General features: G+C 70.8%; 41 protein-coding genes, 2 tRNA genes and 1 pseudogene (2 of these 44 running past the window's edge). 32 read left to right on the forward strand and 12 right to left on the reverse strand.

Translation table 11 applies throughout. The features are described 5' to 3' along the window. Positions 1 to 2,490, forward strand: partial view of an aminopeptidase N gene (gene pepN / locus ACIQPQ_RS01285; protein WP_401298169.1) — the 3' portion only. It extends 78 nt beyond the left edge of the window; 2,490 of the gene's 2,568 nt are visible here — the last part of the coding sequence; its start codon lies beyond the left edge, outside the window; it ends in the stop codon at positions 2,488 to 2,490. A 100-nt stretch (positions 2,491 to 2,590) separates the two neighbouring features. Here pepN (ACIQPQ_RS01285) and ACIQPQ_RS01290 read toward each other — a convergent pair whose 3' ends face one another. Both ACIQPQ_RS01290 and ACIQPQ_RS01295 read right to left on the reverse strand, forming a co-directional pair. After that, the gene (locus ACIQPQ_RS01290) at positions 2,591 to 3,892 is read right to left on the reverse strand and encodes an RNA polymerase subunit sigma-70 (RefSeq protein ID WP_401298172.1); all 1,302 of its coding nucleotides are present in this window, start codon (positions 3,890 to 3,892) and stop codon (positions 2,591 to 2,593) included. Positions 3,893 to 4,101: 209 nt separating this feature from the next. Further along, entirely contained in the window at positions 4,102 to 5,118 is a 1,017-nt protein-coding gene (locus ACIQPQ_RS01295) for an aspartate-semialdehyde dehydrogenase (RefSeq protein WP_401298175.1), read from the reverse strand. A 321-nt stretch (positions 5,119 to 5,439) separates the two neighbouring features. Between ACIQPQ_RS01295 and ACIQPQ_RS01300 the strand changes: the two genes are divergently transcribed. Both ACIQPQ_RS01300 and ACIQPQ_RS01305 read left to right on the forward strand, forming a co-directional pair. After that, positions 5,440 to 5,973, forward strand: coding sequence for an RNA polymerase sigma factor (locus tag ACIQPQ_RS01300; protein WP_401298177.1), 534 nt, complete (start codon positions 5,440 to 5,442; stop codon positions 5,971 to 5,973). Between the two features lies 1 nt (position 5,974). After that, positions 5,975 to 6,808 (forward strand): hypothetical protein, encoded by an 834-nt coding sequence (locus ACIQPQ_RS01305; RefSeq protein ID WP_401298180.1) that lies wholly within the window; start codon positions 5,975 to 5,977, stop codon positions 6,806 to 6,808. Between the two features lie 96 nt (positions 6,809 to 6,904). Here ACIQPQ_RS01305 and ACIQPQ_RS01310 read toward each other — a convergent pair whose 3' ends face one another. Beyond that, a complete protein-coding gene (locus ACIQPQ_RS01310) occupies positions 6,905 to 10,210 on the reverse strand; it encodes a S8 family serine peptidase (RefSeq protein ID WP_401298182.1) in 3,306 nt (1,101 codons plus the stop codon). 270 nt (positions 10,211 to 10,480) lie between these two features. On the opposite strand from ACIQPQ_RS01310, the gene ACIQPQ_RS01315 reads away from it, so the two are divergent. Together ACIQPQ_RS01315 and ACIQPQ_RS01320 are read left to right on the forward strand one after the other, a co-directional pair. Continuing rightward, a complete protein-coding gene (locus ACIQPQ_RS01315) occupies positions 10,481 to 10,945 on the forward strand; it encodes an NUDIX hydrolase (RefSeq protein WP_401298184.1) in 465 nt (154 codons plus the stop codon). Positions 10,946 to 11,309: 364 nt separating this feature from the next. Further along, on the forward strand, positions 11,310 to 13,091 hold the full coding sequence (locus tag ACIQPQ_RS01320) for a TIGR03767 family metallophosphoesterase (protein WP_401298186.1): 1,782 nt from the start codon (positions 11,310 to 11,312) through the stop codon (positions 13,089 to 13,091). A 17-nt stretch (positions 13,092 to 13,108) separates the two neighbouring features. On the opposite strand, the gene ACIQPQ_RS01325 is transcribed toward ACIQPQ_RS01320, so the two are convergent. Continuing rightward, a complete protein-coding gene (locus ACIQPQ_RS01325) occupies positions 13,109 to 14,200 on the reverse strand; it encodes a hypothetical protein (protein ID WP_401298189.1) in 1,092 nt (363 codons plus the stop codon). 237 nt (positions 14,201 to 14,437) lie between these two features. Further along, on the reverse strand, positions 14,438 to 17,128 hold the full coding sequence (pepN, locus tag ACIQPQ_RS01330; RefSeq protein ID WP_401299560.1) for an aminopeptidase N: 2,691 nt from the start codon (positions 17,126 to 17,128) through the stop codon (positions 14,438 to 14,440). 138 nt (positions 17,129 to 17,266) lie between these two features. Between pepN (ACIQPQ_RS01330) and ACIQPQ_RS01335 the strand changes: the two genes are divergently transcribed. Further along, complete coding sequence (locus ACIQPQ_RS01335) at positions 17,267 to 17,911, forward strand: DsbA family protein (protein ID WP_401298191.1); 645 nt, start codon at positions 17,267 to 17,269, stop codon at positions 17,909 to 17,911. A 561-nt stretch (positions 17,912 to 18,472) separates the two neighbouring features. After that, on the forward strand, positions 18,473 to 19,054 hold the full coding sequence (locus tag ACIQPQ_RS01340; protein WP_383767668.1) for a biotin transporter BioY: 582 nt from the start codon (positions 18,473 to 18,475) through the stop codon (positions 19,052 to 19,054). A gap of 94 nt (positions 19,055 to 19,148) precedes the next feature. Here ACIQPQ_RS01340 and ACIQPQ_RS01345 read toward each other — a convergent pair whose 3' ends face one another. Further along, positions 19,149 to 20,597, reverse strand: coding sequence for an amino acid permease (locus ACIQPQ_RS01345; protein ID WP_401298194.1), 1,449 nt, complete (start codon positions 20,595 to 20,597; stop codon positions 19,149 to 19,151). A gap of 228 nt (positions 20,598 to 20,825) precedes the next feature. Between ACIQPQ_RS01345 and ACIQPQ_RS01350 the strand changes: the two genes are divergently transcribed. Both ACIQPQ_RS01350 and ACIQPQ_RS01355 read left to right on the forward strand, forming a co-directional pair. After that, complete coding sequence (locus ACIQPQ_RS01350) at positions 20,826 to 21,311, forward strand: ribose-5-phosphate isomerase (protein WP_401298197.1); 486 nt, start codon at positions 20,826 to 20,828, stop codon at positions 21,309 to 21,311. A gap of 174 nt (positions 21,312 to 21,485) precedes the next feature. Further along, positions 21,486 to 22,331 carry an Fpg/Nei family DNA glycosylase gene (locus ACIQPQ_RS01355; RefSeq protein WP_401298199.1) on the forward strand — a complete coding sequence of 282 codons (846 nt, stop codon included), beginning with the start codon at positions 21,486 to 21,488 and terminating at the stop codon, positions 22,329 to 22,331. Between the two features lie 55 nt (positions 22,332 to 22,386). Here ACIQPQ_RS01355 and ACIQPQ_RS01360 read toward each other — a convergent pair whose 3' ends face one another. Then, a complete protein-coding gene (locus tag ACIQPQ_RS01360) occupies positions 22,387 to 23,652 on the reverse strand; it encodes a GNAT family N-acetyltransferase (protein WP_401298202.1) in 1,266 nt (421 codons plus the stop codon). Positions 23,653 to 23,815: 163 nt separating this feature from the next. Between ACIQPQ_RS01360 and ACIQPQ_RS01365 the strand changes: the two genes are divergently transcribed. Then, positions 23,816 to 25,000: a PP2C family protein-serine/threonine phosphatase gene (locus ACIQPQ_RS01365; RefSeq protein WP_383767653.1), complete on the forward strand. Its 1,185-nt coding sequence runs from the start codon at positions 23,816 to 23,818 to the stop codon at positions 24,998 to 25,000. A 27-nt stretch (positions 25,001 to 25,027) separates the two neighbouring features. Next, positions 25,028 to 25,486, forward strand: a complete 459-nt coding sequence (locus tag ACIQPQ_RS01370; RefSeq protein WP_401298205.1) for an HD domain-containing protein — start codon at positions 25,028 to 25,030, stop codon at positions 25,484 to 25,486. A gap of 196 nt (positions 25,487 to 25,682) precedes the next feature. Here the strand turns inward: ACIQPQ_RS01370 and ACIQPQ_RS01375 are convergent, their stop codons facing one another. Next, positions 25,683 to 26,888 (reverse strand): acyltransferase family protein, encoded by a 1,206-nt coding sequence (locus ACIQPQ_RS01375; RefSeq protein WP_401298208.1) that lies wholly within the window; start codon positions 26,886 to 26,888, stop codon positions 25,683 to 25,685. 433 nt (positions 26,889 to 27,321) lie between these two features. Between ACIQPQ_RS01375 and ACIQPQ_RS01380 the strand changes: the two genes are divergently transcribed. Then, complete coding sequence (locus ACIQPQ_RS01380; protein WP_383767645.1) at positions 27,322 to 27,516, forward strand: hypothetical protein; 195 nt, start codon at positions 27,322 to 27,324, stop codon at positions 27,514 to 27,516. A 69-nt stretch (positions 27,517 to 27,585) separates the two neighbouring features. Here ACIQPQ_RS01380 and ACIQPQ_RS01385 read toward each other — a convergent pair. After that, a tRNA-Gly gene (locus ACIQPQ_RS01385) sits at positions 27,586 to 27,656 on the reverse strand. Positions 27,657 to 27,909: 253 nt separating this feature from the next. Between ACIQPQ_RS01385 and ACIQPQ_RS01390 the strand changes: the two genes are divergently transcribed. The 5 genes from ACIQPQ_RS01390 to clpX all read left to right on the forward strand — a co-directional run bounded on the left by ACIQPQ_RS01390 (position 27,910) and on the right by clpX (position 32,912). Beyond that, positions 27,910 to 27,986: transfer RNA gene (locus tag ACIQPQ_RS01390), tRNA-Pro, on the forward strand. 279 nt (positions 27,987 to 28,265) lie between these two features. Beyond that, positions 28,266 to 29,660 carry a trigger factor gene (gene tig, locus ACIQPQ_RS01395; protein ID WP_401298211.1) on the forward strand — a complete coding sequence of 465 codons (1,395 nt, stop codon included), beginning with the start codon at positions 28,266 to 28,268 and terminating at the stop codon, positions 29,658 to 29,660. Positions 29,661 to 30,025: 365 nt separating this feature from the next. Continuing rightward, positions 30,026 to 30,634, forward strand: a complete 609-nt coding sequence (locus ACIQPQ_RS01400; RefSeq protein ID WP_055570713.1) for an ATP-dependent Clp protease proteolytic subunit — start codon at positions 30,026 to 30,028, stop codon at positions 30,632 to 30,634. Between the two features lie 114 nt (positions 30,635 to 30,748). Further along, positions 30,749 to 31,429 (forward strand): ATP-dependent Clp protease proteolytic subunit, encoded by a 681-nt coding sequence (locus ACIQPQ_RS01405; protein ID WP_401298214.1) that lies wholly within the window; start codon positions 30,749 to 30,751, stop codon positions 31,427 to 31,429. A 193-nt stretch (positions 31,430 to 31,622) separates the two neighbouring features. Next, a complete protein-coding gene (gene clpX, locus ACIQPQ_RS01410) occupies positions 31,623 to 32,912 on the forward strand; it encodes an ATP-dependent Clp protease ATP-binding subunit ClpX (RefSeq protein WP_383767637.1) in 1,290 nt (429 codons plus the stop codon). Between the two features lie 91 nt (positions 32,913 to 33,003). On the opposite strand, the gene ACIQPQ_RS01415 is transcribed toward clpX, so the two are convergent. After that, on the reverse strand, positions 33,004 to 33,960 hold the full coding sequence (locus ACIQPQ_RS01415) for a hypothetical protein (protein WP_401298218.1): 957 nt from the start codon (positions 33,958 to 33,960) through the stop codon (positions 33,004 to 33,006). Positions 33,961 to 34,096: 136 nt separating this feature from the next. Here ACIQPQ_RS01415 and ACIQPQ_RS01420 point away from each other — a divergent pair, with 136 nt between their 5' ends. From ACIQPQ_RS01420 to ACIQPQ_RS01470, 11 genes are all read left to right on the forward strand, one after another. Beyond that, complete coding sequence (locus tag ACIQPQ_RS01420) at positions 34,097 to 36,721, forward strand: valine--tRNA ligase (RefSeq protein WP_401298221.1); 2,625 nt, start codon at positions 34,097 to 34,099, stop codon at positions 36,719 to 36,721. A gap of 261 nt (positions 36,722 to 36,982) precedes the next feature. Then, entirely contained in the window at positions 36,983 to 38,494 is a 1,512-nt protein-coding gene (locus tag ACIQPQ_RS01425) for a bifunctional folylpolyglutamate synthase/dihydrofolate synthase (protein ID WP_383767630.1), read from the forward strand. 8 nt (positions 38,495 to 38,502) lie between these two features. Further along, the gene (locus ACIQPQ_RS01430; protein WP_401298225.1) at positions 38,503 to 38,904 is read left to right on the forward strand and encodes a DUF4233 domain-containing protein; all 402 of its coding nucleotides are present in this window, start codon (positions 38,503 to 38,505) and stop codon (positions 38,902 to 38,904) included. Positions 38,905 to 38,965: 61 nt separating this feature from the next. Further along, complete coding sequence (gene ndk / locus ACIQPQ_RS01435; protein WP_401298228.1) at positions 38,966 to 39,379, forward strand: nucleoside-diphosphate kinase; 414 nt, start codon at positions 38,966 to 38,968, stop codon at positions 39,377 to 39,379. 328 nt (positions 39,380 to 39,707) lie between these two features. After that, positions 39,708 to 40,727 (forward strand): rod shape-determining protein, encoded by a 1,020-nt coding sequence (locus ACIQPQ_RS01440; RefSeq protein WP_030779466.1) that lies wholly within the window; start codon positions 39,708 to 39,710, stop codon positions 40,725 to 40,727. A 317-nt stretch (positions 40,728 to 41,044) separates the two neighbouring features. After that, on the forward strand, positions 41,045 to 42,004 hold the full coding sequence (gene mreC / locus ACIQPQ_RS01445) for a rod shape-determining protein MreC (protein WP_383767622.1): 960 nt from the start codon (positions 41,045 to 41,047) through the stop codon (positions 42,002 to 42,004). 12 nt (positions 42,005 to 42,016) lie between these two features. Then, positions 42,017 to 42,685: a rod shape-determining protein MreD gene (mreD, locus tag ACIQPQ_RS01450; protein ID WP_401298232.1), complete on the forward strand. Its 669-nt coding sequence runs from the start codon at positions 42,017 to 42,019 to the stop codon at positions 42,683 to 42,685. A 247-nt stretch (positions 42,686 to 42,932) separates the two neighbouring features. Beyond that, complete coding sequence (gene mrdA, locus ACIQPQ_RS01455; RefSeq protein WP_401298235.1) at positions 42,933 to 45,197, forward strand: penicillin-binding protein 2; 2,265 nt, start codon at positions 42,933 to 42,935, stop codon at positions 45,195 to 45,197. Next, entirely contained in the window at positions 45,194 to 46,393 is a 1,200-nt protein-coding gene (gene rodA / locus ACIQPQ_RS01460) for a rod shape-determining protein RodA (RefSeq protein ID WP_401298237.1), read from the forward strand. Before mrdA ends, rodA begins: the two co-directional genes overlap by 4 nt. A 79-nt stretch (positions 46,394 to 46,472) precedes the next feature. Continuing rightward, positions 46,473 to 48,113, forward strand: a complete 1,641-nt coding sequence (locus ACIQPQ_RS01465) for a CHAD domain-containing protein (protein ID WP_401298239.1) — start codon at positions 46,473 to 46,475, stop codon at positions 48,111 to 48,113. Positions 48,114 to 48,247: 134 nt separating this feature from the next. Further along, positions 48,248 to 50,179, forward strand: a complete 1,932-nt coding sequence (locus ACIQPQ_RS01470; protein ID WP_401298241.1) for a TIGR03960 family B12-binding radical SAM protein — start codon at positions 48,248 to 48,250, stop codon at positions 50,177 to 50,179. A 246-nt stretch (positions 50,180 to 50,425) separates the two neighbouring features. On the opposite strand, the pseudogene ACIQPQ_RS01475 reads toward ACIQPQ_RS01470, so the two are convergent. Beyond that, positions 50,426 to 51,116: pseudogene (locus ACIQPQ_RS01475) on the reverse strand (hypothetical protein). Between the two features lie 311 nt (positions 51,117 to 51,427). Here ACIQPQ_RS01475 and ACIQPQ_RS01480 point away from each other — a divergent pair. Next, positions 51,428 to 53,857, forward strand: a complete 2,430-nt coding sequence (locus ACIQPQ_RS01480; RefSeq protein ID WP_401298243.1) for a phosphotransferase — start codon at positions 51,428 to 51,430, stop codon at positions 53,855 to 53,857. A 150-nt stretch (positions 53,858 to 54,007) separates the two neighbouring features. After that, the gene (locus ACIQPQ_RS01485; protein ID WP_401298246.1) at positions 54,008 to 54,694 is read left to right on the forward strand and encodes a replication initiator; all 687 of its coding nucleotides are present in this window, start codon (positions 54,008 to 54,010) and stop codon (positions 54,692 to 54,694) included. Here ACIQPQ_RS01485 and ACIQPQ_RS01490 read toward each other — a convergent pair. Then, positions 54,626 to 56,188: a recombinase family protein gene (locus ACIQPQ_RS01490; protein WP_401299563.1), complete on the reverse strand. Its 1,563-nt coding sequence runs from the start codon at positions 56,186 to 56,188 to the stop codon at positions 54,626 to 54,628. The two genes, ACIQPQ_RS01485 and ACIQPQ_RS01490, sit on opposite strands and share 69 nt — an antisense overlap. Before the next feature lie 291 nt (positions 56,189 to 56,479). On the opposite strand from ACIQPQ_RS01490, the gene ACIQPQ_RS01495 reads away from it, so the two are divergent. Both ACIQPQ_RS01495 and ACIQPQ_RS01500 read left to right on the forward strand, forming a co-directional pair. After that, a complete protein-coding gene (locus ACIQPQ_RS01495; protein ID WP_401298249.1) occupies positions 56,480 to 57,250 on the forward strand; it encodes a hypothetical protein in 771 nt (256 codons plus the stop codon). 48 nt (positions 57,251 to 57,298) lie between these two features. After that, on the forward strand, positions 57,299 to 57,671 hold the start of the coding sequence (locus ACIQPQ_RS01500; RefSeq protein ID WP_401298252.1) for a TIGR03936 family radical SAM-associated protein. Its footprint extends 392 nt past the window's final position; 373 of the gene's 765 nt are visible here — the first part of the coding sequence; its start codon is at positions 57,299 to 57,301; its stop codon lies beyond the right edge, outside the window.

Raw genomic sequence — 57,671 nt, forward strand, 5'->3', positions numbered from 1 at the left:
CTCGACCTCTCCGGAGCGCAGGGCGAGGGCGGCACCTACCGGTCCGTGACCACGGTGCGCTTCGACGTCGCGGAGAAGGGCGCCGCGTCCTTCATCGACCTGGTCGCGCCCACCGTCCACGAGGTGACCCTCAACGGCGACGCCCTCGACCCGGCCGAGGTCTTCGCCGACTCCCGGATCGCGCTGCCCGGCCTGCTCGACGGCCGCAACGTCCTGCGCGTCGTCGCCGACTGCGCCTACACCAACACCGGTGAGGGCCTGCACCGGTTCGTCGACCCAGTCGACGAACAGGCCTACCTCTACACGCAGTTCGAGGTGCCCGACGCCCGCCGCGTCTTCGCCTCCTTCGAGCAGCCCGACCTCAAGGCCACCTTCGCGTTCCGGGTGAAGGCCCCGTCCGGCTGGACCGTGATCTCCAACTCCCCGACGCCCGAACCCAAGGACGACGTCTGGGAGTTCGCGCCGACCCCGCGGATCTCCACGTACATCACCGCGCTCATCGTCGGCCCGTACCACTCCGTGCACAGCGTCTACGAGAAGGACGGGCAGAGCGTCCCGCTCGGCATCTACTGCCGTCCCTCGCTCGCCGAACACCTCGACTCCGACGCCATCTTCGAGGTCACCCGCCAGGGCTTCGACTGGTTCCAGGAGAAGTTCGACTACGCGTACCCGTTCGAGAAGTACGACCAGCTCTTCGTCCCCGAGTTCAACGCGGGCGCCATGGAGAACGCGGGCGCGGTCACCATCCGCGACCAGTACGTCTTCCGCTCCAAGGTGACGGACGCCGCGTACGAGCTGCGTGCCGAGACGATCCTGCACGAGCTGGCCCACATGTGGTTCGGCGACCTGGTCACCATGGAGTGGTGGAACGACCTCTGGCTCAACGAGTCGTTCGCCACCTACACCTCCATCGCCTGCCAGGCCTACGCCCCCGGCAGCCGCTGGCCGCACTCCTGGACCACCTTCGCCAACTCCATGAAGACGTGGGCCTACCGGCAGGACCAGCTGCCCTCCACGCACCCGATCATGGCGGAGATCAACGACCTCGACGACGTCCTGGTCAACTTCGACGGCATCACCTACGCCAAGGGCGCCTCCGTCCTCAAGCAGCTCGTCGCCTACGTCGGCATCGACGCGTTCTTCCAGGGCGTCCAGGCCTACTTCAAGGCCCACGCCTTCGGCAACACCCGCCTCTCCGACCTCCTCGGCGCCCTGGAGCGGACCTCCGGCCGTGATCTGAAGGCCTGGTCGAAGGCGTGGCTGGAGACCGCCGGCATCAACGTCCTGCGCCCCGAGATCGAGACCGACGAGCAGGGCGTCATCACCGGCTTCGCGGTCCGCCAGGAGGCCCCCGCGCTGCCCGCGGGCGCCAAGGGCGAGCCCACCCTGCGCCCGCACCGCATCGCCGTCGGCTTCTACGACCTCGACGCCGACGGCCGCCTGGTGCGCGGCGAGCGCGTCGAGCTGGACGTGGACGGCGAGCTGACCGCCGTACCGCAGCTCACCGGCAAGCCCCGCCCGGCCGTCGTCCTCCTCAACGACGACGACCTGTCGTACGCCAAGGTCCGCCTCGACCCCGCCTCGCTCGCCTTCGTCACCGACCACCTCGGCGACTTCGCGGAGTCCCTGCCGCGCGCGCTGTGCTGGGCCTCGGCCTGGGACATGACCCGCGACGCCGAACTCCCCACCCGCGACTACCTGTCGCTGGTGCTGTCCGGCATCGGCAAGGAGTCCGACATCGGCGTCGTGCAGTCGCTGCACCGCCAGGTCAAGCTCGCCCTCGACCTGTACGCCGACCCCACCGCCCGCGAGGCCCTGCTCACCCGCTGGACCGACGCCACCCTCGCCCATCTGCGGTCCGCCGAGGCGGGCGGCGACCACCAGCTGGCCTGGGCGCGCGCCTTCGCGGCCACCGCCCGCACCCCCGAGCAGCTCGACCTGCTGGAGGCGCTGCTGGACGGCTCGCAGACCGTCGAGGGCCTCGCCGTCGACACCGAGCTGCGCTGGTCGTTCGTGCAGCGGCTCGCCGCGGTCGGCCGCTTCGACGAGGCGGAGATCGCCGCCGAGTACGAGCGCGACCGCACCGCCGCGGGGGAGCGGCACGCGGCGACCGCCCGCGCCGCCCGCCCCACGGAGGAGGCGAAGGAGGAGGCCTGGGCGCAGGTCGTCGAGTCCGACAAGCTGCCCAACGCCGTCCAGGAGGCCGTCATCGGCGGCTTCGTGCAGACCGACCAGCGCGAGCTGCTCGCGGCGTACACGGACCGCTACTTCGACGCCCTGAAGGGCGTCTGGGACGCGCGCTCGCACGAGATCGCCCAGCAGATCGCGGTCGGCCTCTACCCGGCGCTCCAGGTCTCCGAGGAGACCCTCCGCAAGACGGACGCCTGGCTGACCTCCGCCGAGCCCAACGCGGCCCTGCGGCGCCTGGTCGCCGAGGCCCGTTCCGGCGTGGAGCGCGCCCTGCGCGCCCAGGCGGCGGACGCGCGCTAGGCGCCCCGTCGTACGCGGCACGCGGCACGCGGTGACGTGAGGGGCGCCCGGTTCCGGCCGGGCGCCCCTCACGCGTGCCGGGGGGCCGTGCGGGGACGGTTCACAGGCGGGGCGGCAGGCCGAAGGCCGGAAGCAGGTGCGGCTCGAAGGACGTGATGCGGGTGACGCGGTCGTCCGCCACGCTCAGCACGACGAAGGCCTCCGCGCGGTGCACGGCGGTACCGGTGCGGCGGACGTAGATCCCGGCGGCGGGCCGCCCGTTGGCGCGGGTGGGGCGGTGCAGACGGTGGCCGGGGTAGGCGGGGGACGCCGGGTCCAGGGCCGGGCGGAGGAAGGCGAGGACCGCCTCCCGGCCCGCGCACCACCAGCGGTTCGGCGGCGCCGTCAGCAGGACGTCCTCGGCGAGCAGCCCGCCCAGCGCCGCGAGGTCGCCCGCCTCGGCGGCGGCCGTGTAGCGGGCCAGCACCGCGTCCCCGCCGGAGGCCGGTCCCGGGACGCCGTCCGGCAGCAGCGCGCGCAGCGCGGGCCGGGCCCGCAGCAGCGCGCTCTCCAGCGCGTCCGGCGTCATGTCCAGCGCCTCGGCGGTCCGCGCGGGCGACAGCGCCAGCACGTCCCGCAGCAGCAGCGCGGCCCTTTGCCGGGGCGGGAGTTGCTGGAGCGCCACGACCGCGGCCAGCCCCAGCGGACCGCGCGGCACCACGCCCTCCCCGGTCGCCTCCCCGCCGTCCCCCACCTCGAACGCGCCGTCGTCGGGCGGGAGTTCGGCGTCCGGGTACGGCTGGAGCCAGGCCACCCGCGTCGGTGCCTCACCGGAGCCCCGGCCGAAGCCGGGCAGCGCGTCGTAGGCGTGCGGGCGGCGCGCGGTACGGCGCTGGAGGTCCAGGCAGGCGGCCGTAGCCATCCGGTACAGCCAGGCGCCCAACTCCCCGCCCGTGAAGGTGTCCCGGGCCCGCCAGGCCCGCAGGAACGTCTCCCGCACCAGGTCCTCGGCGTCGTCCCAGGAGCCGGTCATCCGGTAGCAGTGCGCCCGGACCGCCCGCCGGTGCGGCTCGGTCAGCGCGGCGAACGCCAGCCCGTCGCAGGGGAGTCCGCCCGCCGTCACCGCCGTGGGCGCCACCCGCGCGGCCTCCGGGACGGGACCGCCGTACTCCTCCTCGTCGTCCGCCGCCGTGTCCCGCGCCGTACGGACCATCCGGCCCAGCCGCTCCACCGCCGCCGCCAGCTCCGCCACCGAGGGCTCCGTGGCCGACAGTTGACGGGCCGTCACTTCCGTGGCGAGCCTGCCTATCTCCTCGGCGAGCCGCGCCGCGCTCACCGCCTCCCGGTCGTGACCGGCGGGCCGGTCGGGCGGCGGGGGCCCCTGGTCGGGACAGGACGCTGCGGCGGCCGAGACCACGGGCACCTCCGGAAGTTGAGACCGAGACGACCGTACGCCGGATCACCGCGCCGCAGACCCACGAAGACGGAGTTGTCATGATCCGTGCCGTGGCCAGGAATTCCCCTTCCGGCTGTCCGTCGTCCCCCCGCCCGAAACCCGGACGCGCGACGGCCCGGCCGCGGCGCGCCACGCCACGACCGGGCCGTCCCGTACGACGGGTCCCGCCCGCCGGGTCAGCCGCGCAGTTCGTCGGCGACCAGTTCCGCGATCTGCACCGCGTTCAGGGCCGCGCCCTTGCGGAGGTTGTCGTTGGAGACGAACAGGGCGAGGCCGTGCTCCACCGTCTCGTCCTCGCGGATGCGGCCCACGAAGGAGGGGTCCTGGCCGGCCGCCTGGAGCGGGGTCGGGATGTCGGTGAGGACGACACCCGGCGCCTCGCCCAGCAGCTCGGTCGCGCGGGCGGCGCTGATCGGGCGGGCGAAGCGGGCGTTGACCTGGAGGGAGTGCCCGGAGAACACCGGCACCCGCACACAGGTGCCGGACACCTTGAGGTCCGGGATCTCCAGGATCTTGCGGGACTCGTGGCGGAGCTTCTGCTCCTCGTCGGTCTCGTTCAGCCCGTCGTCGACGACGGAGCCCGCGAGGGGGACCACGTTGAAGGCGATCGGCCGCTGGTAGACCCGCGGCTCCGGGAAGTCGACGGCCTGCCCGTCGTGCGTCAGCTTCTCGGCGTCCGCGACGACCTTCTGCGCCTGCCCGTGCAGCTCGGCGACGCCCGCGACACCCGAGCCGGACACCGCCTGGTAGGTGGCGACCACCAGCGCCTCCAGGCCCGCCTCGGCGTGCAGGGGGCGCAGCACCGGCATCGCGGCCATCGTCGTGCAGTTCGGGTTGGCGATGATGCCCTTGGGGCGGTCCGCGATCGCGTGCGGGTTCACCTCGGAGACGACGAGGGGGACCTCGGGGTCCTTGCGCCAGGCGGAGGAGTTGTCGATCACGACGGCGCCCTGCGCGGCGACCTTCTCGGCCAGCGCCCGCGAGGTCGCGCCGCCCGCCGAGAACAGCACGATGTCCAGGCCGGAGTAGTCGGCGGTCGCCGCGTCCTCCACCGTCACGCCGTCCAGCACCGAGCCCGCCGACCGGGCCGAGGCGAACAGCCGCAGCTCCGTGACCGGGAAGTTCCGCTCCGTGAGGATCCTGCGCATGACCGTGCCGACCTGACCGGTGGCTCCGACGATTCCGACCCTCACGGTGACTCCTTCTGGGCTTTCCTGCATGTGTGCGGCCTTTCCATCATGCGGCTGACCCAGGTCCGCCTGTCCAATCCTTTGCGTCCGCCGGGTGCCGCACCCCCGGACAGGGACACCACCACCGCCCGACCGGTTCCGGAAATGTCCGCCCGCACCGCCCCCGAGGTGCAGGAATTCGCCCGGCACCCCACCCGCACCGCAAGCTGTGCTGCCCTCACGCGACGGTGTGACGTACGCCTCCGTGGAGAAAGTCCGTCCCCGCGGCGAACGTTTCCACGTGTCCCGGCGTCGTAGGAGGGACGCGGGGAGGGAGAGGTGCCGGTGCTGCGGAGACGGGGGCGCTGCGGGGCGGGGGAGGACACCGGGCACGGTGACCCCCTCGACGCGGCCCAGGAACGCCGGGTGCGGGCGGTGCTCGCGCTGGGCGGGGTGGCGCAGGCGGACCTGCCGGACGGGGTGCAGCAGGTCCGCCTGCGGCTGCTGGAGCGGGCCGCTCGGGGCCACGAGGCGCCGCGGGACGTGTCGGCGTGGGCGGCGGTCGTCGCCTCGAATCTCGCCATGGACTGGCACCGGGCCAGGCGCCGCCAGGAGCGGCTCGGTGAGCGGCTCGCCTCGCTGCGCCAGCACGCGCACCCCTCGGGGGAGGACAGCAGCGTGCTCTCCCTCGCCGTCGCGCGGGGGCTGGACGACCTGCCCGACGCCCAGCGGCAGGTGGTCGTCCTGCGGTTCTACGCCGACCTGCCGGTGCGCTCGATAGCCGAGGAGCTGGGCGTCCCCGAGGGCACCGTCAAGAGCCGCCTGCACACGGCGGTCCGGGCGCTGCGCGCCCGCCTGCACGAGGACGAGGTGGTGTGACGTGACCGCCGACCGCGAACACGACCGCGAACACGCACCCAAGTACGACCCCGCACCTGACCCCGCACACGATGACGCATGCCGGTACGGCGACGGCGAGCCCGACGCCCTGATGGCCGCCCTCCTCGGCGAGCCCCTGTCCGGGGCCCGGCGGGCCGATCCCGCGCAGCGCGCCGCCCACCGGGCCGCCGCCGCCGACCTGGCCGTCCTGCGCGAGCAGCTCGGCCTGATCGCCGACGCCCTGACCGAGCCACCCGTACCGGAACCCGCACCCGCATCCGCGCCCGCGCGGGATCTCTTCGTCCCGCTCCCCGCCCGCCGCTCCCGCAGCCGCTTCCGGGCGGTCGTGCTGGGCGTGGCCGGGGTGGCCGCCGCCGGGTCGCTGTTCGTCGGCGGTGCCTGGCTGGTCGCCCACAGCGGCGGAGGCGCGGGCAGCGGGGTGGAGAGTTCCGCCGATCAGAAGGCCGACTCGGACGCCGGCGCCGGGGCCACCGCGGACTCCGCGTTCGCCGACCCCGGCTATCTGGCCTGCGCCCGGCTGGTGGTCGAGGGGGACGTGACCCACGTGGACCCGGTGCCGGGCCGCGACCGGTGGTCGGTGACGTTGCGCGTGACCCGTACGTACAAGCCGTCCACGGACGGCCGTGCCGAGGTCGCCTTCGTCATGGAGAGCGGCATGGACCCCCTGCTCGCGGCGGGCGACCACGTCCTGGTCGGCCTCCCGAGCGGGGCGGGCCCCGCCGACGCCCTGGCGGTGGGCCGGTCCGACGTCGACCGGGCCCGCGCGGAGCTGGCACGGACCCTGCCGCAGGCGCGGGACGTGCCCTGCGGGTGAGGCGGGGGAGCGCACCCGGACACGCCCGGACCTGCCCGGACACGCGGAAGGGGCGGGCGCCCGACCGGACGCCCGCCCCTCCGCGTGCCTACGCCGTCACGGCGTGACCTTCTCGATCGCCACGCTGCCGAGGCCCGCGACGGTGCCGCGCGCGTTCACCAGCTGGACCTGGCCGAAGAAGGCCCGGCCCTCGGGCGCCGGGGCGGCCGCGGTGACGGTCGCGGAGACCGTCGTCGAGGCGCCCGTGGCCAGCTTGACCGGGGTCGACTCGTCGACGCCGACCGTGCCGAGCGAGGACGAGAAGAACACGTCCAGGTAGTCGTACGCGGTCGAGCCCGACGGGACCGAGTAGCCCGCGACCTCGATGGTGTACGTACCGGCGGCGGGCGACGGGATGGAGACCGCCTCCTCCGAGTCGCCGTCGGCCTGCTGCGCGACCTGGTTGCCGGCCGCGTCGTACACGGTCAGGTCGAGGTCGGCCGCGGTGTCGGCGGTGCCGCCGATGGAGACGTCCAGGGACTTGGCGCCCGCGGGCACCTCGACCGTGGTGGTCTGGTTCTCGTGGTTCTGGATGGTCGGCCGGGCCGCCTTCGACGAACCGAGCGGGCCGCCGACGAGCTTGCCGTCGACCGGCGCGAAGTTGTTCGTCACCTTCCAGGAGACGGGGGCCGGGGTGCCGACCTTGGCCTCGGGGACGGTCACGGTCGCCGGGTCGAAGGACGCGCCGTAGACGGTGGCGTCCAGCTTGTACGGGTTGTCGAGCAGCGGCGAGGTGCGGCGCGACTCGACCTCGATCTCCCAGACGCCCGGCTGCGGGTTCTGGTACGAACGGGCGTCGGGGCGGCAGCCGTTGCCGTCGAGGTAGTTGTTGTAGCACTTGGTGGTGGCGCTGTCCTCGACGGCGACACCGTACGGGTGGATCGAGATGAACCGGGTCTGGCTCTTGTCCTTCAGCCCGCCGATGGCGACCTCGAAGGAGGTGGCGCCCTCGGGCACGGTCAGGAAGTAGTGCTCCGAGCTGTTGCGCTGGACGCTGCTCTTCGCGGAGAACGTGTGCTTGACCGGGGTCGAGACGACGACCGTGTTGAGGACCAGCGTGTCGATGCCCTCGGTGCGCGGGTCGTCGACCTCCAGCAGGGCGCTCTTGATGCCCGCGGACTTCGGCGACGCCTGGATCTTCACGGTGACCGGCTTGTTCAGCTCCAGCTTGACCTCGTCGGAGCCGAGGATGCGGAAGGTGCCGGCCGCGTTGTTCTCCAGGTGCAGCTCGTGGCGGATGGCCTTCGCGGCGCCCGTGGTGCGGGTGAGCGTCACGTCGTAGGTCTTCTTCTGACCCGCCTTCAGGCCGCCCTCACGGTCGTAGATGCCGGTGCCGAAGCCCGGCGTCTTGAGCGCGAAGTCGAGCGCGGTGTCGACCGGGGCCTTCACCGTGTACTGGTGGGCGGTGGCGCCCTTCTTGATGGACTTCCAGGCGTCGACGATGTTGATCGCGCCGGCGCCCTCCTCGTAGGCCTGGGTGCCCTTGATGTGGTCGGCGGTCGAGGTGAGCGCCGTCCGCAGGTTCGCGGGCGTCAGGTCGATGCCGCGCTGCTTGGCGGCGCTCAGCAGCAGCGCCGAGGCGCCCGCGGCCTGCGGGGAGGCCATCGAGGTGCCCTGGAGCATCGAGTAGCCGGCCGGGAGGGTGTAGCCCGCCTCGTTGACCGGGCCGCCGGGCAGCCAGGTCTGGGTGGTGTTGATGGCGGCGCCGGGGGCGACGAGGGTCGGCGTGAAGCCGCCGTCCTCACGCGGACCGCGCGAGGAGAAGGGCAGCAGCGCGTACTTCTTCGTCACCTGCGAGCCGTAGTTGGCGGCCCAGGTCTCCTTCGAGATGCCCGCGCCGACCGAGATGACCTTGTCGGCCAGGCCGGGGTCGCCGATGGTGTTGGCGCCGGGGCCCTCGTTGCCCGCGGAGATGACGAGCTGCACGCCGTAGGTGTCGATGAGGCGGGTGTACAGCTCGGCGCGCGCGTTGTTGCCGTCGTTGAGGCCCGGCAGGCCGCCGATCGACATGTTGACGATGTCGACGCCGCGGTTGACGACGAGGTCGATCATGCCCTCGGTGAGCGCGACGTTGGTGCAGCCGGGGCCGAAGACGCAGGCGCGCGAGGAGACGATCTTCGCGCCGGGGGCGGCGCCGTTCATCTTGCCGCCGAACAGGCCGTGCGCGGCGGTGATGCCCGCGACGTGGGTGCCGTGCTCGCTGGCGATGAGGCCGATGTTGACGAAGTCGGCCTTCTTGCCGACCCAGTCCCCGCCGTACGGGTCCATCGGGACGTCCTTGCGGATCTCCACGACGAAGGGCTGCCGCTCGGCGACGTCGGTCGCCGGGTCGTCGGTGCCGAACCAGCCGATCTGGTAGCCGTCCTTGTACGGCTTCATCGCGGTGTCGTCGCTGAAGTCGCCGTTGTTGTTGACGTCCACGGTGACCTTGCCGGAGGCGGCGTCGTACAGCACGCCCCAGGCGTCGGTGGTGTCGCCGTCGCGGTTGACGTCACCGGCGGCGTCGCCGCCCGCGGTGACCGACTCGCGGAAGAGGTTGACCGAGTAGTTCCCGGCGGGGGCGGTCCAGGTGCGGCCGCCGTAGGTGAAGCTGGGGCCCGCGACGGAGTTCGTCATGGCGCGCCAGCTGCCGTCGCCGTCCACGATCGGGTCGGTGGCGGTGACCCAGTCGACGATCTTGCGCTCGCCGGTGGTGGTCTTCTGCAGGGCGGGGTGCCCGAGGTCCACACCCGAGTCCAGGACACCGATGGTGATGCCCCGGCCGTCCGCCTTCGGGTTGCTCTTCACGAAGTCGACGGCGCCCGTCTCGAAGGACGGGTTGTACGGGTTCTCGGCCGGCGTCTTCCGGCTCGGCGCGGGGTACGTCTTCGCGCTGGCGCCGTGCTTGGCGCCCTTCGCGGTGTCGGCGGCCGGCGTCGGGTCGTCGAGGACGATCTCCTTGCGCAGGTCGATCGCCTGCACCGAGGACAGCTTGGCGGCGGCGGAGATGGCCGCGTCGGCCTTGGCCGTCGGGACGGTGGCGCGGACGTAGCCGAGCTTGTCGTAGGTGCGGCCCACGGAACCGCCCTTGACCGCGTCGAGCTGGTCGGCGACCTGCTCGGTGCCGCCCGGCGCGGTGGCGACCATCAGCGTGACGTTCTTGTCGCCGGAGGCCTTGGCGTCGGCGAGGAGGTCGGCGTCCTCCGAACCGAGCTTGTCGGCAGCGGACTTCACGACCGGGTCGGCGGCGGGGGCCTGGTCGGCGGAGAAGGCGAGGGGAATCGGACCGGCCGCGGACAGAGCGGCGACCAGGCCCGCGGCGACGGCTATGCGTGCCGCGCGTCTCGCGCCGGGTATCGGTTCGCGCTGGGGGGTGTGGGTCATCGGCATCCCTTGTTGGTAAAGGAACGAGCGTCACACGAGCGGGCCGGTCATGCCCGATCGCGATCGTTCGGAATGTGATCCCGGACGATCGCACAGCCTTGCCCAAGGGACAGATGTTTGGGGAGGGTTGACCCAATCGATATGAATCCATGGGGAAAACCCTCTACGGGACCCTGCGCAGGGGATGTCCCCCGGCCCGGTGCCGGTCACCGGTCCGGCCGCCCGCGAAACCCGCCTGCCGCGGCGGCCACGAACGGTTAACGTCGCGCTGTGCGCGAGAACTTGAGGGTGGCGGCCTACGCCGTGTGCGTCCGCGACGGACACCTCCTGCTGGCCCGCTCCCCGGCGCCCGACGGCACACCCGAGTGGGTGCTGCCCGGCGGCGGCATGGAGCACGGCGAGGACCCCCACGACACGGTCGTGCGGGAGCTGTTCGAGGAGACCGGCTACACGGTCGAGGTGACCGGCCTGCTCGGCGTGGACTCCGTCCGCCGCTCCTTCCCCCGCCGCGGCCTGCGCCGCCCCGTCGACCACCACGGCGTCCGCCTCCTCTACGAGGCCCGCGTGGCCGGCGGCGACCTGCGCCCCGAGACGGGCGGCTCCACCGACCTGGCCGCCTGGCACCCCCTCACCGAGGTCCCCGCCCTCACCCGCATCCCCCTCGTCGACACGGCCCTGACGCTGTGGCGGGAACGCCCGCCGTCGGGCCGGGCGGCGGACGCCCGGCGGGGCTGAGCGCGGGACGCCCGGCAGGGCTGAGCGCGGGACGCCCGGCAGGGCTGAGCGCGGGACGCCCGGCAGCGCCGGACACGCGGTGCGTCCGGGGCCGCGCCGACCGCCCCCGCTACCGACCGCACCCGCCACCGACCACCCCCGCTACCCCCGCACATGAACACCGGGTGACCCCCTCCGAGCCCGCGGGCGGGCGTCCGGCGGCGGGCCGGGGAGGGGGTGATCCACGTACGGGGATCGGTGTCGCGCGTTGCCGTCTCGTTCACGCGCGGGCCACCCCCGGTGCCGAGCATCCGAGGGAGCGGGACGTTCGCGGCAGCGACGGACCGCGCCACTCCGACGCGTCCGCACCCCGGGAGATCGCGCCATGTCGCGCACACGCTCTGTCACGGCCTCCGCGCTGGGGGTCCACCGCCGTTCCGTGCTCGCCGCCACCGCGGCCGTCTCCGTCGCCGCGGGCACCGGCTACGCCCTGCGCCCCACCGACAGCCAGGCCGCCCCCGCCCCGCCGCCCGGCACGGCCCCCACCCCGGCCGCCGTCCCCCGGCAGCCCGCCGCCCCGGCCCCCGCCCGTCCCGCGCCCTCCGCCCCCTACACCCGCGGCACCACCCTCGCGGCGGTCGCCGCCCCGCGCGGCGCCGCCACCGGGTTCCGGCGGCTCGGCAGCGCCCCCGGCTGGGCCCGCGTGGTCCGCGACGGCCTCGCCCCCGCCAAGTCCGGGCGCGCCCGCCGCCGTACGCCGCTCGCCGCGTTCGTCCAGCTCACCGACCTCCACCTGATCGACAGCCAGCACCCGCTGCGCCTGGAGTACCTGCGCGCCGCCAACCCGCTCGCCTGGCGGCCGCACGAGGCGCTCACCGTGCAGGGCGCCGTCGCCCTCGTCGAGCGGATCAACGCCCTGCGCACCGCGCCCGTCACCGGCGCCCCGCTCGGCTTCGCCGTCACCACCGGCGACAACACCGACAACAACGCCCACACCGAACTGGAGTGGTTCCTCACCGTGATGAGCGGCGGGACGATCACCCCCGACTCGGGCGACCCGCGCCGCTACGAGGGCGTCCAGAACAGCGGCCTGCCCCTGTACTGGCAGCCCGACTCCACCGCCCGCGACGCCTTCAAGCGGCGCGGCTTCCCCCACCTCGACGGCTTCCTCGCCGCCGCGACCCGCCCCGTCCGCAGCCCCGGCCTGAACCTGCCCTGGTACTCCACGGTCGGCAACCACGACTCCCTGCCGCTCGGCTGCTACGGCCACGGCGACTCCTGGCTCGCCGAGCACGCCGTCGGCGACCGCAAGCTGATGGAGCTGCCCGCCGCCGACGCGGCCCGCCTCCAGCAGGCCATCAGCGGCGCCCGCGACCCCCTCGGCCACGCCTTCCGCGACCTCCTCAAGGCGCACTCCCGCGCCATGCGCCCGATCACCCCGGACGAGCGCCGCGCCCCCTACACCCCGGCCGGACACCTCCGCGCCCACCTCGACCCGGCGTACCGGGGCCGCGGCCCCGTCGGACACGGCTACACCGCCGCCAACCTCGACCAGGGCACCCAGTACTACGCCTTCCGGATCGCCGACGACGTCATCGGCGTCAGCCTCGACACCACCGACCCGGGCGGCCACTACGACGGCTCGATCGGCGCGGCCCAACTGGCCTGGCTGGAGGCCACCCTGCGCGCCCACCGGGGCGAGTACGCGCTCGTCTTCAGCCACCACACCAGCACCAGCATGACCAACACCCGCCCCGACCCGGCCCGCCCCCGCGAACGCCGCCACGACGGCAAGGCCCTGCTCGCCGCCCTCGGCCGTCACCGCAACGTGCTGGCCTGGATCAACGGGCACATCCACCGCAACCGCATCGCCCCCCACCGCGGCAGCGGCGGCCACGCCTTCTGGGAAATCTCCACCGCCTCCCACGTGGAGTTCCCCCAACTCGCCCGGATCGTCGAGCTGGTGGACAACAAGGACGGCACCCTGTCCCTGCACACCACCCTCGTCGAGTCCGCCGCCCCCCACCGCACCGACTTCACCGACCTCTCCCAGACCGGCCTCGCCGCCCTCTACCGCGAACTCTCCGCCAACCACCGCGACGACGGCCCCCGCCTCTCCGGCGACCCGGACGACCGCAACACCGAACTCCTCCTGAGGAAGCCCTGACCCCGGCCCGGCGGCACCTACCGGGGCAGCACCACGACATACGCCGCCGGGTCCCGGTCACCCGACGCCATCAGCGCCGTCCGGACCACCGCCGCCTGCTGCTCCACCGCCTCCCGCAGCTTCCTCGGGGTGACGTACACGACGGTGATGCCGAGCCGTTCCAGCAGCTCCCGCTTGCGGACGTACTCCGACCAGAGGGCGTCCTCCTCGTCCTCGGTGCGCGCGCCGTCCCGCGGGTCCGGGCGCCCGCCGGGGCGGGGCGCCCGCGTGTCCAGCTCCACGGCCACCGCCTGCTCGGGCCAGTAGGCGTCCACCCCGCCGAGGTGCGGGCCGCCCGGCAGCCGCAGGTCGACGTTCCACACCGGGTCCGGCAGCCCGTGCTCGCGCACCATCCCGTACAGCCGGTCCTCCGCGATCATCCGGCCCTCGGCCAGCAGCGCGTCCACCGCGTCCACCACGTGCGGCCGCCCCAGCAGCTTGGCCTGGCTCAACTCCCGTACCACCGACGTCGGTTCGCAGTGGCCGCCGCGCACCGCCTCCGACAGCAGCCGCCGGACCGTCGCGGCGTCGGTGAGCCGCGCGACCGCGTCCGCGAGGGCGCGCGGCACCGGCGCCACCGGGACGCCGGTGATCTCCTCCGGGTCCGGCATCAGCGGGGTGCGCACCACGTGCGCGAAGCCCGTCGAGCGCAGCCGGCGCAGCCGGGGCACGAGGACGTCGATCCGCTCCAGGGCGAGCAGCGCGGGCGTCGCGGCGAAGCCGTGCAGGGTGAGCGCGGCGAGGCCGGTGATCATCGCCTCGCGGTACACCGGCCGGTGCGGGCCGCCCGCCTCCGGCTGGACCGGCACGGCGGGCGCCGACGCGGGGCGGGCCGCGTACAGCAGGGTGGCGTGCAGCCGCTCCTCGCTGGTCGGCGGGCCCGCGTGCAGGAGGTGCACGCCCGGCAGGAGCTGCTGCCAGGGGCCGCCGGACCGGCTCTGCTCGGCGGCCTCGGCGGGGGAGACGCCGTGCGCCCGGAGCTGAGCGGTGGTCAGGACGCGGCGCTGCACGTCCGACAGGTGACGCAGGGGGCGGGGGGAGGCCGGGGGGAGCGGCGTGTTGTGGTTCATGACCGGGAGGTTCCCGTGTCCGGAGCGCCCGGTAACCGCTGTTACACGCTCGTCGACAAAGCCGGACAAGCTCGCCCTAAAGGACGGGCGTTCGGATGCCGAGGAGGGGCCGAAAACCGCTGGTCCCTCCGGTGGGCGTCCGGGGTTACGGTTCCGATTGACTGAATTCCGTAACGGTCACGGACCGCCGGACCTCAGGCCAAAGCTCGGCCCGAAGTCCGGGAACCGGTACGACTATCAGCCCCGTTGTGCCTGGTCGGCGCCCGAACCCGACCACGAACCCGACCCCGCGTCCGACCCCGCGCCGGAGCCCGCGCTCACGCCCGTCCCCGCCGCCGCGTCGCACGCCTGCCCCCGCAGCTCGCGCGCCAGGTCGTCCCGCGCCTCCAGCACGAGCCGCCGCAGCGCGGGCGGCGCCGAGGCGTGCGCGGCGAGCCACGCGTCCGTCGCCTCCAGCGTGGCGGGACTGTCCTGGAGCCCCGGGAACAGCCCCCGCACGATGTGCATCGCGATCTGGATGGACCGCTCCTCCCAGATCCGCCCGATCACCGCGAAGTACGGCTCCGCGTACGGCGCGAGGAGGTCGCGCCGGGACGGCTGCTGGAAGCCGGAGAGGGTCGCCTCCACCAGCGCGTTGGAGAGCGCGTCCGACTCCACGAGCTGCGCCCAGGCCTGCGCCTTGACCGCCGCCGAGGGCCGGGCGGCCAGGCAGCGCACCTGGTGGCGGCGGCCGGACGCGGTGTCGTCGCGGGCCAGTTCGGCGGCGAGCGCCGCCTCGTCCGCGACCCCGTGCGCGGCCAGCGGCTCCAGGAACGCCCAGCGCAGCTCCTGGTCGACGTCCAGGCCGTCGATCTTCGCGGTGCCGTCCAGCAGCCCCTGGAGCAGCTCCAGTTCGGCCGGCCCGGACGCCACCGAGGCGAGGAACCGGGCCCAGGCCAGCTGGTGCTCACCGCCCGGCTCGGCCGCCCGCAGCTCCCGCAGCGCGCCCTCGGCGACGAGCCGTTCGCCGGCCGGCCGCCAGTCGGGGGCCGCGTAGTGGGTGAGTGCCGAACCGGCCCACGCGTGCAGCATCTGGAGCACGCCGATGTCGGACTCGCGGCCCGCGAACCGCAGCACCAGGCCGACGAAGTCCCGCGCGGGCAGCAGCGCGTCCCGGGTCAGGTTCCACAGCGCGGACCAGCACAGCGCCCGCGCCAGCGGGTCGGTGAGGTCCCCGAGGCCCTCCTTGAGGGTCTCCAGCGAGCCCGCGTCGAAGCGGATCTTGCAGTACGTCAGGTCGTCGTCGTTGACCAGCACCAGGTCCGGCGCCGCCGCGCCCGCCAGCTCCGCGACCAGGGTGCGCGGCCCGTCCACGTCGGTCTCGGCGCGCGCGTACCGCTCCAGCGCGCCGCCCTCCGTGCGCCGGTACAGGCCGATCGCGATCCGGTGCGGGCGCAGCTCGGGGTGCGACTCGGCGGCCTCCTGCACGACCGCCAGTTCGTCGACGGTGCCGTCGGCGGCGAGCAGCACCTGCGGGGTGAGGGAGTTGACCCCGGCCGTCTGGAGCCAGGACCGCGCCCAGGCGGCCATGTCCCGGCCGCTGGTCTCGCCGAGCACCGCCAGCAGGTCCGCGAGGCGCGTGTTGCCATAGGCGTGCCGCTTGAAGTAGCGGCGGGCGCCCTCCAGGAAGGCGTCCTGCCCGGCGTACGCGACGAGCTGCTTGAGGACGGAGGCGCCCTTGGCGTAGGTGATGCCGTCGAAGTTGAGCTTGGCGTCCTGGAGGTCGCGGATGTCGGCCGTGACGGGGTGCGTCGAGGGGAGCTGGTCGGCGCGGTAGGCCCAGGACTTGCGGCGGTTGGCGAAGGTGATCCAGGCGTCCCGGAAGCGGGTCGCGCCGACGTTGGCGAAGGTGCCCATGAAGTCGGCGAAGGACTCCTTCAGCCACAGGTCGTCCCACCACACCATGGTGACGAGGTCCCCGAACCACATGTGCGCCATCTCGTGCAGGATGACGTTGGCCCGCGCCTCGTACGACGCGCGCGTGACCCGCCCCCGGAAGATGTACTCCTCCCGGAAGGTCACCAGCCCCGGGTTCTCCATCGCGCCGAGGTTGTACTCGGGCACGAACGCCTGGTCGTACTTGCCGAAGGGGTACGGGTAGTCGAAGTGCTCGTGGAAGAAGTCCAGGCCCTGCTTGGTCAGCAGGAACACGTCGTCGGCGTCGAAGTGCGGCGCGAGCCCCTTGCGGCACAGCGCGCCGAGCGGGATCTCCAGCGTGGTGCCGTCCCCGAGGTCACGGGTGTAGGAGTCGGTGACGTAGTGGTAGGGACCGGCCACCACGCACGTGATGTACGTCGAGATCGGCTTGGTCTCCGCGAACCGCCACACGCCGTCGGTCCGGTCCCCGGCGCCGTTGCTCCACACCGTCCACTCCTCGGGCGCGCGCACCTCGAAGCGGAACGGGGCCTTGAGGTCGGGCTGCTCGAAGTTCGCGAAGACGCGGCGCGCGTCGGCGGGCTCGTACTGGGTGTAGAGGTAGACCTCGCCGTCCTCGGGGTCGACGAAGCGGTGCAGGCCCTCACCGGTCCGCGAGTAGGCGCACCGCGCGTCCACGACCAGCTCGTTGTCGGCGGCCAGGTCGTCGAGCCGGATACGGGCGCCGTCGAAGACCTCGCCGGGGTCGAGGTCGCGGCCGTTGAGCGAGACGGCGGTGACGCTCGGGGCGATCAGGTCGGCGAAGCTGGACGCGCCCGGCTCGTTGCAGCGGAAGCGGATCGTGGTGACCGAGCGGAACGTGCGCGTCCCGCCGTCCGCCCCGCCGTCCGTCCCGCCTTCCGTGTTCCCGTCACCGACCGCCGAGCGCACGTCCAGGGACACGTCGTACCCGTCGACGGACAGCAGGGCGGCCCGCTCCCGGGCCTCGTCGCGGGACAGGTTCTCACCGGGCACGGGCGGTACTCCCTCGATGCGGCTGCGCATGGCTGTGGACAGCACCGATCCTGCCATGTGCCCCTGACCGCGCACACCGGGGAATGGCTCGCGCCGGGCGGGCGTTCTCGCCGGAAAAGGTTCCGCCTGAGGAGAGACATGTCGCAGAAGACCCCCGTCGACTTCTGGTTCGACCCGCTGTGCCCCTGGGCCTGGATGACCTCCCGCTGGGTGCTGGAAGTGGAGAAGGTCCGGGACATCGAGGTCCGCTGGCATGTGATGAGCCTGGCCGTGCTGAACGAGGACCGGATCGACGAGCTGCCCGAGGAGTACCGGGACATGCTCGCCACCAAGGCGTGGAAGCCGGTCCGGGTGGCCGTGGCCGCCGCCCAGAAGCACGGCGCCGACGTCCTCGGCCCGCTCTACACGGCGCTCGGCACCCGCTTCCACAACAACGGCGAGGGCCCGACCCTGGAGGCCATCGCGGGCGCCCTGGCCGACGCGGGCCTGCCCGCCGACCTCATCGACTACGCCGAGCAGGACGACTTCGCGTACGAGGCCGAGCTGCGCGCCTCGCACAAGGAGGGCATCGACAAGGTCGGCCAGGAGGTCGGCACCCCGGTGATCGCGCTGCCCGGCGCCGACGGCGAGCAGATCGCCTTCTTCGGCCCGGTCGTCACCCCCGCCCCGAAGGGCGAGGACGCCGCCCGCCTGTGGGACGGCACCGTCGCGGTCGCCTCCGTCCCCGGCTTCTACGAGATCAAGCGCACCCGCACCAAGGGCCCGGACTTCAGCAACCTCTGAGCCCCGCACGGCGACCCCGCCCGGCACACAGGAGACCCCCGCGAGTCACGTCCTCGCGGGGGTCTCCCTCATTCCGCCCGCCGCCGTGAAGGGTGAGAAGACGATCACGAGGCGGGACGATCACGAGGCGGGACGATCGGGGGGCTGCGCGGCCGCCCAGCCGAACCTCTTATTGCGTATGGGTTGCAACTACACGCTAGCAACAAAAGAGCGCTGAGGGGTGGCCGGTCCCAGGGGAGAGGCATCCACGTGTCGGCACGCGGCAGGGTCTCCAGGTCTCCGCCCGCCGGTCCGTCCCCTCGCGTGCGACCGCGCCCGGGCGGCGGGGAAATTGGCCGAACCCTACAGTCGGTCCCTGACGCCCCGTCGGCAGCGTCCACCGCCCGCTCCGTGACCAGGGTCACGTCGTAGCAGGTGGCGGGCAGGTGTAAGCGCCCGGCTTTGTCAGGAGCCCACCAAGGGCGGGCCCGCCCGTTTGTCCACGGCTGACGGTGATCGCCGTACGGGCCCTGGGATAGCGTCGCCGTGTCCCCGAACCGCCCCTAGCCCGCGGAGTCCCTCATGAGCACCGCCGCCGCCCTTCCCGCTCGCCCCGGTCAGGTCCTCGCCGACCTCCTGCCGGCCTCCCGTGTCCGGGACGTCGCGCTCGTGCTCGGCGGTGCCGCGCTCACCGGCGTCGCCGCCCAGATCGCGGTCCCCGTCCCCGGCTCCCCGGTGCCGGTGACCGGCCAGACCTTCGCCGCGCTGCTGGTCGGCACCGCGCTCGGCGCCCGCCGCGGCCTGCTCTCCCTCGCGCTGTACGCGCTCGTCGGCGTCGCGGGCGTGCCGTGGTTCGCGGAGGGCGGCTCCGGCGCGGGCGCGGTCTCCTTCGGCTACGTCCTCGGCATGGTCCTCGCCTCGGCCGCCGTCGGCGCCCTCGCCCGCCGGGGCGCGGACCGCTCGGTGCTGCGGATGGCGGGCGCGATGCTGCTCGGCGAGGCGATCATCTACGCCGTCGGCGTCCCGTACCTCGCCTACGCGGCCGACATGAGCGCGTCCGCCGCGATCGCGGCCGGGCTCACCCCGTTCCTGATCGGCGACGCCCTCAAGGCGGCCCTGGCGATGGGGCTGCTCCCGGCCGTGTGGAAGCTGGTCCGTCGCTGAGGCGTCCCGCACCCGCGCCGGACGCGGAAGGGGCCCGTCGCCACCGTGGTGCTCACGGTGGCGACGGGCCCCTTCCGGGCGTCCGGGGTGATGACTAGCGGACCGAGTCGGTCGCGCGCTCCCGGTCGCCGGTCCGGCCGCGCTGCCGGACGAAGGCGACGACGAGGACGACCGCCGCGACCAGCAGCGACAGCAGCACCGTCTTGCGGCCGTCGTGCTCGGTGTCGGTGAGCATGTAGCCGAGGACGAACACGATCAGCCCGGCCGCCGCCCAGGTCAGATACGGGTACAGCCACATCCGCACGACGAGCTTCTCCGGCGCCTCCGCCTCGATGATCTTCCGCATCCGCAGCTGCGAGAAGCAGATGACCAGCCACACGAACAGGGCCACCGCGCCACTGGAGTTGACCAGGAAGAGGAAGACCGAGTCCGGGAACTTGTAGTTGAAGAAGACGGCGACGAAGCCGAACACCACGGACGCGATGATCGCGTTCATCGGCACGCCCCGCGAGGTGGTCCGGGCGAACGCCTTCGGCGCGTCCCCGCGCTCACCGAGCGAGAAGGCCATGCGGGAGGCCGTGTAGAGGCCGGAGTTGAGGCAGGACAGCACCGAGGTCAGCACGATGAAGTTCATGATCTGACCGGCGTTGCCGATGCCGAGGGAGTCGAGGGCGGCCACGTAGGAGCCGTCCTCCTTGATGGCCGGGTCGTCCCAGGGCAGCAGCGTCACGACGACGAGGATCGAGCCGAGGTAGAAGACGCCGATCCGCCAGATGATGCTGTTGGTCGACTTGGTGACCGCGCGCTGCGGGTCCTCGGACTCACCGGCCGCCAGGGTGGCGATCTCGCTGCCCATGAAGGAGAAGACGACGAGCAGCACACCGGTCAGGATGGCGCCGGGCCCGTTGGGCAGGAAACCGCCGTGGTCGACGAGGTTGCCGAACCCGGCCTTGTCGGTGTCCGCGCCCGGCAGCACCCCGAACACGGCGAGCCCGCCGACGACGATGAACGCGCCGATGGCGACGACCTTGATCCCGGCGAACCAGAACTCGAACTCGCCGTAGGAGCCGACCGAGACGAGGTTGGTCGCGGTCAGCACCACCATCACGATGAGCGCCCAGCCCCACTGCGGGACGGCCGGTATCCACGACTCCAGGATCGCGGCGCCCGCGGTCGCCTCCACGGCGAGGACGACGACCCAGAAGAACCAGTACAGCCAGCCGATGGAGAACCCGGCCCAGGGGCCGAGCGCGCGGTCGGCGTGCGCGGAGAACGAACCCGAGGTCGGGTTGGCCGCGGACATCTCGCCCAGCATCCGCATCACCAGCACCACGAGCGTGCCGACGAGGGCGTACGAGAGGAGGATGCCGGGGCCCGCGGTGGCGATGCCCGTGCTGGAACCGACGAAGAGGCCGGCGCCGATGACACCGCCGATGGCGATCATCGACAGATGGCGGTTCTTGAGACCCGCCTGGAGCCCGGTGCCGGACCCGGGTTCTCCGGGGTCCTGACCGGGTTTCGTCAGAGTCGGCTGCGAAGTCATGAGGAGGGATTTCCTTTGCGCCGCGTGGGGGTGTCTCCCGTACGAGCGGTGTACGGGTCGTACGGGGGCCGTACGAGCCGGTCCAGTGAATCGGAGGTATATGGATTGGGAAACCTTTGAATCCAGATCGTTACTTGAGGTTCCCCTGAGCTTCTATGGATTCGCCTATACTTTTCCGGCATCGCACCCGGCGCTGCTACCCGGCGGTCCGCGTGTCACACTCGTGCCATGCGCGTGTATCTCGGCTCGGACCATGCCGGCTTCGAACTCAAGAACCACCTCGTCGAATGGCTGAAGGCGGCGGGTCACGACCCGGTCGACTGCGGCCCGCACCTCTACGACGCCCAGGACGACTACCCGCCGTTCTGCCTGCGCGCCGCCGAGCGCGCGGCCGCCGACCCGGACGCCCTCGGTGTCGTCATCGGCGGCTCGGGCAACGGCGAGCAGATCGCGGCGAACAAGGTGAAGGGGGTGCGCGCCGCCCTCGCCTGGAGCGAGGAGACCGCCTCCCTCGGCCGTCAGCACAACAACGCCAACGTCGTCGCGGTCGGCGCCCGCATGCACAGCCAGGACGAGGCGACCAAGTTCGTCGAGACCTTCCTCGCCACCCCGTTCTCCGGCGACGAGCGCCACATCCGCCGCATCGACATGCTGAGCGACTACGAGACGACGGGCGACCTCCCGCCGATCCCGCCCCACCACCCCCAGCCGTAGGCACCCCGACCGGCCGTGGGCGCCGCGCCGCCGCCCCCGCCCGCCGCACCGCGGGCGGGGCGCGGGGCGCGGGGCCGTACGAGAGCGGCCGTCCGTGCGGCGGCCGTACGCGAGCGGTCGCGGGTGAGCGGCCACAGCCGAGCGGCCGTCCGTGAGTGAAGGAGAGCGAAGGTCTTGCCCGAAGGGCACACGATCCACCGACTGGCCCAGGACTACGCCCGGTTCCGCGGCAGCGCGCCGCGGGTGACCAGCCCGCAGGGCAAGTTCTCCGACGCCGCGGCGCTCCTCACCGGCACCGTGCTCACCGGCACCGACGCCCACGGCAAGCACCTCTTCCTCGGCTTCCCCGGCGACACCTGGGTCCACATCCACCTCGGCCTCTTCGGCAAGGTCGCCTTCGGCCCCGCCCCCGCGCCGCCGCCCACGGACACCGTCCGGCTCCGCCTCGACGACCCCGCCGCGGGCTACGTCGACCTGCGCGGCCCCACCACCTGCGCCCTGATCACCGGCGCCGAGAAGCAGGCCGTCCACGACCGCCTCGGCCCCGACCCGCTGCGCGCCGACGCCGACCCCGGGCAGGCGTACCGCCGTATCGCCCGCAGCCGTACGACGATCGCCGCCCTCCTCATGGACCAGAAGGTCATCGCGGGCGTCGGCAACGTCTACCGCGCCGAGGTCCTCTTCCGGCACGGCGTCGACCCCTACCTCCCGGGCCGCGACCTCACCGAGGCGCGGTGGGACGCGATCTGGGCCGACCTCGTCGCCCTGATGCGCGAGGGCGTCCGCCACAACCGCATCGACACCGTCCGCCCCGAGCACACCCCGGAGGCGATGGGCCGCCCGCCCCGCGTCGACGACCACGGCGGCGAGGTCTACGTCTACCGGCGCGCCCCGCAGCCCTGCCACCTCTGCGGCGACACCGTCCGCACGGCCGACCTCGCCGCCCGCAACCTCTTCTGGTGCCCCACCTGCCAGCCGGCCCGCACCCCCGGCCCCGCACAGCCCGCCCGGCGCCCCTGAACACCGGGCCCGCCCGGCGACACCGGCCGCCGGAGCCGCCCGGCACGGGCCCCGCTCAGAACCCGTGCGGCAGCCAGGGTGCCCCCGCGCCCGAGCCGAAGGCGACCGACGTCCCGGTCAGGGCTCCCTGCCGCAGCTCGCGCACCCGTCCGGCCCCGGCCAGTGCCGCGAGGGACACGCCCCCGAGGTAGGCCGCGCCCAACTCCCGTACGGAAAGCGCCAGATCGGGTGCGTCCTCGGTGCGGGCGCACCTCGCGCCCTTCGGGTCCCCGGTCAGTCGCCAACGCCCCGCGTTCCAGGGGCAGAAGGCGTCCTCGACCTCCAGCACCACATCCACCGGCGCCTGGTAGGTCCGCGCCGCGAGCGCCTCGCCGACCTCCACCAGCCGCACGAACAGCGCGTCCCGCACGCGCAGTTCACAGCGCCGCAGATCGGAGACCAGGTACTGCCAGGACTCGTCGACCGGCCGCCCCCGCATCACCACCGACGACGTCAGGTCGATCCCGTACAGGAACCGCCACAGCGCCGCCTCGGTCGCCGGGTCCAGCCCCTCCACGTCCTGCACCACCACCTGCCCGTCGTGCCCGGAGACCGACGCCCGCGGGTTCACCCGGAACCGCGCGTACCCCGTCACCTCGCCGTCCCGCTCGGCCAGCACGCACTGCAACGGCGACCCGCCGTCCCGCGCCGACGGCGGATCGAGCAGCGGCATCCGCTCCCACCCCGGCCGCCGCGCCAGCATCCCGGCCCGCCGCGGCACCTGCCGCGCGTACACCGCCTCGCACACCGCGCCCGCGGCGCCCGGATCGGCGTACCGCAGCCGTACGCCGTCCGTCCCGTCCGGCACGGACAGGGTGACCCGGGTGGTGTCGACCTCCGCGTTCACCCCGAACGTCGCCGCGCCGTAGCCGAACCGGCCGTAGATCGCGGGCTCGGACGCGGTGAGCACCGCAAGAGGCTCACCCCAGGCCCGTACGTCGTCCAACTGCCGCCGCATCAGGGCCGTCAGCAGCCCGCGCCGCCGGTGCGTCGCCGCCACCGAGACGGTCGTCACACCCGCCGCCGGCACCGACGCCCCGCCCGGTACGGTGAGCCGGAAGTCGAAGGCCCCGGCCGTCCCGACCAGGGTGTCCCCGTCCCACGCCCCGAGCGCCCGCGCGAAGGGGACCAGATCCCGCCACAGGGCACGTTCTTCGGCCGGTTCCGGCACCCCGCCGAAGGCACGCAACAGCGTGTCGTACCAGACGTCCCACTCCTCGTCCCGAAGTATCCGCAGGTCAGCCGCCCCAGAGCCGGCCGTGCCGCTCGTCTCGCTCGTCATGGATGCATGCCTACCAGCGCAATGCGGGACGAGCCACCGGATTTCTCCCTCCCTGCCGCGCGCGCCCTTTCCTTGCCGTTCACTGTGAAGTCGAACCTCGGACGGGGGACAAGTGGGACCTCCCGTGCCAAGCGGCGGGTCGGATGGATAGGGTCCCGGACTAATGGCAGCAGGACGACAGCGGCGCGCGGAAGCCGAGACGTTGACGGCCCGGTTGAAGCACCTGGTGCACCGGGTCCGCACCGCCCTGCGCAGAAGCGCCGTGGACTACTTCCGCGGCGACGGCTCCGACTGGATCGCGCTGATCGGTCTGCTGCTCACCGTGCCCGTCATCGCCGCCGTCACCCTCGCCAACCCCGTGTGGTGCTCCCCGGCCGCGCTCGTCCTGCCGATCGTCGCGGGCGGCCTCGTCCTGCGCCCCGCCAGCCTGCTCGGCCTGTACGCCGCGGCGGCCACCGCCCTCATCGTGGAGTCGGTGCGGCTCGGCCCCTACACCGAGGGCCCCTCCCGGGTCACCCCCGGCGTCGTCCTCGTCGTCGCCGCCTGCGGGTTCGTCGGCCTGCTCATCGCCCAGTTCCGCAGCCGGGTCGGCGTGCCCTGGCGGCGCGGCGGCACCATGCTCTTCGACCTCCGCGAACGCATCCGCGTCCAGAGCAAACTGCCCACCCTGCCCCGCGGCTGGCACCGCGAGATGGCCCTGCGGCCCGCGGGCGGCCAGTCCTTCTCCGGGGACTTCGTCGTCGCCGCCCGCACCAACGGCGGCCGCACCATGGAGGTCGTCCTCACCGACGTCTCCGGCAAGGGCATGGACGCCGGTTCCCGCGCCCTGCTGCTCTCCGGCGCCTTCGGCGGCCTGCTCGGCTCGCTGCCCCCGCACGCCTTCCTCCCGGCCGCCAACGGCTATCTGCTGCGCCAGGACTGGGACGAGGGCTTCGCCACCTCCATCCACCTCGTCCTCGACCTCGACTCCGGCGACTACGAGCTGTACTCCGCGGGGCACCCGCCCGGCCTCCAGCTCAGCGCGGGCAGCGGCCGCTGGGAGGAGAAGGCCGCCGAGGGCCCCCTCCTCGGCGTCTACGAGGGCGCCCAGTTCGACCCCGTGAAGGGCTCGCTGCGCCCCGGCGACGTGCTGATGCTCTTCACCGACGGCCTGGTGGAGACCTCCGACCGGGACATCGTCGAGGGCATCGACCGCCTCACCGGCGAGGCCGACCGCTATGTCGCGGGCGGTTTCCAGGGCGCCGCCTGGCATCTCATCGAGGCGGTCGCCAAGGACGTCAACGACGACCGCGCCCTGCTCCTCGTCTGCCGCGAGGGCCCCACGGCCCAGGCGGCGAACCTGCTCTAGCCCGACCGAGCCCGCCCAGGAGCCCCCGTGTCCCTCACCCTGACCGAGGTCGAGTCGCTGGCCCGCGCCGCCCACGCGGGCCAGACCGACAAGGCGGGCCGCCCCTACGCCGGGCACCTCGCGGCGGTCGCGGCCGGGGTCCGCGCGCGGGGCGGCGACGACGACCAGGTCGCGGCGGCCTGGCTGCACGACGCCGTCGAGGACGACGCCGTGACCGAGCAATGGCTGCGCGGCGCCGCGCTCAGCGACCGCACGAAGGGCATCGTCCTCGCGGTCACCAAACGGCCCGGAGAGCCCCCGGAGGCCTACGCGGCGCGCATCCTCGCCACACCGGGCGCGCTCCTGGTGAAACAGGCCGACCTGGCCCACAACGCCGACCCGGCCCGCCTGGCCGCCCTGGACGCCCCGACCCGCACCCGCCTCACCGCCAAGTACGCCCACATGCACACCCTCCTCGGCCTGACCCCGCCGGAACGCCTCGCTTAGGGCCTGTCTGACCATTCCCGTCTGCCGCGCGACGCCATGCACGCACTCCCGCCGCACCGGGCGCAGACCCGAGTACGTCCAGTACGAGGGTCCACGCCCGGCACGCCGAGAGCACGCACCTGACGCCGCGCGGCCGCCCTCCGGGCGACGACGGGAATGGTCAGACAGGCCCTAGGCGCCCCGCACGAGCGTCCGCTCAGGCGTCCGCCTTCTCCCGTACGCCCTTCTCCCGTACGTCGGCCTGCGCGCGGCTCCGGTCGCCGCCCGGGGCTTGCGCCCGGCGGGCGCGGGCCTCGGCGGCGGCGTCCGGCTTGAACGCCCAGTCCATCCGCGGCTCCGTCACCGGCCGCAACAGCCGCCGCACGGGCGGGCTGCACAGCAGCGTCACGCCGACGGCCGCGGCCAGGCTGACGGCGATCGCGCCCAGCGGGGTGTGCAGCGACGGGTAGTGGTCGAAGACGCCCCGGTAGTCGGCGCCCTTGAGGAAGAAGCCGTGCAGCAGATAGCCGCACAGGGTGCCCGCGCCGAGCCCGGTGAACCAGGTCGTGCGGCCCGGCACCCAGGACAGGAAGCAGGCGGTCAGCACCAGCGAGCAGCCGAACAGCGCGAGCTGCATCACCGGCCCCACCCACCACGGGACGCCCAACTCCTGCGCGGAGTCACGGTGGTAGAGCCAGCCCGCGTTCATCCGCGGCACCGCCCAGTAGGAGAAGACCAGCGCGACCGCGGCCACCGGCAGCGCCGCCAGCCGCACCGACCACCGGCGCACCATCCGGAAGTACTCGGGCTTCATGCACAGCCCCAGCACGAAGTACGGCAGGAACTGGAGCACCCGCTGGAGGTCGAGGTCGGTGGAGACACCGGGTGTGAGGGAGGCGAGCATCGCGATGCCGAGGGCGAGCGGCAGCGGGTGCCGGACCGCCTTCCAGATCGGCGTGGTCAGCCGCCAGATGAACAGCGCGCACAGGAACCACGTCAGGTAGTACGGGTCGAGCAGCGAGATCGGCACGTCGGTGTCGTGGTCGACGACCCGCTTGAAGAGCGGATACGCCGTCTCGAACACGACGTACGGCACCACGATCCCCGTGACCAGCCGCTTCAGCCGGGCCGGGGAGCCGTCGAAACTGCGCGAGAAGTAGCCGGAGACGAGGATGAACGCCGGCATGTGGAAGGCGTACACGAACATGTAGGCGGCCTGGAGGACGCGGCTGACGCCCTTCAGCGGCTCCCAGGAGTGCGCGACGGCCACCAGCACGATCGCCAGGTACTTGGCGTTGTCGAAGAACGCGTCACGCCGCTGCGTACGTCTCTCCGCCGCCGCGCCGGGGGCCTGTTCCGGGGACGGGGCCGTGCGGGGCGCGCGGGACGGGGGAGACGAGGGGGACGAGGCGGCGCGGAACATTTGAGGCACCTTAGCGTCGAGTACGGCGGTGCGTAAAACGTTCCTCGTCACGGCGATCCCATTCCTGGAATTCCGAACTTCCCTTGCCGCACGGTGCCTTGGATGTCACGATTCATCCCGACTAAAAGGTGCATAACGCCTGTTGTGGAGCTGTTCGTGACGCCGCCCACATCCCCCTGTGCGGGCCATTCGAATTACCCGTGCGCGCCCGGTGAATTCGCCCGACCGGCCTGTTGATCAATTACCGCGCACCGCAATTGCGGACCACCGGGACCCGCTCCACGGGGGCGGCCGGGCCGGACGGTTGGGGACGAAGGTGCGTCACCGGCCGCATGGGGAGGCCGGGTTGGTGGCACGATGGTCTGTGGCGGGGGTGCGGGCGGCCGTGTCCCCGGGCCGGGAGTGCGGACCGACCGAGGGTGTGTGATCAGTTGTGGCCATTTCGCTGTCCGTGGTGCTGCTGTTGGCGATCGTCCTGGTCGTCATGATCAGAGGCGGGTCGATCAAGGGCGGCCCCGCCGTCGTCGCGATCCTGTTCGGCTTCTTCCTCGCCTCGACCGGCATGGCCCCGTCGATCAACCGCTTCCTCGACTCCCTCGCCGAGACGATCAACTCCATCAGCTTCTGAGGCGCCGGGACCCGCACACGCCGAGGGCCGGGGGAGGACTGCTCCTCCACCCGGCCCGGGGCCTCACGGAGCGGGCGACGGGAATCGAACCCGCGTAGCTAGTTTGGAAGACTAGGGCTCTACCATTGAGCTACGCCCGCACAGGCGCGCCGCAGGTCAGGCGACCGCGGCACACGAGCATCGTAGCGGGTCGGCACCCTCCGCCGCACACCGCATTCCCCGACCGGGTTCCGGTACGCGCCCTTCCACCGGCGTGACCCGCTGCCGCACGCGCCCCCGGACCGTCCGCCACGCGCCCCGCGCGCTCCCGTACAGGCCCGAACGCGCCCGTACGCGCGGTGAATACGGGCGGCCGGGTGGCCTGCGGGCATGTACCCTACGTGTCGCACCAGACGGGGTGTGGCGCAGCTTGGTAGCGCGTCCGCTTTGGGAGCGGAAGGCCGTGGGTTCAAATCCCGCCACCCCGACCACCAGCGCGATCGTCCGCGCGATCCTCACGTCCCGCCCTGTCGCGCTCCCGCGCGCCCCGGTCTCCCGCGCCCGGCGGTCACCCGCCGCCCCCGCCCCGTGATCGCCCCCGCCCCCGCCCGGTGATCGCCTTTTGGGCCGTCCAGCCGCTGCGGCTACTATGCAGACTGCGCGCCCGTGTGTCCCGGCCCATCCGGCCTACGAATCCTCCCGGGCGCTGAACCGCCGGACCTCTCGGGTACCGGCGGGTCCCGAGAAGTCAGCCACAAGGAGACCGAACCGTGAAGAGCGCCGTGGAGACCCTGAACCCGACCCGGGTTCGGCTCACTGTCGAGGTGCCCTTCGAGGAGCTCAAGGACAGCCTCGACGCGGCGTACAAGAAGATCAACCAGCAGGTCACGGTGAAGGGCTTCCGCAAGGGCAAGATCCCCGCCCGGGTCATCGACCAGCGCTTCGGCCGCGGTGCGGTGCTGGAGGAGGCCGTCAACGACGCCCTCCCGAAGTTCTACACGGAGGCGGTCAACGAGGCGGAGATCGACGTCCTCGGCCAGCCCGAGGTCGACATCACCGAGCTGAAGGACGGCGAGACGCTGAACTTCACCGCCGAGGTCGACGTCCGCCCCGAGATCGAGCTCCCCGAGGACTTCTCCTCCATCGAGGTCGAGGTCGACGCCGTCGAGGTCACCGACGAGGACCTCGAGAAGTCCGTCGAGCAGCTCCGTGAGCGCTTCGCCTCGACCTCCCCGGTCGAGCGCGCCGCCGGCGACGGCGACGTCGTCACCGTCGACCTGGAGGCCAAGGTCGACGGCGAGGTCCTGGAGGACGGCGTCGCCGACGGCGTCTCCTACACCATCGGCTCCGGCGAGCTGCTCGAAGGCATCGACGACGCCGTGAAGGGCCTGGAGGCCGGTGGCGAGGCCACCTTCACCTCCGAGCTGAAGGGCGGCTCCGCCGCGGGCAAGGAGGCCGAGGTCACCGTCAGGGTCACCCAGGTCGCCGCCCGCGAACTGCCTGAGCTGGACGACGAGTTCGCGCAGCTCGCCTCCGAGTTCGACACGCTGGAGGAGCTGCGCGAGGACAGCCGCAAGCGCCTCGCCAACATGAAGCAGTACGACCAGGCCACCCAGGCCCAGGAGCGCGTCCTGGAGAAGCTCCTGGAGCTGGTCGAGGTGCCCGTCCCCGAGAAGCTGCTCGAGGACGAGATCAACACCCGCAAGCACAACCTGGAGCACCACCAGCTCGGCCAGATGGGCCTCGACCTCCCCAAGTACCTGGAGCTCCAGGGCAAGACGGCCGAGGAGTTCGAGACCGAGACCCGGGACGCCGCGGTCAAGGGCATCAAGACCCAGTTCGTCCTGGACGGCCTCGTCAAGCGCGAGAAGCTGAACGTGAACCAGGAGGAGCTGACCGAGCACCTCATGCGCCGCGCCGCGTCCTCCGGCATGTCGCCCGACCAGTTCGCGCAGGCCGTCGTCGAGGGCGGCCAGGTCCCGCTGCTCGTCGGCGAGGTCGCCCGCGGCAAGGCCCTGGCCCTGGTCGTCGAGTCCGCCACGGTCAAGGACACCAACGGCGAGGTCATCGACCTGGACGACGAGGAGGAGGAGACCTCCGAGGAGGCCACCGCCGAGACCGCCGACGCCGCCGACGCCGAGCCGGAGACCAAGCCGGAGGCCTGACCCCCGGCACGTCCTGGACCGACGTGACGCGAGAGGCCCCGGAGCACACCGCTCCGGGGCCTCCGCCGTACACGCGCCCCTCCGGCGCCCCGCGCGCACGCCCCGCCGCCGGACGCGCGCCCTTCCGGCCGCGCACGCGCGCGTGCCGGAACTCCCGCCGCCCCGCCCGCCCTCGCGGCGGACCATGCCGCCCGCGAGGGACTACGCCCCCGGCGAACACCTCCCTCTGCGGGATTCTCCGAAGGGACCCGCGCGTTAGGGTCCATGAATACGAGGGCAGGGGAGTCCCCGCAGCCCCCGGCAGTACACGTGTAGACGGCCCGGACGCCGTCGTAAGACGAGCAGGTGGATACGTGACGAATCTGATGCCCTCCGCCGCCGGCGAGCCTTCCATCGGTGGTGGCCTCGGTGACCAGGTCTACAACCGGCTGCTCAACGAGCGGATCATCTTCCTCGGCCAGCCGGTCGACGACGACATCGCCAACAAGATCACCGCACAGCTGCTGCTCCTTGCCGCGGACCCGGACAAGGACATCTACCTGTACATCAACAGCCCCGGCGGCTCGATCACGGCCGGCATGGCGATCTACGACACGATGCAGTTCATCAAGAACGACGTGGTGACCATCGCCATGGGTCTCGCGGCGTCGATGGGCCAGTTCCTGCTCAGCGCGGGCACGCCCGGCAAGCGCTTCGCGCTGCCGAACGCCGAGATCCTGATCCACCAGCCCTCCGCGGGCCTGGCGGGCTCCGCCTCCGACATCAAGATCCACGCCGAGCGGCTGCTGCACACCAAGAAGCGCATGGCCGAGCTGACCTCCCAGCACACGGGCCAGTCGGTCGAGCAGATCACCCGCGACTCGGACCGCGACCGCTGGTTCGACGCCTTCGAGGCCAAGGAGTACGGCCTCATCGACGACGTGATCCCCACGGCCGCCGGCATGCCGGGCGGCGGCGGTACCGGGGCGGCCTAGGCCGCGGTCCGACGCGGCCCCGGAGACCTCGCGGGCCTCCCGCGGCCCGGAGCCCGTCCCGGACCCTCCCAGCCCCCCTCACCCACCGCCTCAGCCCTCTCTTCAGGAGACACCGTGAACGACTTCCCCGGCAGCGGCCCGTACGGCCCCGCCCGAGCCGAGTACACCGGCCCCACGGCCGAGTCCCGTTACGTCATCCCGCGCTTCGTCGAGCGCACCTCCCAGGGCATCCGCGAGTACGACCCGTACGCGAAGCTCTTCGAGGAGCGGGTGATCTTCCTCGGCGTCCAGATCGACGACGCCTCCGCCAACGACGTCATGGCGCAGCTGCTGTGCCTGGAGTCGATGGATCCCGACCGGGACATCTCGATCTACATCAACAGCCCCGGCGGCTCCTTCACCGCGCTGACGGCGATCTACGACACGATGCAGTTCGTGAAGCCCGACATCCAGACCGTCTGCATGGGCCAGGCGGCCTCCGCCGCCGCGATCCTGCTCGCCGCCGGCACCCCCGGCAAGCGCATGGCCCTGCCCAACGCGCGCGTGCTGATCCACCAGCCCTACAGCGAGACCGGCCGCGGTCAGGTCTCCGACCTGGAGATCGCCGCCAACGAGATCCTCCGGATGCGTTCGCAGCTGGAGGACATGCTGGCCAAGCACTCGACCACGCCGATCGAGAAGATCCGCGAGGACATCGAGCGCGACAAGATCCTCACGGCCGAGGACGCGCTGTCCTACGGCCTGGTCGACCAGATCATCTCGACCCGGAAGATGAACAACACCAACCTGCGCTGACGCGGTTGGGGGAGTATCGTCTGCCGCCCCTTGGCACGGCGGGACCCCCTCGGCGGGGTCCACGTGGAAGTGAACCGTGCCAAGGGGGGCCCGAACGGGGGGCCCGGCAAGGTACCGTCGACATAAGGCAGCACCAGGAGCCGCTGGACTCGGAAGATGTCCAGTCGTCTCCCAGGCGAAGGGGAAGCACACCGTGGCACGCATCGGTGACGGCGGCGATCTGCTCAAGTGCTCGTTCTGCGGCAAGAGCCAGAAGCAGGTCAAGAAGCTCATCGCAGGTCCCGGTGTGTACATCTGCGACGAGTGCATCGACCTCTGCAACGAGATCATCGAGGAGGAGCTGGCGGAGACCAGCGAGGTGCGCTGGGAGGAACTTCCCAAGCCCCGCGAGATCTACGAGTTCCTGGAGGGCTACGTCGTCGGCCAGGAGGCCGCGAAGAAGGCCCTCTCGGTCGCGGTGTACAACCACTACAAGCGCGTCCAGGCCGGGGAGAACGGCGGCGGCCAAAGCCGTGAGGACGCCATCGAGTTGGCGAAGTCCAACATCCTGCTGCTGGGCCCCACCGGCTCCGGCAAGACCCTCCTCGCGCAGACCCTGGCCCGCATGCTGAACGTGCCGTTCGCCATCGCGGACGCCACCGCCCTCACCGAGGCGGGGTACGTGGGCGAGGACGTCGAGAACATCCTGCTCAAGCTGATCCAGGCCGCCGACTACGACGTCAAGAAGGCCGAGACCGGGATCATCTACATCGACGAGATCGACAAGGTCGCGCGGAAGAGTGAAAACCCCTCCATCACGCGCGACGTCTCGGGCGAGGGCGTCCAGCAGGCCCTGCTGAAGATCCTGGAGGGCACCACCGCCTCCGTCCCGCCGCAGGGCGGCCGCAAACACCCGCACCAGGAGTTCATCCAGATCGACACGACGAACGTCCTGTTCATCGTGGGCGGCGCGTTCTCCGGCCTGGAGAAGATCATCGAGACCCGGGCGGGCGCCAAGGGCATCGGCTTCGGCGCGACGATCCGCTCCAAGCGCGAGCTGGAGGCCAAGGACCAGTTCGAGGACGTCATGCCCGAGGACCTGGTCAAGTTCGGCATGATCCCCGAGTTCATCGGCCGGCTGCCCGTCATCACCTCGGTGCACAACCTCGACCGCGAGGCCCTGCTCCAGATCCTCATCGAGCCGCGCAACGCGCTGGTGAAGCAGTACCAGCGTCTCTTCGAACTCGACGGCGTGGAACTGGACTTCGAGCGGGAGGCCCTGGAGGCCATCGCCGACCAGGCGATCCTGCGCCAGACCGGCGCCCGCGGACTGCGCGCCATCATGGAAGAGGTCCTGATGTCGGTGATGTACGAGGTCCCGTCCCGCAAGGACGTCGCCCGCGTCGTCATCACCGCCGACGTCGTCCACTCCAACGTCAACCCCACCCTGATCCCCCGCGACGCCCGCAACGGCCGGGGCCCGGGGGAGCAGAAGACGGCGTAGCACCACCGCCGCCGCGCACGGCACACGGAGAGGGGCCCGGTCGACACCGACCGGGCCCCTCTCCGTGTACGAGATCCCGCGCGTCCCCGGCTCAGGCCTTGACGCGGACCTGGGCGCGCACGTCGGCCGCGATGTCCGCCGCCTGCTCCAGCGAGTACGTCGTGGTGCCGGAGGTCGGCTCGACGACGCCCATGGTGCTGTAGTCGGCCCAGATGCACAGGTGGGTGGTCTGCGTCTTGCCGGTTGCCTTCGTCGTGCTCTGCGCCTTCTGGCACCGCATGACCGCGCCGTCCAGGCCGTCCGGCGTGACGCTCTGCGCCTCGCCGATCAGCTTGACGTCCTTGTCGGACTCGGTGCGCATCTGCGCGAAGGTGACGTCGAGCGCCTTCTCCGGGTCCGCGACCTTGCCGTACACCCCGAAGTAGGTGAAGTTCTCGGCGGTCGTCGACTTCGCGATGTCGTCGGGGTCGCTGAGGTCGAGCGCCGCCAGGTCCATCGTGGAGTAGATGGCCCCGGTCGACGTCGGGTCGGTGATCCCGGCCGTGGCGAGGTCCTTGGCGTCGCTGCTGCTCGCCTTCTCCTCGTTCGCCGGGCCGACCCGCTGGTACTTGTCCGACAGCAGCGAGGCGGGCGCGGTCAGCTTGTGCGGGCCGTCGTCCTTCAGGCCCGCGCCGCCGCCGCTGCCGCCGAGGAGGAGGTACGCGCCGACGCCGACCGCCGTCACCAGGGCGACCGCGCCGACGACGAGGGCCGCCGTTTTCTTGCCGCCGCCCGACGGGGGCGGCGGCTGCGGGACGCCGTACGGGGGCTGGCCGTAGGGGGGCTGCTGGCCGCCGTACGCGGGCTGCTGGCCGTAGGGCTGGGTGGGCGGCTGGGCGCCGTAGGGGCCGGGCTGCTGGCCGTACGGCGGGGTCGGCGGCTGCTGCTGCGGGTAGCCGTATCCGGGCTGAGGGGCCTGCGGGGGCTGGCCGTAGGGACCCGGCTGCCCGTACGGGCCGGGCTGCTGCGGCTGCTGCCCGCCGTACGGGCCCGGCTGGTGGTGGCTCATTGCTGGGTTCCCCCTCAGATACTTATGCGATTTTCACATCCTGGCTCAGGCCGGGTTCCGCGAGAGCGCCGGGGGCCCCACCGTTACAGAACAAACGCGTTTCGGGACGGCGTCGTGACACCCCTAAACTGGGCGCGTGACCGAGAACGCTCAGCAGCAGCCACCCGCGCCCACGACCGAACTGCCGACCCAGTACGCGCCGGCCGACGTAGAGGCGCCGCTGTACGAGCGCTGGGTGGAGCGGGGCTACTTCGAGGCCGACGCCGCGAGCGACAAGCCGCCGTTCACCGTCGTCATCCCGCCGCCGAACGTCACCGGCAGCCTGCACCTCGGGCACGCCTTCGAGCACACGCTCATCGACGCCCTCACCCGCCGCAAGCGCATGCAGGGCCACGAGACGCTCTGGCAGCCCGGCATGGACCACGCGGGCATCGCCACCCAGAACGTCGTCGAGCGCGAACTCGGCAAGGAGGGCAAGTCCCGCCACGACCTCGGCCGGGACGCGTTCGTCGAGCGCGTCTGGCAGTGGAAGGGCGAGTCCGGCGGCCAGATCTCCGGCCAGATGCGCCGCCTCGGCGACGGCGTCGCCTGGTCCCGCGAGCGCTTCACCATGGACGAGGGCCTCTCCCAGGCCGTCCAGACCATCTTCAAGCGCCTCCACGACGACGAGCTGATCTACCGCGCCGAGCGCATCATCAACTGGTGCCCGCGCTGTCTGACCGCCATCTCCGACATCGAGGTCGAGTACCAGGACGACGACGGCGAACTCGTCTCCATGAAGTACGGCGACGGGGACGAGACCATCGTCGTCGCCACCACCCGCGCTGAGACGATGCTCGGCGACACCGCCGTCGCCGTCCACCCCGACGACGAGCGGTACAAGCACCTGGTCGGCAAGCTCATCCGGCTGCCGCTGACCGACCGTTCGATCCCGGTCGTCGCCGACGAGCACGTCGACCCCGCGTTCGGCACCGGCGCGGTCAAGGTCACCCCGGCCCACGACCCGAACGACTTCGAGATCGGCCGCCGCCACGACCTGCCGTCCGTCACCGTCCTCGACGAACACGCCGTCATCACCGCGCACGGCCCCTTCCAGGGCCTGGACCGCTTCGAGGCCCGCTCGGCGATCGTCGCCGCCCTGCGCGCCGAGGGCCGGATCGTCGCCGAGAAGCGGCCGTACGTCCACTCCGTCGGCCACTGCTCGCGCTGCAAGACCACCATCGAGCCGCGCCTGTCGCTCCAGTGGTGGGTCAAGGTCGGCCCGCTCGCCAAGGCCGCCGGTGACGCGGTCCGCGACGGCCGCGTCAAGATCCACCCGCAGGAGATGGAGAAGCGGTACTTCGACTGGGTCGACAACCTCCACGACTGGTGCATCTCCCGGCAGTTGTGGTGGGGCCACCGCATCCCCGTCTGGTACGGCCCGAACGGCGAGGTCGTCTGCGTCGGCCCCGACGACGAGGTCCCCACCGGCGAGGGCTGGCACCAGGACACCGACGTCCTCGACACCTGGTTCTCCTCCGCCCTGTGGCCCTTCTCCACCCTCGGCTGGCCCGAACAGACCGAGTCGCTCGCGAAGTTCTACCCCAACTCCGTCCTCGTCACCGGCTACGACATCCTCTTCTTCTGGGTCGCCCGGATGATGATGTTCGGCCTCTACGCGATGGACGGCACCCCGCCGTTCCACACCATCGCCCTGCACGGCATGGTCCGCGACCAGTTCGGCAAGAAGATGTCCAAGTCCTTCGGGAACGCGGTCAATCCGCTCGACTGGATGGACAAGTACGGTTCCGACGCGCTCCGTTTCACCCTCGCGCGCGGCGCCAACCCGGGCGTCGACGTCCCGATCGGCGAGGACTGGGTCCAGGGGTCCCGCAACTTCGCCAACAAGATCTGGAACGCCACCCGCTTCGCCCTGATGAACGGCGCGACGGTCGAGGGCCCGCTGCCGGACGCGTCCGCGATGTCCGCGACCGACCGCTGGATCCTCTCCCGCCTCAACGCGACGGTCGCCGAAGTCGACGCGTTCTACGACGACTTCCAGTTCGCCAAGCTCTCCGACGCCCTCTTCCACTTCGCGTGGGACGAGGTCTTCGACTGGTACGTCGAGCTGTCCAAGACCACCTTCCAGGAGGGCGGCGCCCCCGCCGAGGTCAGCAAGCGCGTCCTCGGGGAGGTCCTCGACGTCACGCTGCGGCTGCTGCACCCGGTCGTCCCCTTCGTCACCGAGACCCTGTGGACGACGCTGACCGGCGGCGAGTCGGTCGTCATCGCCCCGTGGCCGTCGGACAGCGGGTTCCGGGACGCCGCCGCCGAGGCCGAGATCGGGACCCTCCAGTCGGTGATCACCGAGGTCCGCCGGTTCCGCGCCGACCAGGGCCTCCAGCCCGGTCAGCGGGTCCCGGCCCGCCTCGACCTGGCCGGCACGGCGCTCGCCCCGCACGAGGCGGCCGTCCGCCAGATGCTGCGGCTCCAGCCGGAGGGCGAGTCCTTCGCGGCCACCGCCACCCTGCCGGTCGCCGGGGCGACGGTCGCGCTGGACCTCTCCGGCACGATCGACGTGGCCGCCGAGCGCAAGCGCCTCGCCAAGGACCTCGCCGCCGCCGAGAAGGAGAAGGCCCAGGCCGAGGCCAAGCTCGGCAACGAGGCCTTCCTCGCCAAGGCCCCCGACGCGGTCGTCGACAAGATCCGCACCCGCCTCACCAAGGCGGAAGCCGACATCACCCGCCTCACCACCCAACTGTCGAACCTCCCCGAGGCCTGACCCCGAGGCCAGGGGCGCGGGGAACCGCGCACAGCACGTGAGACTCCCCGCGCCCCGGACCCACCAGGTCCCCCCAGGGGCGCGGGGAACCGCGCACGTCGAGCGAATCTCCCCGCACCCTCGGACAGGCCAGGTCCTTCCAGGGGCGCGGGGAACCGCGCACGCCGGACAGAACTCCCCGCACCCTCAGAACCCCACCCCCCTACCCCCCGCTCCGTCCCCCACCGCACCCCCGGAGGGACCCTCCGTAGACTGGACGCCGTGAGCGACCTCCCGCACGACGACACCGACGCCACCCCCGACCCCTTCGAGGAGATCGTCGCCGCCGAGACCGACCGCGACCCCGACCTCGCGGTGATCGAGGCCGGCAGCCGCACCCTCCGCACCCAGGGCGGCCCCCCGCAGGCCGACGTCCCGGCCCGCCCCACGGACCCCGAGGTCGACAAGGCCCTCCGCGCGGTCGAGGCCGACCTCGCCACCCGCTGGGGTGAGACCAAGCTGGAGCCCTCGGTCAGCCGCATCGCCGCCCTGATGGACGTCCTGGGCGAGCCGCAGCGCTCGTACCCCTCGATCCACATCACCGGCACCAACGGCAAGACCTCCACGGCCCGCATGATCGAGGCCCTCCTCGGCGCCTTCGAACTGCGCACCGGCCGCTACACCTCCCCGCACGTCCAGTCCGTCACCGAACGCATCAGCCTCGACGGCGCCCCCGTCTCCGCCGAGCGCTTCGTCGAGACGTACGAGGACATCAAGCCGTACGTCGAGATGGTCGACGCGGCGCAGGAGTACCGCCTCTCCTTCTTCGAGGTCCTCACCGGCATGGCGTACGCCGCGTTCGCCGACGCCCCCGTCGACGTCGCCGTCGTCGAGGTCGGCATGGGCGGCACCTGGGACGCCACCAACGTCATCGACGCGGCCGTCGCCGTCGTCACCCCCATCGACCTCGACCACACCGACCGCCTCGGCTCCACGCCCGGCGAGATCGCGACGGAGAAGTCCGGGATCATCAAGCCGGGCGCGACGGTCGTCATGGCCCAGCAGCCCGTGGACGCCGCCCAGGTCCTGCTGAAGAAGTCCGCCGAGACCGACGCCACCGTCGCCCGCGAGGGCCTGGAGTTCGGCGTCGTCGCCCGCCAGGTCGCCGTCGGCGGCCAGCTCCTCACCCTGCGCGGCCTCGGCGGCGAGTACACCGAGGTGTACCTCCCGCTGCACGGCGCCTACCAGGCGCACAACGCGGCCGTCGCCCTCGCCGCCGTGGAGGCCTTCTTCGGCGTCGGCTCCGAACGCCCCGAGCCGCTGGACCTCGACACCGTCCGCAAGGCCTTCGCCGCCGTCTCCTCCCCGGGCCGCCTGGAGATCGTCCGCCGTTCCCCGACCGTCGTCCTGGACGCCGCCCACAACCCGGCCGGCGCCCGCGCCACCGCCGAGGCCGTCGGCGAGGCCTTCGACTTCAGCCGGCTGATCGGCGTGGTCGGCGCCAGCGGCGACAAGAACGTCCGCGGCCTGCTGGAGGCGTTCGAGCCGCTCTTCGCCGAGGTCGTCGTCACCCAGAACTCCAGCCACCGCGCGATGGACGTGGACGAGCTGGCCGCGATCGCCGTCGAGGTCTTCGGCGACGAGCGGGTCCAGGTCGAGCCCCGCCTCGACGACGCCCTGGAGGCGGCGGTCACGCTCGCCGAGGAGGAGGGCGAGTTCGCGGGCGGCGGCGTCCTGGTCACCGGTTCCGTCATCACGGTCGGGGAAGCCCGGCTGCTCCTCGGGAAGGGCTGACTCCTCCCATGCGCACGCTCTGTTCCTCCACCCTGATCGGCGAGTTCTTCATCATCGGCTTCGCCGGGCTGGTCGCCATGAAGGACCCCGACCTCGCCCAGTCCACCGTGTGGACGGTGTGCGGGATCGCCATGTTCTTCAGCATCCTGCTGTGCGGCATGGTCACCCGGCCCGGCGGCGTCGCCCTCGGCTGGGCCCTCCAGGTCGCCCTGGTCGCCGCCGGTTTCGTTGTCCCGACGATGTTCGTGCTCGGCATCCTCTTCGGCGCCCTGTGGTGGGCCTCCGTGCACTACGGCCGCGTCATCGACGAGGCCAAGGCCCGCTTCGCCGCCCAGCACGCCGAGGACGGCCCGGCCACCCCCGGCACCCCGCCCACCCCAGGCTCTGCGGATACCGCTGACGCTGTGTGACGAGCGGGCCGACACGCCCTGTAATCTCGTCCCACCGCACCCGCCAAGAAGGAGTCACCCCGTGAGCCAGCGCACCCTCGTCCTGCTCAAGCCCGACGCCGTCCGTCGCGGCCTGACCGGCGAGATCATCAGCCGTATCGAGCGCAAGGCGGGCTGGCGGATCACCGCGCTGGAGCTGCGCACCCTGGACCAGGACACCCTGGAGCAGCACTACGGCGAGCACCAGGGCAAGCCCTTCTACGAGCCGCTCGTCGCGTTCATGGCGTCCGGCCCGGTCGTCGCCCTGATCGTCGAGGGCGAGCGGGTCATCGAGGGCGTCCGCGCCCTGGCCGGCCCCACCGACCCGATCGCCGCCGCGCCCGGCTCGATCCGCGGCGACTATGGCGTGATCGTCCGCGAGAACCTCATCCACGCCTCCGACTCCGAGGAGTCCGCCGAACGCGAGGTGAAGATCTTCTTCCCCGGCCGCGCCTGAGCGTCCGCACGGGCGGAGGTTTCGCGGATCTTTCTGACGGGCCGTCATTCCGGCGGCCCGCCGCACCCCTCGCCCACCCCGGGACGGCCGTACCTTTTCGGCCGTCCCTCGGTATATGTACGTGCCGATCGGGGGAACGCGTTCCCCCGATGGCCCGTCTCCACAAGCGGGGCGCCGCCGCATCTGCTGACAATGGCGAAGACCCTCGCGCAGTGGTCGTGCAGGCGCGTTTACGATGGAAGCCTTCACGTCACAGCACCCACCTCGCCGACCCCAGAAGCCCTCGCGGGCCCACGGGAAGGCCAGTCGAATCCTGATGGGGAACTCAATGTCGTTCATCGGCCGTGACATGGCTGTCGACCTCGGGACCGCCAACACGCTGGTGTACGTCAGGGGTCGCGGGATCGTACTCAACGAGCCGTCCGTCGTCGCGATCAACACCAACACCGGTGGCATCCTCGCGGTCGGCGCCGAAGCCAAGAAGATGATCGGGCGGACCCCTGGCAACATCGTCGCCGTGCGTCCGCTGAAGGACGGCGTCATCGCCGACTTCGAGATCACCGAGCGGATGCTCCGCTACTTCATCCTGAAGATCCACAAGCGGCGGTATCTGGCCAGGCCGCGGGTCGTCGTCTGTGTGCCCTCGGGCATCACCGGCGTCGAGCGCCGCGCCGTCATCGAGGCGTCGACCCAGGCCGGCGCCCGGCAGGTGCACATCATCGAGGAGCCCATGGCCGCGGCCATCGGCTCCGGCCTGCCGGTCCACGAGGCCACGGGCAACATGGTGGTGGACATCGGCGGCGGCACGACGGAGGTCGCGGTCATCTCGCTCGGCGGCATCGTCACCGCGCAGTCCATCCGCGTCGCGGGCGACGAACTGGACAACGCGATCATCCAGCACATCAAGAAGGAGTACTCGCTCCTGCTGGGTGAGCGGACGGCCGAGCAGATCAAGATCACCATCGGCTCCGCGTACGACCTCGACTCCGACGAGCACACCGAAATCCGCGGCCGGGACCTGGTCTCCGGTCTGCCCAAGACCGTCGTCATCTCGGCCGCCGAGGTCCGCAAGGCGATCGAGGAACCCGTCAACGCGATCGTCGACGCCGTGAAGACCACCCTCGACAAGTGCCCGCCCGAGCTGTCCGGCGACATCATGGACCGCGGCATCGTGCTGACCGGCGGCGGAGCCCTGCTGCGCGGCCTGGACGAGCGGCTGCGCCGGGAGACCGGGATGCCCATCCACATCGCCGAGGACCCGCTGGACAGCGTGGCGCTCGGCTCCGGCAAGTGCGTGGAGGAGTTCGAGGCGCTCCAGCAGGTCCTGGACGCCGCGCCGCGCAGATGACGTAACGCTTCGATCCCGCCGTACGAGACGAGCCCCTCTCGTGCGGCGGATCGTTGGTATTGCGGCTTAAGATCCTGAAAAGCCTTCAAGGACCATCGACCGCACGCCGTTCGCTGCTTCCCCTGATTCCCGCCGCTTCTGCTTCTCCCGCTCGTCCGCGGCTCGCCCCGCGTTCTTCTCCGTCGCACATCCCGCTGTACATCTCGCCGCACATCCCGTCGTACATCTCGTTCACACCCGCGCCCCTCGGGCCGTTCCGTTCCCGGGGGTCGCCTGATTTCCCGTAATTCCTATGAGGAAGGGCACGGCCGCCGCACGTGAGGGACACACGAGAGAGCCGGCTGCTCCTGGTGCTGCTGGTCGCCGTAGCGTTCGCGCTGATCACGGTCGACATCCGCGGCGGGGAGGACTCCCCGGTCGACGGAGCCCGGCAGGGCGCCGCCGCCGTCTTCGGCCCGATCGAGGACGGCGTGTCCTCGGCCGTCGACCCGGTCGGCGACGCCGTCTCCGCGGTCCGCGACTCCGGCGAACGCCACGACCGGCTCGCCCGGCTGGAGAAGGAGAACGCGGCGCTGGAGGCGAAGCTCGGCAGCGACGACCGCAACCGCAGTCGCCTCACCCAGCTCGACAAGATCCTCAAGACCGCCGGTGCCGGCCAGTACGGCATCAAGGGCGCCGAGGTCATCGCGATCGGCGCCGCCCAGGGCTTCTCCTGGACCGTCACCATCGACGTCGGCGCCCACGACGGCATCAAGCGCGACATGACCGTCCTCAACGGCGACGGACTCGTCGGCCGGGTCACCACCGTCGGTCCGAACACCGCCACCGTCCTCCTCGCCAGCGACCCCGACTTCACCGTCGGCACCCGCATGGAGGCCTCCGACGAACTCGGCTTCGCCTCCGGCCAGGGCGACCGGCCGCTGCGCGTCGAACTCCTCAACGGCAAGGCCGAGGTGAAGAAGGGCGACCGCCTCGTCACCTTCGGCTCGCAGGCCGACAAGCCCTTCGTGCCGGGCGTGCCGGTCGGCGTGGTCTCCCGCGTCGACCCCTCCGGCGGCAACCTCACCCGCACCCTCTACGTCACGCCGTACGTCAGCTTCACCAAGCTGGACATCGTCGGCGTCGTCGTCGAGGCCCCGAAGAAGGACCCGCGCGACACCGTGCTCCCCAAGAAGCCCAAGCCGGTCCCCACTCCGACGGTCACCGTCACCGTCACGCCGGGCGCGAATCCGGACGCGAACGCCGACGGTGCCGCCGACGGCCAGGACGAGCAGTAGGAGCTGACCCCCATGCGCCTCAACCGAGTCCTGCTCTCCGTCCCGCTGGTCGTCGTCGCCCTGGTGATCCAGGTGAGCGTCCTCGCCCGCCTCCACCTCCCCGGCGCCGTCCCCGACCTCCTCCTGCTCACCGTCCTGGGCCTCGCCATGGTCTACGGCCATGTCGCGGGCGCCCTCATCGGCTTCGGCGCCGGACTCCTCGCCGACCTCGCCCCGCCCGCCGACCACGCCGCCGGACGCTACGCGCTCGTGCTCTGCGTCATCGGCTACCTCGCCGGGCTGATCAAGCCCGAGACCGGCCGCATCAAGTCCGCCACCGGCCCCATGGTCGTGGTCGTCGCCGCCGCGATCGGCTCCACCCTGCTCTACGCGGGCGTCGGCGCCCTCGTCGGCGACACCGCCGCCCGGCACGTCGGGCTCACCGGCCTGCTGTTCTCGGCGGCCCTCTACGACCTGCTGCTCGCCCCGTTCGTGGTGCCCGGCGTGATGTTCCTGGCCCGGCGGGTGGACAACGACCCGCTCGCCGAGACCAACGCCGCCGCCAAGGCCGACATCTCCTCCGGCTGGCTCGCCTCCGGCACCGGCCTGCGGATCGGCGGCCAGCGCGGCGGCCTCAAGATGAAGACGGCCCGCGCCCGCGTGGCCCGCGCCGGACGCATCAAGGGGGTCAAGCGGCTGTGAGGGCGGGGCAGTTCACGGACGTCGCCGACCGGGCGCGCCGCGCCGGGTGCGCGGAGTTCACCCGAAAGAGGAGATCCCGGCGGAACGGGGCCTCACCGGCCGCACGTTCCTCATGCGTACGGAGAGACGAATCCGTGTACGGGCGTCCGGGCGGCAGGAGCCGGCCCGGCGGCGGGCACAGGGTGCGCGGCCGGGACGTCCGGCGCGGTGGACGGAGTGAGTGCAGGGTGAGGGGGAGGCAGCCGCAGTGACGAACATTCCCGAGACCGGGCGGACCCCACGGGTGCAGATCCGGCTGGTCGTGATCCAGATCCTGGTCCTCTCCCTCCTGGGCACCCTCGGCGGACGCCTCTGGTACCTCCAGATCCGGGAAGGCGCGGAGTACGCGAAAGAGGCCTCCGGCAACCACGTCCAGCAGGTCGTCGAGCCCGCCGTGCGCGGCTCCATCCTGGACGCCCGCGGCGTCGCCCTCGCGGACAACGAGACCCGGCTGGTCGTCTCCGCCTCCCGCACCGACCTGCTGAAGCAGAAGGACGACGGCGCGGCCGTCCTCACCAAGCTGGCCGCCGTCCTCGGGATGGCGCCCGAGGAGGTCCGGCAGAAGGTCCGCCTCTGCGACGCCAAGACCCCCCAGCCCTGCTGGAACGGCTCGCCCTACCAGCCGATCCCCATCACCGACGAGGCCACCGCCAAGCAGGCCCTCCAGATCCGCGAGCGCGCCGAGGACTTCCCCGGCATCACCGCCGAGCCCGAGGCCGTCCGCCGGTACACGGCACCCGGCCAGGCCAACACCGCCCAGGTCCTCGGCTACCTCTCGCCCGTCACCGACGACGAGATCACCAAGGCCCAGGACACCGACTCCCCGTTCCTCCGCTCCGACCAGGTCGGCCGCAGCGGCCTGGAGCGGCAGTACGACAAGGAACTGCGCGGCAAGGCGGGCGTCACCCGCTACGAGGTGGACAACCTCGGCCGGGTCATCGGCGAGGCCGAAGCCGACCCGGCGCAGGCCGGCTCCCACCTGGTCACCAGTATCGACTCCCGCGTCCAGCGCGTCGCCGAGTTCGAGCTGAACGAGGCGATGAAGGCCGCCCGCAAGGAGTGGGACCGCAACACCAACGAGCGGTACAAGGCCGACTCGGGTGCCGTCGTGGTCCTGGAGGCCAAGACCGGCCGGGTCGTCGCCATGGCGTCCAACCCGAACTACGACCCGAACGCCTGGGTGGGAGGCATCTCCGCCAAGGACTACAAGAAGCTCACCGGCAAGTCCTCCAACTACCCGCTGCTCAACCGGGCCATACAGGGTCAGGCCGCTCCGGGCTCGATCTTCAAGGTGGTCTCCACGGCCGCCGCGGTCGAGGCGGGGTACGAGTTCGACGGCCGCTACAACTGCTCCAGCTCCTACAGCGTCGGCGGCCAGGTCTTCAAGAACTTCGAATCGGCGAACTACGGCCCGATCAGCCTCGGCCGCGCCCTGGAGGTCTCCTGCGACACCGTCTTCTACAGCCTCGCCCACCAGCAGTGGCAGAAGGACGGTGGCATCGACCCCAAGAAGAAGCCGAAGGACTACTTCTACAAGGCGGCCCACCAGTTCGGCCTCGGCAAGGAGACCGGCATCGACCTGCCCAACGAGGTCACCGGCCGGGTCCCCGACCGCGAGTGGAAGCAGTCGTACTGGAAGGCCAACAAGGACGCCTGGTGCAAGACCGGCAAGAAGGGCGGCTCGTACGTCGAGATGATCGCGTACGAGAACTGCCTCGAAGGCAACAAGATGCGCGCCGGTGACGAGATCAACTACTCCATCGGCCAGGGCGACACCCTGGTGACGCCGATCCAGATGGCCACCATCTACGCGGCCATCTCCAACGGCGGCACGCTCTACGACCCGACGGTCGGCAAGGCCGTGGTCAGTGCCGACGGCAAGTCGGTCCGCGAGATCGCGCCGAAGGCACACGGCAAACTGCCCGTCAGCAAGCAGACCCTCGCCAAGATGGACAGCGCCCTGGAGGGCGTCGCCACCCGCGGCACCGCCGCCTGGCGGTTCGGCGGCTGGCCCCAGGACAAGATCCCGATGCACGCCAAGACCGGCACCGCCGAGGTCTACGGCAAGCAGACGACGTCCTGGTTCGCCACGTACACCAAGGACTACGCGATCGTCATGACGATCTCCCAGGGTGGTACGGGCTCCGGCGCCTCCGGCCCGGCGGTGCGCAACATCTACGACGCGCTGTACGGCATCTCCGACACCGGCACGATCACCAAGAAGAACGCGCTGCTGCCCACCCCGCAGAAGGCCCTGCCGACGATCCGCACGGACGGCACCATCGCCTCCCCGAAGATCCCCAAGGACCCCGCGAAGGACCAGCAGCGCTACCAGAAGGCCACCGAGGAGGGCGGCGCCACCACCGCCCCCGACGGGACGCAGCCGGGCGGGACCGTCGCCTCACCCGAGGCGACCAACCGCGACACCCGGCGGCGACGGCGCAGGCGCGGAAGCCGGAGGATGTGCACATGACCGGCGCGAACAGCTTCTCCGTCTCGGGGTACGGACCCGAACGGGCCGGCTGGACCCGGGTCTTCGCCCGGGACTCGATGGCCCGCCGCCTGGACTGGCCGATACTGCTGTCGGCGGTCGCCCTGTCCCTGATCGGCGCCCTGCTGGTCTACTCGGCGACCCGCAACCGCACCGAGATCAACCAGGGCGACCCGTACTTCTTCCTCGTCCGGCACCTCATGAACACCGGCATCGGAATCGCCCTGATGATGGGCACCGTCTGGCTCGGCCACCGCACCCTGCGCAACGCGGTCCCGATCCTCTACGGCCTGTCGGTGCTGCTCATCCTCGCGGTGCTCACCCCGCTCGGCTCGACCGTCAACGGCGCGCACTCCTGGATCCAGCTCGGCGGCGGCTTCTCGCTCCAGCCCTCGGAGTTCGTGAAGATCACGATCATCCTGGGCATGGCGATGCTGCTGGCGGCGCGGGTCGACGCGGGCGACAAGCCCTACCCGGACCACCGCACGGTGCTCCAGGCGCTCGGCCTGGCCGCGGTGCCCATGCTGATCGTCATGCTGATGCCCGACCTCGGGTCGGTCATGGTGATGGTCATCATCGTGCTGGGCGTGCTGCTCGCCTCCGGCGCCTCCAACCGCTGGGTGCTGGGCATCATCGGCGCGGGCGTGGCCGGGGCGATCGCCGTCTGGCAGCTGCACATCCTGGACGACTACCAGATCGCCCGCTTCGCGGCCTTCGCCAACCCCAGCCTCGACCCGGCCGGTGTCGGCTACAACACCAACCAGGCGCGGATCGCGATCGGTTCGGGCGGGCTGACCGGCTCCGGGCTCTTCGAGGGCTCGCAGACGACCGGCCAGTTCGTGCCCGAGCAGCAGACCGACTTCGTGTTCACGGTCGCGGGCGAGGAGCTGGGGTTCGTCGGCGGCGGCCTCATCATCGTGCTGCTCGGCGTCCTGCTGTGGCGGGCCTGCCGCATCGCCCGTGAGACGACCGAGCTGTACGGCACGATCGTGGCCGCCGGGATCGTGGCCTGGTTCGCCTTCCAGTCCTTCGAGAACATCGGGATGACCCTCGGCATCATGCCGGTCACCGGCCTGCCGCTGCCGTTCGTGAGCTACGGCGGATCATCGATGTTTTCGGTGTGGGTGGCGGTGGGGCTGCTCCAGTCGATCAGGGTGCAGAGACCCATGTCCGCGTAGGGCTTCCGCCCGTGGTCCAGCAGGAATTCGAGCCCGGTCGGCCCTGCCGTCCGGGCTCGACTGGCACTAGATTCGGTTCATGGCGGAGACGAAACGCGAGATCGAGCGCAAGTACGAATCCGATGACAGCGGGCTGCCCGACCTGACCGGCGTCGCCGGGGTGGCGGCCGTCCTCGACAAGGGCGTCGCCGAACTCGACGCCACCTACTACGACACCGCCGACGGGCGCCTCGCCGCCGCCTCGATCACCCTGCGCCGCCGCACCGGCGGTTCCGACGCGGGCTGGCACCTCAAGTTCCCGGTCGCCCCCGGTGTCCGCGACGAGATCCGCGCCCCGCTCTCCGACCACCTTCCCCGTGTCCTCGCCGGACTGATCCGGTCGCGGGTGCGGGGCGCCGAGGTCGCCCCGGTGGTGCGGCTGCGCTCGGCGCGGGACGTGCGTGAACTCGTCGACGACGCGGGCCGTCTGCTGGCCGAGGTCAGCGTGGACGAGGTCCGCGCCGACCGGCTCACCGACGGGGGCGGGGCCGCCCAGTGGACCGAGATCGAGGTGGAACTCGCCGACGGCGGCGAACCGGTCTTCCTCGACAAGGTGGAGAAGCGCCTCCGCAAGGCCGGCGTCCGCCCGTCCGGCTCGGCGTCGAAGCTGGCCCGCGCCCTGGCGGAGACGGCGCCCCGGACGCCGGGCACGTCCCACGGCACGAAGTCCGGCAAGGCCGGGAAGAAGCAGCCGGCCGCGTCGGGAAAGAAGCCCGCCAAGGGCGGGACGGCCACTGCCACTGCTATCTCCACCTCCACCGCGACCGCCGCCCCCGCACCGTCGGCCGGACGCGCCGCCCCGCGAGCCCCCCGCACCGCCGGGGACCACGTCCTCGCCTACCTCCGGGCGCAGCGCGACGCGATCATCGAGCTGGACCCGGCCGTCCGCCGCGACCTGCCCGACTCCGTGCACCGCATGCGGGTCGCCACCCGCCGCGCGCGCAGCGCGTTCCGCTCCTTCGCCAAGGTCCTCGACCGCTCGGTCACCGACCCGATCGGCGCCGAACTGAAGTGGCTGGCGGGCGAACTCGGCGTGGACCGCGACCAAGAGGTCCTCACCGACCGGCTCACGGCCGCCCTGGACGCCCTGCCCCGCCCGCTGGTCTCCGGCCCGGTCCGCAACCGGCTGCGCACCTGGGCGCGGGCCCGCGGCGGCGGGTCACGCCGTCGCCTCCTCGCCGTACTGGACGGCAAGCGGTACCTCGCCCTGCTGGACGCCCTGGACCGGCTGGTGGACGAGCCGCCGCTGCTCGCCGCCGCCGGGGGAGCGCCGGAGAAGGTGCTCGCGAAGGCCGTACGCAAGGACTTCGGGCGGGTGGCCGCGCTGGTCGAGGAGGCGCTCGGGCAGCCGCCCGGCCCCGGACGGGACCTCGCCCTGCACGAGGCGCGCAAGCGGACCAAGCGGACCCGCTACTCGGCGGAGGCGTCCGGGCCCGCGCTCGGCGCGCCCGCGACCGACCTGGTCCGCTCGATGAAGGCGCTCCAGGGACTGCTGGGCGACCACCAGGACAGCGTGATGACCCGCGAGGCCCTGCGCGGCCTGGCCGGACAGGCGCACGCGGCGGGGGAGAGCGCGTTCACGTACGGACTGCTGTACGGGCGGGAGGAGCGGCGCGCCGAAAGCGTCGAGACGGCACTGCCGGACACCTGGGCGGCAACCGCCGACGGCATGCACGTCTGACGGCACGGACGGCACGGACGGCAGAGACAGCGCGGGCGGTGCGGGAGGGGCCGTAGGGGAGAAGCCGTACGGGAAGGGCCGGACGGCGGGTTAGGCTGAATGGTCACCCCTGTCAGCTCACGAAAGTTCCCGCGATGTCTGTCGAGTCGGTGTTCCCGCAGCTCGAAGCCCTGCTCCCGCATGTGCAGAAGCCGATCCAGTACGTGGGCGGTGAGCTGAACTCCACCGTCAAGCCCTGGGACGACTGCGACGTCCGCTGGGCGCTGATGTACCCCGACGCCTACGAGGTCGGCCTGCCCAACCAGGGCGTCATGATCCTCTACGAGGTGCTGAACGAGCAGGAGGGCGTCCTCGCCGAGCGCACGTACAGCGTGTGGCCGGACCTGGAGGAGCTGATGCGGGAGCACAAGGTCCCGCAGTTCACCGTGGACGGCCACCGCCCGGTCAAGGCCTTCGACGTGTTCGGGCTGTCCTTCTCCACCGAGCTGGGCTACACCAACATGCTCACCGCCCTCGACCTCGCGGGCATCCCGCTGGAGGCGCGCGACCGCGGGCTCGACGACCCGATCGTGCTGGCGGGCGGGCACGCCGCGTTCAACCCGGAGCCGATCGCGGACTTCATCGACGCGGCCGTCATCGGCGACGGCGAGCAGGCCGTCCTCGACATGACGAAGATCATCCGCCAGTGGAAGGCCGAGGGCCGCCCCGGCGGCCGCGAGGAGGTCCTGCTGCGGCTGGCGAAGACCGGCGGCGTCTACATCCCCGGCTTCTACGACGTCGAGTACCTGCCCGACGGCCGGATCGCCCGCATGGTCCCCAACCGGTCGGGCGTGCCGTGGCGGGTGTCGAAGCACACCGTCATGGACCTCGACGAGTGGCCCTACCCGAAGCAGCCGCTGGTGCCGCTCGCCGAGACCGTGCACGAGCGGATGTCGGTGGAGATCTTCCGCGGCTGCACCCGCGGCTGCCGCTTCTGCCAGGCCGGAATGATCACCCGCCCGGTGCGCGAGCGCTCCATCACCGGCATCGGCGAGATGGTCGACAAGGGCCTGAAGGCGACCGGCTTCGAGGAGGTCGGCCTGCTGTCGCTGTCCTCCGCCGACCACAGCGAGATCGGCGACGTCGCCAAGGGCCTCGCCGACCGGTACGAGGAGGACAAGATCGGTCTGTCCCTCCCGTCGACCCGTGTGGACGCCTTCAACGTCGACCTCGCCAACGAGCTGACCCGCAACGGCCGCCGCTCCGGCCTCACCTTCGCCCCCGAGGGGGGCTCCGAGCGCATGCGCAAGGTCATCAACAAGATGGTCTCGGAGGAGGACCTGATCCGCACGGTCGCCACCGCCTACGGCAACGGCTGGCGCCAGGTGAAGCTCTACTTCATGTGCGGCCTGCCGACCGAGACCGACGAGGACGTCCTCCAGATCGCCGACATGGCGATGAACGTCATCCAGAAGGGCCGCGAGGTCTCCGGCTCCAACGACATCCGCTGCACCGTCTCCATCGGCGGCTTCGTGCCCAAGCCGCACACCCCCTTCCAGTGGGCCCCGCAGCTGTCCGCGGAGGAGACCGACGCCCGCCTCACCAAGCTCCGCGACAAGATCCGCGGAGACAAGCGCTACGGCCGCTCCATCGGCTTCCGCTACCACGACGGCAAGCCCGGCATCGTCGAGGGCCTGCTCTCCCGCGGCGACCGCCGCCTCGGCTCCGTCATCCGCGCGGTCTACGAGGACGGCGGCCGTTTCGACGGCTGGCGCGAGCACTTCTCCTACGACCGCTGGATGCGCTGCGCCGAGAAGACGCTGCCCGCCTTCGGCGTCGACGTCGACTGGTACACCACCCGCGAGCGCGGCTACGAGGAGGTCCTCCCCTGGGACCACCTCGACTCCGGCCTCGACAAGGACTGGCTGTGGGAGGACTGGCAGGACGCCCTCGACGAGACCGAGGTCGAGGACTGCCGCTGGACCCCCTGCTTCGACTGCGGCGTCTGCCCCCAGTTCGACACATGGCCACAAACGGGCCCGACGGGCAAGAAGCTGCTGCCTCTGACGGTCAAGAAGTCCGGCTGACCTGCGGAAACGGGGGCTGTGAGATGAGTAAGCCGCTTCACCGCATCGCTGACGCTGTGGCTGATGTCACAGAGGTAGATGCGGTGGCGGTGCTGACCGTGCTCGGCTTGCAGAAGGATCGGCGGCAGCCGGCGCAGAAGGTGTTGAGAACGCCACTGCCCCCGCCTGGCGCCCTTTCGGACGTCTCGTCGGACGTGGAGTGGGTGTGAGGGCCGGATAGCGGCCCATGGCGACCTGACGGCAGTGTCAGTCGGTCCGGGGCCTGGTCCGCAGGGCGGGAGAGACGGGGTAGCCGACGGCCAGGGCGTCGTTCACGACATCTGTAACGGGCGCCAGTGGGTTGAGCTTGGTGATCACGGCTTGGTCGAGAGGGCGCAGGCTGTAGATGTGCCGCAGGGCCTCAAGGTCGGCCACAGTTTCGTAGCAATCCTCGGCGAATGCCTTGAAGCCTTCGGGGCCTGGTTTTGTCAGGAGGCCGAACAGTCCGGTCGAGCCGTCCGGATCGGGGTGCCCCTCGGGGAAGTCGATGTCTCCGGTCTCCCAGCGCGTGGCGCCATAGGCACACCGTCACGACGGGTGTGCCGTCCACGTCGGTGAAGAGGGGCTCATGCGCGTTGCGCTGGAAGGCGGAGGGTACGGCGTCCAGCACTCCCGGCCAGGGTTCGAAGTCGTCTTGCTGGTGATACGGACTGAGCGGCGATTCATGAGCGAAGCCGCGCACGTACGCGCCGACGGCCGAGAAGACGATGTCGAACTCGTCCCCGGAGCCGTTCCGCATCGAGGCCAGCTCTTCTGTCTGTGACCAGGAACAATTGAACGCTTAGTATCGCTCCTCGCCGTCGGGGTTCATGATGGCCTCCGCCATCGCGAGGGAGCGGCATAGATCGCGGAGAGTCGGGATGCCGGGCAGAGTGCGGGCCACGTCGTGAACAGTCATACAGCACATCGAAGCGCACGCCGCTGACAACGCCTCGGTCAGTGCCTAATCGACCTGTGTCCCCAGTTGGACACATGGCCACAAACGGGCCCGACCGGCAAGAAGCCGCTGCCTCTGATGGGTACCGGGAAGTACGACGTGAAGGCTGCTACTCCGGGTCGAGGCGTCGGCCTAACACCCGCCCGCAGCCCGGTCGTTCGGCAGGTGTGCACCGGATGATTCAACCGCAGGAAGTATTGGCGATTAGGCACACATGCGCCATAATGTCCCTCTGTAGTGTGCGGTCGTCGGGTGTTTGACGAGGGGGACATATGGCGGTTGACGAGCGGCGAATTAGCCAGTTCATCGGCAGAAGTTTTCTGCGAACCAAGATCGCGAACGTTCTGCGGCATGCTGGCTTCATCATCGTGTGGGTCAGTGAAGAGGCCGGCGGCACACGGTGGGCGTTGTATCTGAAACTGCCCAGGCGCCTGCGCGACCTTTTTGGAACCGCTCGTGAAGTAGTGATCTGGGTAGTTGAGTCACATGAATTCCAGGCGCGAACCGTAACTCAGGCAGCGCAGCTTATTCAGTCTGAGCGACCAAGGCTTTGTGAAGATTTCGCAATCGTGGTCACGCAAGACCCTGATACGAAAGTTCACGCATCAGAAACCGCTGAGACACTGGACACAATTTTTCTGGGTTTCAGTGCAACAGACTTCAACTCGTACCCGCCTTACGGGTCATCCAACTTCATTGAAGCGTTGCAGCGGCGCCTATATGCACGGGATCTCTACGATCTACCTTCGGCTGTGACGCGGGCTGAGGATTTCTTCGGCAGGAGAGGTCTCATCAGCGAGATTGCCACGAGTCTTCGCAGCGGCGGTCGTCATGTAGGCCTCTTTGGTCTTCGTAAAATTGGGAAGACCTCGATGCTTTATCGACTTAGGTCGACGCTGCAGAACAATAGTGACTCTTATGTCGGGCATGTCGATATCGAGCGCATTGACGCCATCAATGCTTCTCCCGAACATCTCCTGTGGAGTCTTGGCGAGTCCATCTATGATTCGCATCGACACATTCGACACATCACTTCTTTTGAGCTCTTTGGGAAATATCGACTCTTCTCGGCGATTCCAGATAAGAGCGCTGTATTTGAACTATTCGATCACGATATTCGCGTGATCTTGACTGAAACATCGCGCTCGGTCGTAATCATGCTTGATGAGATCGAGCTACTCTCCCCAGACGCACCAGGATCCACTTGGGGAGGTGCTTTTGTTCGCATTTGGAGGCTACTCAGGGGGTTGGATCAGCAGTTCCCAGACAGACTTAGCTACTTTGTTACGGGAACCAATCCGAGTGTTTTTGAGCAGAATTATGTCGGAGGGCGTGAGAATCCGGTTTACAATTACTTCCGAGTGCAATATCTGCGCCCGTTAGCTCAGGACGAAGTGGAGTCCTTGCTGGTTAACCTTGGCCGCAGAATGGGATTGAAGTGGGAGGAGGAAGCTGTAGATCGGGTCTTCGGCGCTACTGGAGGGCATCCTGCACTAGTTAGGTCTTTGGCATCTCTTGTCCACACATCTCGGCCGGACTGGGAGGCCGAAGCCGTTGTCACGCGTGAAAATGTTTCTGCTGCAATTGACCGGTTCCTAATAGAAAAGAGTTCCCTCCTAAGCCAGATTGTTGCGGTCCTTCAAGAACAGTACCCGGATGAGTATTATCTACTTGAGATGCTCACCCACGGAAAGATTGGAGAGTTCAGAGAGTTCGCCAATCAGTTCCCTTCTGATACCGCTCACTTAGTGGGTTATGGTCTCTGCGTGCAGCCGCAAAACTGCAGGAGCCTTGAAATTGAGCTGTTGCAGACCTTTCTGCAGAAGAGAAGAACTGAGAAAATCTCCGGAACTGATTCGGCGTATTTGGCTCCAGGTAGCAGAATTGCAAGCTACGAGGTGATCTCCTCGATCGGCTCACCAGGGGGATTTTCTAGAGTATATGCAGCTAAGAGCACGGATGGCTCTACTGTAGCTCTGAAGGTTTTCAATAATGGCCTGCTCGGTGCGTTGCATCGTGAGATTGAGCCCCTTCAAGAGATCGACCACAGGCACGTCGTTCGGGTGATTGACTACGGCAGGAGCGAAGAAGGCTCCGTCTACATGGCCATGGAGCTACTCGAAGGAAGGTCTCTACGGGACTTCTGTACTAAGTCCACGCGCGCTAGCGAGGCGCAAACACTCCAATGGCTGAGCGAAATCCTCTCTGCTATGTTTGCCTTTCATCCAAACGATGCTCTTGTGCGTGAAATTCGCCATACTGCGGAGATTAGTACGGATGACTTGATGCGCCTTGAAGAAGCTCGGCACGGGTTTATTCACAGAGATGTCAAGCCAGAGAATGTAATTGTCGCTGATCGTGGGGCTGTGCTGATCGACTTTAACATCTCGGTCAGGGCTTCAGAGCAGGTAGTAACGCGAAGTGTTACGCCTGGATACCATCCACCAGATGGCATCGGTGCTGTCTGGGACGTAGATGTTGACCTTTATCAGCTAGGTGTCACCATGCTCCAAGTGGCGATTGGGGCAGAGCATCGCGAGGGTACAGTAGAAGATTTGCGGCTGGCTGCTAGGGAAGAGCTGTCTCCCAAGTTCTCAAAAGTATTGCTAAAAATGACGGATCCGGTAAAAAGGAACAGATTCGCCAGCGCCTCACAAGCCATGGCTGAAGTGAATAAGGTTCAACCTAGTGTGCAAAAATGACGTCTGCGAAGGTGCTTGCATGCTGAGTAGTTGGGCTGGGAATACCTGTGGCGCCGTCTCCGGTCTGAGAACTACCTGACGTCCGATCAGGGAGTGTGCCGACAGGCTTGAACCCCGGTACCGTCGTGGTCGTGTCCGGCGTGCGTCGGGTTGGTCCCCCATACACGTGCGCTGGTCACCAAAGGCACCGACGAGACCGGCGCCGGCACCGACCACAAGGTCACCACCAGGGACGACATCGACACGGCCCCCGTCAGCCGACACGTCCGCACCCTCATGCACACCTGTTGGCGACTCGGCGGCCTCCCCGAATACGCACCGCTGCGCCTACGTACCTGGACCCACACCCTCGGCTACCGGGGCCACATCCTCACGAAATCCCGCGTCTACTCCACCACCTACGCCGCACTACGTGCCGAACGCGCCCACCACGTCGGCCACACCGACATCCCCGACGCGATCACAGACGCGCATTGGCGCTATGTCGGCTCGGCCACACGCCGGGCGCCGCTCTCATCGCTGTCGGAGTCGCTGAAGACCTCGCGGAGTCTCGGCGACTCAGTGCAGAAGCCAGCCAACAGGGGGGTGGGGTCGATAACTCCGCTGCCCAAGCCTGAGCCTACGAACGACGAAGCGATGTCTCTGATCGACAGCGAGATTGTGATTGTGGGTGAGGACGGTGCGGAAGAACCGTTTGACCCTGCTGCATGGACGAAGCCGCCTCCCTCAGATGCTGGGAAGGCGGCTTCGTTCTTGTGCGGGCTGGGATCAGAAGGCTTGCGCGAAGTCGTCCTCTCGGATCACGAGTCGCTCGCGTACGTCCTTCGGGATCAGTAGGCGAAGGTGCACCTTCGGGGCTCGGACCTTCGGCACCTTCGTGCGGGTCACTTCGCAGCGGATCCCTACCCGGTACAGGTCGGCGGACATGGCCTCCATGCCGCCTTCCTGCCAGTGCTCACGGAATGTCTTGCCGCCGTGGACGTTGACCCACCGATCCTTCGCGGTCTCGGGGTCGATCGCTTCGAGCTCACTGATGAGCTTGTCCAACGTCGCCTCCGCCTGCTCCTTCGTGAACCGCGTCTTCGTGTATCGGCCCCCGGGTTCGAGATCCTTCATGTACAGCGCGATGGTCTCTTGAAGGAGCTTGATCTCCTTACGGGCCTCGGCGCCCTCGGCGTACTGACGGACCTGCACGGGGAAGTCTCCGAGGACCTTGAGCACGTCCTGCACGAGGCGCTCGTAGACCCGCCCGGGGTTGGGCGCTCCGAGTCCGCCGCTCTTGCAGTTGCGGCACCGCAGGTACTGGTAAGTCCCGTACGTGTTGTTCGTGATCTGCACGGTCATGTTCGTCTTGCAGTCGGCGCACAGCAGGACGCCGAGGAACTGGGTCACACCGCCGACACGGCGCGGCGGCTGGTTCTTCTTGCGCTTGTCGAGGGCGGCGCCGAGGGTCTCGAACTCCTCCTCAGTAAAGAGGGGAGGGGCGACCTTGATCGGCCTGCCGTCCTTGCCGAGGAGCGGCTTCGATCGTCGCTGGCCGCCGTTCTTGTCCTCTTCTACCCGGTAGCCGAGGAGCGCTGGGTTGCGCAGGCGGCGGTGAAGCGTTGCCACGGTGAGCCCTTGGGTCATCAGGCCGGACCGCTTCAGGCAACGCACCATGAAACCGGCGGAGCGTCCCCGCAGCGCCATGCGACGGGCCCAGTGCAGCGCCTTGGCCGCCTCGGGATCGATGACGAGAACGACCTTCCCCGTGTCGTCCTCGTCAGTGACGTAGCCGTACGCCGGCTTCCCGATGATCCAGTCTTCCTGCGACTTCGCGTAGTCCCACAGACTCGCAACCCGGGTCGAGGTGTTGGCCGCCTCGATCTCGGCGATACCCCCGATGATCGTGACCATGATCTTTCCGGCGGTCGTCGTGAGGTCAAGGCTGTCGTTATTCGAGACCAGGTTCTTCCCGCGCTTCAGGCTCCATTCGATCATCGTCGAGAGATCGGAGAGACGTCGTACGAAGCGGTCGAGCTTCCAGAACAGGAGCTCGTCGAACTCGGGGGAGCGGTTGTTCAGCCACTCCCCGAGTTCCTTCCGCTTCCACGGCGGAACCTTCGTCGCCGACACGTTCAGGTCTGAGGCGACACCGACGACTCGGCACCCTCGCTCCCTGGCCAGGATGCGGAGATCGAGTTCCTGCCGTACCGGCGACGTCGTGTCGTCTGTCAGTACGGACAAGCGGATGGATAAGAGCGCCCGGGCTGCGTCCTGGGGGAGTAAGGCCTCAGCCCGTTTGAGCTCCTCCAACAGGGCAAGGTCGGCTTCGGTCCACTCGGCTTCCACGCTGTAGGCCGCTCGGTCTGCCGCGAGTCGGCGCTGTCCTCGTTTCCTCATGTGAGACAGCGTGGCGCAGTTCGCGGATAGTTTTAAGCGTTTTTCCATATGCCTTGCCATGGACACCCAGATCCAGATCGGCCCGACGGGCAAGAAGCTGCTGCCCTTGAGCGTCGTGAAGTAGCGCACGCGCGCGTCCCGGGCCCGGTCACGCCGTACGGCGGGCCGGGCCCGTGGCGTTTCCCGGCGGACATCCGCGGGCGCGGGAGCCGTACGGGCGTCCACGGCGTCCTTGCGGGCATGGACGGAACGCGCGACAGGGCGTCCGGCGCCTCGGGACCGGGCGGCGGGGCGGGGGAGGGGTGTCTCGTCGGCGCCGCGCGGCTGGTTCTGCGGGGTGTCGTGGTGGTGGTCGTGGTGCCGGTGCGGATGGTGTGGGACGCGCTCGTCGTCGTGGGGCGGCCGGTCGGGGCGTGGGTGCTGCGGCCGCTCGGGCGGGCGCTGCTGTGGCTGCTCCGGGTGCTGGTCGCGGTGCCGCTGGAGCTGATGTGGCGCTACGTCGTCGTCCCCCTCGCGCGCGTGCTGGGGTGGCTGCTGCGGTACCTGGTGCTCGTCCCGGCCCGGTGGCTGTACGTGTACGTCCTCGCGCCGCTCGGGCGGGGGCTCGCGTGGCTGCTCGCGCCGGTCGGGCGGGTCCTGCTCGTCGTCCTCGCGGAGGTGGCCGACGCCCTCGGGTACGGCCTGCGGATCGCCGGGCGGGTCTCCCGCGCCGTCGGACGCCTCCTCGGCAGCCTCTTCCGCCGGCTCGTCGCCGACCCGGCCCGGTGGGTCCACCGCACGCTGCTCACCCCGGTCGGGCACGTGCTGCGTGACCTGGTGCTGCGCCCCGTCGGCCGGATCGCGCGGCGGGCCCTGGACACGGCCCGTGAGGCCGTCCGGCAGGCACGCTCCGATGTGCGGCGCGCCCTGTCCGGGGCATTCGGGAGGCGTACGGACCCGCCTCCCGGGGAACCTTCGGAGCCCGGGACACGTACTCTTGATGGCAGTACCACCGCACTCACGAAGGACTGAACGACACTGGGCAAGCGACAGCCCGAAGGCCCGCCGCCCGCACCCGCGGTGCAGCGCATCCGACTGCGCTACACCAAGCGCGGCCGCCTCCGGTTCACCAGCCACCGTGACTTCCAGCGTGCCTTCGAGCGCGCGTTGCGCCGTGCCAAGGTGCCGATGGCGTACTCGGCGGGGTTCACGCCGCACCCGAAGGTGTCGTACGCCAATGCCGCACCCACCGGCACGGGCAGTGAGGCGGAGTACCTGGAGATCGCGCTCACCGCGGCGCGTGACCCGCAGAAGCTGCGTGAGCTGCTCGACGCGTCGCTGCCCGCCGGGCTCGACATCGTCGACGCCGTCGAGGCCCGCACCTCGGGACTCGCCGACCGGCTCACGGCCTCCGTCTGGGAACTGCGCCTCGACGGCGTGGACCCCGCGGACG

Source organism: Streptomyces sp. NPDC091281, from assembly GCF_044757425.1.
Taxonomy (GTDB): Bacteria; Actinomycetota; Actinomycetes; order Streptomycetales; family Streptomycetaceae; genus Streptomyces.

Bases quoted from the DNA above. Each gene is read 5' to 3' on its own strand.
- ACIQPQ_RS01310 (WP_401298182.1), bottom strand. From the start codon at position 10,210: ATGACCCACACCCCCCAGCGCGAACCGATACCCGGCGCGAGACGCGCG.
- ACIQPQ_RS01345 (WP_401298194.1), bottom strand. From the start codon at position 20,597: ATGACTTCGCAGCCGACTCTGACGAAACCCGGTCAGGACCCCGGAGAA.
- ACIQPQ_RS01375 (WP_401298208.1), bottom strand. From the start codon at position 26,888: ATGTTCCGCGCCGCCTCGTCCCCCTCGTCTCCCCCGTCCCGCGCGCCC.
- ACIQPQ_RS01325 (WP_401298189.1), bottom strand. From the start codon at position 14,200: ATGAACCACAACACGCCGCTCCCCCCGGCCTCCCCCCGCCCCCTGCGT.
- ACIQPQ_RS01365 (WP_383767653.1), top strand. From the start codon at position 23,816: ATGGCAGCAGGACGACAGCGGCGCGCGGAAGCCGAGACGTTGACGGCC.
- ACIQPQ_RS01320 (WP_401298186.1), top strand. From the start codon at position 11,310: ATGTCGCGCACACGCTCTGTCACGGCCTCCGCGCTGGGGGTCCACCGC.
- ACIQPQ_RS01350 (WP_401298197.1), top strand. From the start codon at position 20,826: ATGCGCGTGTATCTCGGCTCGGACCATGCCGGCTTCGAACTCAAGAAC.
- ACIQPQ_RS01340 (WP_383767668.1), top strand. From the start codon at position 18,473: ATGAGCACCGCCGCCGCCCTTCCCGCTCGCCCCGGTCAGGTCCTCGCC.
- ACIQPQ_RS01400 (WP_055570713.1), top strand. From the start codon at position 30,026: ATGCCCTCCGCCGCCGGCGAGCCTTCCATCGGTGGTGGCCTCGGTGAC.
- ACIQPQ_RS01470 (WP_401298241.1), top strand. From the start codon at position 48,248: ATGTCTGTCGAGTCGGTGTTCCCGCAGCTCGAAGCCCTGCTCCCGCAT.
- mreD (WP_401298232.1), top strand. From the start codon at position 42,017: ATGCGCCTCAACCGAGTCCTGCTCTCCGTCCCGCTGGTCGTCGTCGCC.
- ACIQPQ_RS01440 (WP_030779466.1), top strand. From the start codon at position 39,708: ATGTCGTTCATCGGCCGTGACATGGCTGTCGACCTCGGGACCGCCAAC.
- ACIQPQ_RS01465 (WP_401298239.1), top strand. From the start codon at position 46,473: ATGGCGGAGACGAAACGCGAGATCGAGCGCAAGTACGAATCCGATGAC.
- ACIQPQ_RS01430 (WP_401298225.1), top strand. From the start codon at position 38,503: ATGCGCACGCTCTGTTCCTCCACCCTGATCGGCGAGTTCTTCATCATC.
- ACIQPQ_RS01415 (WP_401298218.1), bottom strand. From the start codon at position 33,960: ATGAGCCACCACCAGCCGGGCCCGTACGGCGGGCAGCAGCCGCAGCAG.
- rodA (WP_401298237.1), top strand. From the start codon at position 45,194: ATGACCGGCGCGAACAGCTTCTCCGTCTCGGGGTACGGACCCGAACGG.
- ACIQPQ_RS01495 (WP_401298249.1), top strand. From the start codon at position 56,480: ATGGACGGAACGCGCGACAGGGCGTCCGGCGCCTCGGGACCGGGCGGC.
- ACIQPQ_RS01480 (WP_401298243.1), top strand. From the start codon at position 51,428: ATGGCGGTTGACGAGCGGCGAATTAGCCAGTTCATCGGCAGAAGTTTT.
- ACIQPQ_RS01335 (WP_401298191.1), top strand. From the start codon at position 17,267: ATGTCGCAGAAGACCCCCGTCGACTTCTGGTTCGACCCGCTGTGCCCC.
- ACIQPQ_RS01360 (WP_401298202.1), bottom strand. From the start codon at position 23,652: ATGACGAGCGAGACGAGCGGCACGGCCGGCTCTGGGGCGGCTGACCTG.